This window comes from Micromonospora sp. URMC 106 (assembly GCF_051386395.1).
Classification (GTDB): domain Bacteria; phylum Actinomycetota; class Actinomycetes; order Mycobacteriales; family Micromonosporaceae; genus Micromonospora.
The window spans coordinates 1-45,501 of sequence record NZ_JBPQTP010000048.1 but is presented as its reverse complement, the minus strand read 5'-3'; the positions used below and the strand labels follow the sequence as shown (position 1 = coordinate 45,501).

General features: G+C 73.3%; 33 protein-coding genes. 19 read left to right on the top strand and 14 right to left on the bottom strand.

Features of this window, described 5'->3' with window-relative positions; all coding sequences use genetic code 11:
* Positions 1–46: 46 nt before the first annotated feature.
* The 3 genes from ACSNOB_RS16810 to ACSNOB_RS16800 all read left to right on the top strand — a co-directional run bounded on the left by ACSNOB_RS16810 (position 47) and on the right by ACSNOB_RS16800 (position 5,117).
* Positions 47–484, top strand: a complete 438-nt coding sequence (locus ACSNOB_RS16810) for a hypothetical protein (RefSeq protein ID WP_436687497.1) — start codon at positions 47–49, stop codon at positions 482–484.
* Positions 485–939: 455 nt separating this feature from the next.
* Positions 940–3,537 (top strand): rifamycin-inactivating phosphotransferase, encoded by a 2,598-nt coding sequence (rph, locus tag ACSNOB_RS16805; protein ID WP_436687496.1) that lies wholly within the window; start codon positions 940–942, stop codon positions 3,535–3,537.
* 122 nt (positions 3,538–3,659) lie between these two features.
* Entirely contained in the window at positions 3,660–5,117 is a 1,458-nt protein-coding gene (locus tag ACSNOB_RS16800) for a multicopper oxidase family protein (RefSeq protein ID WP_436687495.1), read from the top strand.
* A gap of 97 nt (positions 5,118–5,214) precedes the next feature.
* Here the strand turns inward: ACSNOB_RS16800 and ACSNOB_RS16795 are convergent, their stop codons facing one another.
* Both ACSNOB_RS16795 and ACSNOB_RS16790 read right to left on the bottom strand, forming a co-directional pair.
* A complete protein-coding gene (locus ACSNOB_RS16795; protein ID WP_436687494.1) occupies positions 5,215–5,682 on the bottom strand; it encodes a MarR family winged helix-turn-helix transcriptional regulator in 468 nt (155 codons plus the stop codon).
* A 1-nt stretch (position 5,683) separates the two neighbouring features.
* A complete protein-coding gene (locus ACSNOB_RS16790; RefSeq protein WP_436687493.1) occupies positions 5,684–6,523 on the bottom strand; it encodes an aldo/keto reductase in 840 nt (279 codons plus the stop codon).
* Between ACSNOB_RS16790 and ACSNOB_RS16785 the strand changes: the two genes are divergently transcribed.
* On the top strand, positions 6,524–6,868 hold the full coding sequence (locus tag ACSNOB_RS16785; protein ID WP_436687492.1) for a cysteine hydrolase family protein: 345 nt from the start codon (positions 6,524–6,526) through the stop codon (positions 6,866–6,868). It abuts the gene before it with no gap.
* Between the two features lie 85 nt (positions 6,869–6,953).
* On the opposite strand, the gene ACSNOB_RS16780 is transcribed toward ACSNOB_RS16785, so the two are convergent.
* A complete protein-coding gene (locus tag ACSNOB_RS16780; RefSeq protein WP_436687491.1) occupies positions 6,954–8,069 on the bottom strand; it encodes a methyltransferase in 1,116 nt (371 codons plus the stop codon).
* 308 nt (positions 8,070–8,377) lie between these two features.
* On the opposite strand from ACSNOB_RS16780, the gene ACSNOB_RS16775 reads away from it, so the two are divergent.
* From ACSNOB_RS16775 to ACSNOB_RS16750, 6 genes are all read left to right on the top strand, one after another.
* On the top strand, positions 8,378–10,000 hold the full coding sequence (locus ACSNOB_RS16775) for a cytochrome P450 (RefSeq protein ID WP_436687490.1): 1,623 nt from the start codon (positions 8,378–8,380) through the stop codon (positions 9,998–10,000).
* Positions 10,001–10,050: 50 nt separating this feature from the next.
* Entirely contained in the window at positions 10,051–12,669 is a 2,619-nt protein-coding gene (gene lanKC / locus ACSNOB_RS16770; RefSeq protein WP_436687489.1) for a class III lanthionine synthetase LanKC, read from the top strand.
* A gap of 350 nt (positions 12,670–13,019) precedes the next feature.
* Positions 13,020–14,843 (top strand): ABC transporter ATP-binding protein, encoded by a 1,824-nt coding sequence (locus tag ACSNOB_RS16765; protein WP_436687488.1) that lies wholly within the window; start codon positions 13,020–13,022, stop codon positions 14,841–14,843.
* Between the two features lie 51 nt (positions 14,844–14,894).
* Positions 14,895–16,154, top strand: coding sequence for a cytochrome P450 (locus tag ACSNOB_RS16760; RefSeq protein WP_436687487.1), 1,260 nt, complete (start codon positions 14,895–14,897; stop codon positions 16,152–16,154).
* A gap of 77 nt (positions 16,155–16,231) precedes the next feature.
* Positions 16,232–17,275 (top strand): radical SAM protein, encoded by a 1,044-nt coding sequence (locus ACSNOB_RS16755; protein WP_436687486.1) that lies wholly within the window; start codon positions 16,232–16,234, stop codon positions 17,273–17,275.
* Positions 17,276–17,397: 122 nt separating this feature from the next.
* A complete protein-coding gene (locus ACSNOB_RS16750) occupies positions 17,398–20,442 on the top strand; it encodes a helix-turn-helix transcriptional regulator (RefSeq protein ID WP_436687485.1) in 3,045 nt (1,014 codons plus the stop codon).
* Between the two features lie 143 nt (positions 20,443–20,585).
* Here the strand turns inward: ACSNOB_RS16750 and ACSNOB_RS16745 are convergent, their stop codons facing one another.
* Positions 20,586–21,413, bottom strand: coding sequence for an SDR family oxidoreductase (locus ACSNOB_RS16745; RefSeq protein ID WP_436687484.1), 828 nt, complete (start codon positions 21,411–21,413; stop codon positions 20,586–20,588).
* A gap of 369 nt (positions 21,414–21,782) precedes the next feature.
* Between ACSNOB_RS16745 and ACSNOB_RS16740 the strand changes: the two genes are divergently transcribed.
* Positions 21,783–22,241 (top strand): hypothetical protein, encoded by a 459-nt coding sequence (locus ACSNOB_RS16740; protein ID WP_436687483.1) that lies wholly within the window; start codon positions 21,783–21,785, stop codon positions 22,239–22,241.
* Between the two features lie 64 nt (positions 22,242–22,305).
* Here the strand turns inward: ACSNOB_RS16740 and ACSNOB_RS16735 are convergent, their stop codons facing one another.
* The 4 genes from ACSNOB_RS16735 to ACSNOB_RS16720 all read right to left on the bottom strand — a co-directional run bounded on the left by ACSNOB_RS16735 (position 22,306) and on the right by ACSNOB_RS16720 (position 26,464).
* Entirely contained in the window at positions 22,306–23,508 is a 1,203-nt protein-coding gene (locus tag ACSNOB_RS16735; RefSeq protein ID WP_436687482.1) for a hypothetical protein, read from the bottom strand.
* A 137-nt stretch (positions 23,509–23,645) separates the two neighbouring features.
* On the bottom strand, positions 23,646–24,410 hold the full coding sequence (locus ACSNOB_RS16730; RefSeq protein WP_436687481.1) for a crotonase/enoyl-CoA hydratase family protein: 765 nt from the start codon (positions 24,408–24,410) through the stop codon (positions 23,646–23,648).
* A 124-nt stretch (positions 24,411–24,534) separates the two neighbouring features.
* Positions 24,535–24,957 carry a hypothetical protein gene (locus ACSNOB_RS16725; RefSeq protein ID WP_436687480.1) on the bottom strand — a complete coding sequence of 141 codons (423 nt, stop codon included), beginning with the start codon at positions 24,955–24,957 and terminating at the stop codon, positions 24,535–24,537.
* A 490-nt stretch (positions 24,958–25,447) separates the two neighbouring features.
* Positions 25,448–26,464 (bottom strand): helix-turn-helix transcriptional regulator, encoded by a 1,017-nt coding sequence (locus ACSNOB_RS16720; protein ID WP_436687479.1) that lies wholly within the window; start codon positions 26,462–26,464, stop codon positions 25,448–25,450.
* A gap of 62 nt (positions 26,465–26,526) precedes the next feature.
* On the opposite strand from ACSNOB_RS16720, the gene ACSNOB_RS16715 reads away from it, so the two are divergent.
* Positions 26,527–27,663 carry an epoxide hydrolase family protein gene (locus ACSNOB_RS16715; RefSeq protein ID WP_436687478.1) on the top strand — a complete coding sequence of 379 codons (1,137 nt, stop codon included), beginning with the start codon at positions 26,527–26,529 and terminating at the stop codon, positions 27,661–27,663.
* Between the two features lie 112 nt (positions 27,664–27,775).
* Complete coding sequence (locus tag ACSNOB_RS16710) at positions 27,776–28,294, top strand: GNAT family N-acetyltransferase (protein WP_436687477.1); 519 nt, start codon at positions 27,776–27,778, stop codon at positions 28,292–28,294.
* A gap of 10 nt (positions 28,295–28,304) precedes the next feature.
* Here ACSNOB_RS16710 and ACSNOB_RS16705 read toward each other — a convergent pair whose 3' ends face one another.
* From ACSNOB_RS16705 to ACSNOB_RS16695, 3 genes are all read right to left on the bottom strand, one after another.
* Positions 28,305–28,910 carry a dihydrofolate reductase family protein gene (locus ACSNOB_RS16705; RefSeq protein WP_436687476.1) on the bottom strand — a complete coding sequence of 202 codons (606 nt, stop codon included), beginning with the start codon at positions 28,908–28,910 and terminating at the stop codon, positions 28,305–28,307.
* A gap of 161 nt (positions 28,911–29,071) precedes the next feature.
* Positions 29,072–31,216, bottom strand: a complete 2,145-nt coding sequence (gene helR / locus ACSNOB_RS16700; protein WP_436687499.1) for an RNA polymerase recycling motor ATPase HelR — start codon at positions 31,214–31,216, stop codon at positions 29,072–29,074.
* A 189-nt stretch (positions 31,217–31,405) separates the two neighbouring features.
* A complete protein-coding gene (locus ACSNOB_RS16695) occupies positions 31,406–31,672 on the bottom strand; it encodes a hypothetical protein (protein WP_436687475.1) in 267 nt (88 codons plus the stop codon).
* Positions 31,673–31,973: 301 nt separating this feature from the next.
* On the opposite strand from ACSNOB_RS16695, the gene ACSNOB_RS16690 reads away from it, so the two are divergent.
* A complete protein-coding gene (locus tag ACSNOB_RS16690) occupies positions 31,974–33,584 on the top strand; it encodes an OmpA family protein (RefSeq protein ID WP_436687474.1) in 1,611 nt (536 codons plus the stop codon).
* A gap of 102 nt (positions 33,585–33,686) precedes the next feature.
* Here ACSNOB_RS16690 and ACSNOB_RS16685 read toward each other — a convergent pair whose 3' ends face one another.
* Positions 33,687–34,664, bottom strand: coding sequence for an Lrp/AsnC family transcriptional regulator (locus ACSNOB_RS16685; protein WP_436687473.1), 978 nt, complete (start codon positions 34,662–34,664; stop codon positions 33,687–33,689).
* A gap of 86 nt (positions 34,665–34,750) precedes the next feature.
* Here ACSNOB_RS16685 and ACSNOB_RS16680 point away from each other — a divergent pair, with 86 nt between their 5' ends.
* Positions 34,751–36,253: a DHA2 family efflux MFS transporter permease subunit gene (locus tag ACSNOB_RS16680; protein WP_436687472.1), complete on the top strand. Its 1,503-nt coding sequence runs from the start codon at positions 34,751–34,753 to the stop codon at positions 36,251–36,253.
* Between the two features lie 86 nt (positions 36,254–36,339).
* Here the strand turns inward: ACSNOB_RS16680 and ACSNOB_RS16675 are convergent, their stop codons facing one another.
* Positions 36,340–37,080 (bottom strand): AraC family transcriptional regulator, encoded by a 741-nt coding sequence (locus ACSNOB_RS16675; protein WP_436687471.1) that lies wholly within the window; start codon positions 37,078–37,080, stop codon positions 36,340–36,342.
* 54 nt (positions 37,081–37,134) lie between these two features.
* On the opposite strand from ACSNOB_RS16675, the gene ACSNOB_RS16670 reads away from it, so the two are divergent.
* A complete protein-coding gene (locus ACSNOB_RS16670) occupies positions 37,135–38,289 on the top strand; it encodes an MFS transporter (protein WP_436687470.1) in 1,155 nt (384 codons plus the stop codon).
* Here ACSNOB_RS16670 and ACSNOB_RS16665 read toward each other — a convergent pair.
* A complete protein-coding gene (locus ACSNOB_RS16665; protein WP_436687498.1) occupies positions 38,270–38,509 on the bottom strand; it encodes a hypothetical protein in 240 nt (79 codons plus the stop codon). The two genes, ACSNOB_RS16670 and ACSNOB_RS16665, sit on opposite strands and share 20 nt — an antisense overlap.
* On the opposite strand from ACSNOB_RS16665, the gene ACSNOB_RS16660 reads away from it, so the two are divergent.
* From ACSNOB_RS16660 to ACSNOB_RS16650, 3 genes are all read left to right on the top strand, one after another.
* Positions 38,488–39,240, top strand: a complete 753-nt coding sequence (locus ACSNOB_RS16660; protein WP_436687469.1) for a hypothetical protein — start codon at positions 38,488–38,490, stop codon at positions 39,238–39,240. The genes ACSNOB_RS16665 and ACSNOB_RS16660 overlap by 22 nt on opposite strands.
* A 283-nt stretch (positions 39,241–39,523) precedes the next feature.
* Positions 39,524–40,381, top strand: a complete 858-nt coding sequence (locus tag ACSNOB_RS16655) for a DUF4132 domain-containing protein (protein WP_436687468.1) — start codon at positions 39,524–39,526, stop codon at positions 40,379–40,381.
* Between the two features lie 5 nt (positions 40,382–40,386).
* The gene (locus ACSNOB_RS16650) at positions 40,387–45,435 is read left to right on the top strand and encodes a hypothetical protein (protein ID WP_436687467.1); all 5,049 of its coding nucleotides are present in this window, start codon (positions 40,387–40,389) and stop codon (positions 45,433–45,435) included.
* Positions 45,436–45,501 lie beyond the last annotated feature (66 nt).

The window sequence follows — 45,501 nt, the reverse complement described above, 5'->3', positions numbered from 1 at the left end:
CCCACGGGGGAGGCGCGGCCCGGGGCAGGGGACGGAGGCTGGGGGCATGATCAAGAAGCGTTTGACGGTCGGTGCCGGATGGTCGATGGCGGCCATCGGCGTCCTGCACACCGCGGTCTTCCTGCCCCACCCGTACTGGGGCGAGTGGCTCACCGGCGGGCTGCGCTCGGGCGAGGGCGGTGACGCCTCCCTGTCCGTGTTCTGGGCGCTGCCCGGGGGCTTCGTCGTCCCTCTGGTCCTGTTCGGCCTCCTGCTGGCGCGGCTGGGACGGGGCGGGGAGCGGGCGCCCGCCTACGTCGGCTGGGTGGTGGCCGGGTGGGCGGCCGGGTGCGCGCTGCTCGTCGGTCCCAGCGGCTTCCTCCTGGGCTTCGTCCCCGCCGGGCTGCTCATCGCCGAAGACCTGCTGGCGCGCCGCCGGGGCGCGGGACGGGGCGTGCCGGGGCCGGTGACCGGGCGGGAGAGAGACGCGCGACCACAGCGCTGACTGCCGCGTGCATGGGCGGCGGTCGGTGTCCGTTCCGGGCCGTCACGGTCGCGTCGTCGGCGGCCGCCGCCTCGGTGACAGGGGAGAAACCCTGGTCCTGCGGCGGCATCCGGAGGTGGTTGGGACACCTGCCCGGGCCGACGACGCGTACCGCCGTGCGAGGCGCGTCGCGAGAAGCCGCGGTTCCCGCGGACGGCAAAAGCGAAAGGCAAGGAGACCCTTCTCCTTGCCACTTCTAACGTATAGCGCACCCGGGGGCTTGCGGCAAGACCGGTGTGCTGGCACAGAATCGTCGGCCGAACCAATCACCTGCGGAAATGGGGGCACGAGGTGCGCGTGTTGCGGTCGACGTGTGGGCGACGCGGTCCCACAAGAGGTTCGACAGAGCTGGAGGCGTCGGTGACCCGACCGGCCGGCGCGGTGCGACGGGGCGCGGCCGCCGCGGAGGTGTCGCGATGAGCGACCGCTACGTGGTGGATCTTCGAGATGTCGGTGAGACGCAGGTCGCGGTCGTTGGCGGGAAGGGCGCGCACCTGGGTGGGCTGTCGCGCATCGAAGGCGTCCGTGTGCCGGCTGGCTTCTGCGTGACGACGGACGCCTTCCGGCGGGTCATGGCGGAAGCGCCGTCGATCGACGCTCGGCTCGATCAGCTGTCGCGCCTGAACCCGGACGACCGGGAGGCGATCCGCGCGCTCAGCGCGGAGATCCGCCGGAGCATCGAAGGGATCGCCATCCCGGGCGATCTCGCGGCGGCGATCACCCGCGCGCTCGCCCGGCTCGGCGAGCAGGGCGCCTACGCCGTCCGGTCCAGCGCGACGGCAGAGGACCTGCCGACGGCCTCCTTCGCCGGCCAGCAGGACACGTACCTGAACGTCGTGGGGCCGGCGGCGATCCTCGAGCACGTCAGCCGGTGCTGGGCGTCGCTGTTCACCGAGCGGGCCGTGACCTACCGCCAGCGCAACGGCATCGACCACCGTACGGTCCAGATGGCCGTGGTCGTGCAGCGGATGGTCTTCCCGCACGCGGCCGGCGTCCTGTTCACGGCCGACCCCGTCACGGGCAACCGGAAGGTCGCCACCGTCGACGCCAGCTTCGGCCTCGGCGAGGCCCTGGTCTCCGGCCTGGTGAACCCGGACGTCTTCACGGTGCGCGACGGCGGGATCGTCGCCAAGACGGTCGCCGCCAAGCAGCGTGCCGTTCACGCACTGCCCCATGGCGGTACGCGGGAGGTGGCGATCGACCCGCAGCGGCAGGAACAGCCGGCGCTGACGGATGCGCAGGTCGTGCGGCTCGTGCGGTTGGGCCGGCGGATCGAGGCGCACTTCGGCCGCCCGCAGGACATCGAGTGGTGCCTGGTCGACGACGACTTCCAGATCGTCCAGAGCCGGCCGATCACCACGCTGTTCCCCATCCCTGCGGCCCGCGACACGGAGAACCACGTCTACGTCTCGGTCGGCCACCAACAGATGATGACCGACCCCATGAAGCCGCTGGGACTCTCCGTGTGGCAGCTGACTGCCATGGCGCCGATGCACGAGGCCGGCGGGCGGCTGTTCGTCGACGTCACCCGGGCCCTGGCCTCGCCCGCGAGCCGCGTCGGCCTCCTGGAGGTGATGGGGCGGGGCGACCCGCTGGTCAGGGACGCCCTGGAGACCGTCCTCGACCGCGGCGACTTCGTCCCGTCGCTGCCGGACGTGGGTCCCGGCGGGCCGCCGGCCAGCGGCGCGTCCGCCCCGATCGAGACCGACCCGGCCATCGTCACCGAGCTGATCGAGCGCAGCCAGGCGTCCCTCGCCGCCCTACGGCGCGACATCCGGACGAAGACCGGACCGGCGCTGTTCGACTTCCTGCTGGAGGCGTTCCAGGAGCACAAGCGAGTCCTCAGCGATCCGCTGAGCATGCAGGCGATCATGGCGGGGATGGAAGCCACCTGGTGGCTCAACGACCAGCTACAGGAGTGGCTGGGCGAGAAGAACGCGGCCGACACGCTCACCCTGTCCGCCCCCAACAACATCACCTCGGAGATGGGACTGGCACTGCTCGACGTCGCGGACGCGATCCGTCCGCATCCGGAGGTGGTGGCGTTCCTGCGGGGCGTGGCGGACGAAGGCTTCCTGGACGAGCTGCCGAGGCTCGCGGGCGGGGCCGAGGCGCGCGCCGCCATCGAGGCGTACCTCGACCGGTACGGCATGCGCTGCGTCGGCGAGATCGACATCACGAGGCCGCGCTGGAGCGAACGCCCCATCACGCTCGTGCCCCTGATCCTCGACAACGTCAGGAACTTCGAGCCGGGCGCCGCCGAGCGACGCTTCGAGCGAGGGCGGCAGGAGGCGCAGCGGAAGGAACAGGAGGTGCTCTCACGCCTGCGGGCCCTGCCGGACGGGCAGCAGAAAGCCGACGAGGCCAAGCGGATGATCGACCGGGTCCGGACCTTCATCGGGTACCGGGAGTACCCGAAGTACGGCATCGTCAGCCGCTACTTCGTCTACAAGCAGGCCTTGCTTAGAGAGGCCGAGCGCCTCGTGCGGGCCAACGTGCTCGCCGAGAGGGAGGACATCTTCTACCTCACGTTCCAGGAACTCCACGACGTCGTGCGCTCGAACAGGGTGGACGCCCAGCTCATCCAGCGCCGCAAGGACGCGTTCCGGTCGTACCAGGCGCTCACGCCGCCCCGGGTCCTCACGTCCGATGGCGAGGCCGTCGCCGGGGCGTACCGGCGCGACGACGCGCCGGCCGGCGCCCTGGTCGGCTTACCGGTCTCGGCCGGGACCGTCGAGGGGAGGGCCCGCGTCATCCTCGACATGGCGGAGGCCGATCTCGAGGCGGGCGACATCCTGGTCACCGCCTACACCGATCCGAGCTGGTCGCCCCTGTTCGTCGCGATCGCGGGGCTGGTGACGGAGGTGGGCGGCCTGATGACCCACGGCGCGGTGATCGCCCGGGAGTACGGCTTGCCGGCCGTCGTCGGTGTCGCGGATGCCACCCGGCTCATCCGGGACGGCCAGCGGATCCGCGTGCACGGGACCGACGGGTACGTCGAGATCCTGCCCTGACGCGTGGCCGCTGGATGATCGCCTCGGCGGCGACCCCCGAGGGCGGTCCCTGTCGACACCAGGGTTACGTCAGGGATCGAACCCCGATGTGACCCGCCGGCCCTACAAGGACGATCCTTCTCGTGAAGCGTCGCACTCTTTTCGCACTGACCGGACTGGCCGTACTCGCCGGCTGCGGCAGCCCTGGGGCGGGTTCGAAAGGCAACACCGGCCTGTCGTTCGCCAACCGGCTGACCGTGCCCCCGCTGCTGGCGCCCACGGTCACGGCGGACGGCACGAAGCAGTTCGCGTTGACGATGCGGAAGGGCCGGACGGCGATCCTGCCCGGCAAGCCGACCGCGACGTGGGGTTTCAACGGCGCGTTCCTCGGCCCTACGGTGCGGGCGGCGAGGGGCGATCGGATCTCGATGCGGGTGCGGAACCAGCTCGGCGAGCCGAGCACGGTCCACTGGCACGGCATGCGACTGCCCGCGGCGATGGACGGCGGACCGCACCAGGTCGTCGCACCGGGGGCCACGTGGACACCGCACTGGACGATCGACCAGCCGGCGGCCACGTCCTGGTACCACCCGCACCTGCACGGCAGCACCGCCATGCACGTGTACCGAGGGCTGGCCGGCCTCTTCCTGATCGACGACGCGGAGACGGCCGCCTTGGGCCTGCCGTCGACGTACGGCGTCGACGACGTTCCACTGATCTTGCAGGACAAGGTCCTCGACGCGGACGGCGGACTGAAGGAGGACCCGGAGCCGACGTGGGGCCTCATCGGCGACCAGATCCTGGTCAACGGCGTGCACGACCCGTTCTTCGAGGTCACCACCACGTCCGTGCGGCTGCGGATCCTCAACGGGTCCAACGCCCGGATGTACAACGTCGAGTTCGCCGACCGTCGACGGTTCGCGGTCATCGGTACCGACGCCGGGCTGCTGGCCGCGCCGGTGTCCGTCGACCGCGTGCAGCTGAGCCCGGGCGAGCGGGTGGAGATCGTGGTCGAGTTCGCACCGCGGGAGCAGGTTGTGCTGCGCAGCGTCGGTGGCGACCACGGCATCGACGAAGGTGACCACCAACTGCTGAAGTTCATCGCGGCGGAGCAGCTCAGGCCCGGCCGGCCGGTGCCGCAGCGGCTGGCCACGACACCGCGCGTCGAGGCGCCCGCCGACGCCACGCAACGCCGGTTCCGCCTCAGCGGCAGCGACGAGATCAACGGACGCGAGATGGACATGAGCCGCATCGACGAGGTCGTGCCCGCCGGCGCGACAGAGATCTGGCACGTGCAGAACACGGTGTACGCGCACAACTTCCACATCCACGAGGTCGCCTTCCGGATCCTGGACATCGACGGCAGGCAGCCGCCCGCGTACCTGCAGGGGCCGAAGGACACGGTGTTCGTCCCGGAGAAGTCGACCGTCCGGCTCGCGGTACGGTTCGGCCACCACACCGACCCGACCACGCCGTACATGTACCACTGCCACATCCTGCGGCACGAGGACAAGGGCATGATGGGCCAGTTCGTGATCGTGGAGCCCGGCACCGAGGCGTCGGTGCCGCGCACCCTGTCGAACCACCACCAGCACGGCTGAGCCCCGGGAGGATGCCGCGACGGTCGATGAGTCGATGTCGGCCCTCGACCGCCGAAGTGACTGCGGCGTGGCGTGCGCCGTGCGGTGTGGCGCGACGCTACGACTCTCCACGGCCGGGCTGTTGCGTCGGTGCGTCGCCCCGGCGGGTCCGGTCGGGGGCGAGCGTGGTGATGGCCCGCTCCAGGTACTCGGTGAACGCCGCCCGCTCGTCGGCGCCGAACGCGGCGGCCAGCCGTTGCTCGACGGCGAGGACGGCCGGGTCTGCCCGGCGCACCAGGTCGGTGCCCTCGGCTGTCAGCCGGGCGACCCGCACCCGCTGGTGCAGCGGCGACACCGCCCGCTCGATCAGCCCCTTCTCCTCGAGGTTGGCGAGCACGGTCGCCATGGTCTGCGGGGTCACCAGGCAGGCGCGGGCGAGCTGCGCGGCGGACGCCGCCGAGGTCTGCAGCAGGACGACCAGCACGGCGTACTGCGGGACGGTCAGGTGGAACTCCTGCAACACGCGCGTCTTCTCGGCAATCAGCGCCTGTTCGGCGCGTTTGATGACGAGGCCGAGCCGTTCCATTTCAGTAGCGGGTGCCGACGGCCGTCGGCGCGGCGTCGAGTTCGGCGAGGTCGGCTGCGGTCAACGTGACGTCGGCGGCGCCGACGTTGTCCGCGAGATGTCCGAGCCGACGGGTACCCGGGATGGGGATGACGTGCGGACCCTGCGCGAGGATCCAGGCGATCGCGACCTGTGCCGGGGTCACTCCGTGGCGGGCGGCGACGGCCCGCACCGTGTCGACGATGCGGACGTTGGACATGCGGGCTTCGCTGGTGAAGCGCGGGTTGCCGGCCCGAAGGTCGTTGTCCTCGAACTGGGTGGTGGCGTCGATCGCGCCGGTCAGGAAGCCCCGGCCGAGCGGCGCGAACGGCACGAACGCGGCGCCGTTGGCGGCACACCAGCCGACCACGTCGCCGGCGTCGGACGTACCGCCGCCGGCGACGGCCGCCGCGGACGCGCCCGCGCCGGGGTGCCCGAGCGCGTCGCGGGTCCAGAGAGACAGCTCGGACTGCACGGCGGTCACCGGATGCACCGCGGCCGCGGCGGCCGCCTGCTCGACGCTGACCTCCGACAGGCCGAGGTAACGAACCTTGCCCGCGCGGACCACGTCTGCCATGGCGGCCCAGGAATCGAGCAACGGCACGGCGTCGTCGACGCGGTGCAGGTACCACAGGTCGATGTGGTCGGTGCCGAGGCGCTTCAGCGACGCGTCGACGGCGGCGCGCAGGTGGGCGGGCGAGGCGTCGCGACGCATGCCCTTGGCGCGGATGTCGTCGACCACCAGCCCGGCCTTGGTCGCCAGGAAAACGGTGTCGCGCAGGCCGGACAACGCCTCGGCGAACCCGGCGGTCTTGTCGTCCATGTGCGGCACCTGGCCCTCGACGGCTCGGACGGCGGTCCGGACTCGCCGGCGACGCGCTTCGTCGACGCGGTAACGGTCGGCGACGACGAGCCGGTCGTCGACAAGTACGACCGCAGCGCCTTCGCCGGCACCTCGTTGGACGACGCACTGCGCGGCCACGCGGTCCGCGACGTCGTGCTGGCCGGGCTGGTGACCGAGGGCGGCATCGCGAGTACCGCCATCGACGCGCTCCGGCTGGGCTACCAGGTCTCCGTACTCCTGCCGGCGATCGCCGCGAACACGCCGGAAGGACACCGCAGCGCCCTCGACGACCTGCGGGACCGGGGCGTGACGCTACGCGGGTAGGCGAGCGCGCCACGCATCCCGGCGGCGCGGGCCCGACCGGGGGCGGCCCGCCGGCGGCGCCCCGGGTTTCCCCGGATGCGGTTGCTCAGGGCTTCCGGGCCACCACCAGCGTGTCCCGCTCGCCGAGCGGGCGCACCGCCAGAAGGTCGAAGCCGGTCTCGGTGAGCAGCTGGCGGCATTCCCGTTCGGTGTACTCCGAGCTGCCCTCGCCGAAGAGCAGCATGTCCAGCGCAGCCACCGGGTTGTCGCTGACGTCGGGCTGCTCCTCGCGGGTGGCCGGGTGGCGCGGCAGCTGCTGCTCGGCCGCGTCCGCACCGAGCAGGCCCTCGTAGACCACCAGGAGTCCACCGCCGCCGAGCGCGTCGTACGCGCGCCGGACGAGCACCGTGCGCCGCTGCGGGGACCAGTCGTGCAGCACGTGGCCGAAGATCAGGGCGTCGGCGGCCGGCAGCGGATCGGCGAAGAAGTCGCCGGGCTGGAACGTCATCCGGTCGACCAGTCCGCGCGCGGCCACGTACTCGGCGAATGGCCCGGCGTTGTGCGGCAGGTCGAAGACCACACCCGACAGGTGCGGGTGAGCCGTTAGAACGTACGACAGCAGGTGGCCGCGTCCGCCGCCGACATCAGCCACCCGGCGCACGGCGGCCCAGTCGACGGCCTCGGCGAGCAGGGGACCGATCGGCGTGGTCAGGGCGTCCATCAGGCGGAGGAACCGGCGCAGCCGTTGCGGATCCTGCGGCATGACCGAGTAGTCCGCCTCAGGCCGCCGGCCGCCCGTCCGCAGCGCGTCGGTGAGCCCGCCCCAGGCGGCGTAGTGCATGCGGTTCGCGCGGTCGAGCAGTTCGCGGATCGGCGACTCGTCGCCCCGCACCAGGTGCCGGGCGACGCCGGGTCCGTTCGCGTACCGGCCCGCCGCCCGAGTCAGCAGCCCGAGCTCCACGAGCAGGTCCAGGAAGTTCCGGGCCGCACGCGGGTGCAGGCCGAGCCGGGCGACGAGCGCGTCCACGTCCGATGACCCGGTCTCGTGCAGCGCGTCGAACACGCCGACTTCCACGGCGCTGAGCAGCGCCTTCGACTCGCAGAACGCCAGGCCCAGCCGAAGGAGACTCGTCGGATCCGTCCCGTCGACGGCCAGGGCGGTCACCGGCCGGTCGCGCCGGCGGGTGTCCGCTCCGGCGACTGCGTCACGCGTGGGTGCCATGGCAGGCAGCATCGGGGCGGGCGCGCCCCCTTAGCATCGGGAAGACCCCTATCCCTCGGCGGGCCGTCGTCCGCCGGTCGGTTCCACGGCTCGGGTCGGCACGGCGGCGGCCGGACGTACGCCCTGGTGAGACGAGCGCCGTCCGGCTGGTGGCCGGGCTCCGTGGTGGGTCGGTCGCTGCCGCGTCGAGCGCCGCCGGCGCCGGGGGCGGCAGGATCGCGCCCGCCCCTGCCCTACGGAGCGCTACCACTCGGCTTCGCGGTGTTTCCCCGATGCTAGGGGCGTCCCGCGACGGACACGCTTCCGGCATGCAGATCGATGAGGACCGCCCGACCGGCGGCGTCGACGTCGTGGTGTTCGGCCACGGACCGGCGGCCGACCGGCTGGCGGCGGCGTGCCGGTCGACCGGCTGGCCGGTGCGGACCGTCACGCTGCCGGTGGAAGCGGCCGAACCGCTCATCGGGATCGTCGACTTCCTGGCGCGTCCGGACAGTCCACACCGGGCGGTGCTGGTCGGCGCCGGCCCTCTCGGCGTCGCCGGCCTCGCCGTCGCCGACCGGCACCCGGAGCGGGTCGCCGCCGTCGTGGCGCTCGACCTGCCGGCCACCCCGCCGGAGGCGGAGTGGGTGTCGTGCCCCACCCTCCTGCTCCCGCCGGCGCCGGCCGCGGCGGACCTGCCGGCCCTCGGGTCGTTCCTCAACCGGGTCGCCGGAAACCTCGACGACGCGTCGTCGTGCCAGGCCAGACCGCCGGCGCTCACCCCCGCGCTGCTCAACGACCCGGAAACCCTGGGCCAGCTGCGGGCGGCGGGCCCGGTGCACCGCGTCTCGCTGGTCGCCACCACGCCGACCTGGGTGCTCACCGGGCACGAGGTCACCACGACGACCCTGGCCGACCCGCGGCTGGCCGGTGAGCTGGAGATGACGGCCGGGTTCCGGTTGTCACCCCCCGGTGGGAACACCGACCACCGGGGCGAGCAGGATCTGGTGACCATCGACGCCGACCTGCACGCTCGCCTGCGGCGGCTGGTAGCCCCGCACCTCACGCCGCGCCGGGTGGACGCGCTGCGGCCCCGGATCCAGCGGGAGACCGACCGGCTCCTGGACGCGATCGACCCCGGCTCGGTGACGAACCTGGTGGAGTCGTTCGCCCGTCCGCTGCCGATCGTCGTGCTGTGCGAACTGCTCGGCGTCCCGGAGACGGACCGCGGGTACGTCGAGGACTGGCTGATCCGCCGGATGCGGGAATGGCCCCCCGACCCGCACGGCGACGTCGACGACTACCTGGGCGAGCTGATCGCCGCCCGTCGTGCACGGCCCGGTGACGACCTGATCAGCGCGGTCGTACGGGCGGAGGGCGCGGCGCTGGACGAGGCGGACCTCGTCTCCGCCGCCCGGTGGATCATGGTCGGCGGCCACCGCGCCCCGATGGCGCTGCTGGCCAACGGCGTGGCGGCGCTGCTGGGCGAGCCGACCCAGTGGCGGCGCCTGGTCGACGCCCCCGGCCTGGTGGAGACCGCCGTCGAGGAGCTGATGCGGTACGTGACGCCCTTCCCGGTGGGACTGGCCCGTATCGCCGCGGCACCGATCGAGGTCGCCGGCCGGACGATCGCCGCGGACAGCCTGGTCGCGGCGTCGCTGATCGCCGCCAACCACGACCCGGCCCGGTTCACCGACCCGGAGGCCCTCGACGTCGGCCGGTCCGTCAACCCGCACCTCTCCTTCGGGCACGGCCACCACTACTGCGTCGGGGCAGCGCTGGCCAGGGCCGAGGCGCAGATCGCCTTCGGTACCCTCGCCCGCCGCTTTCCCGGCATGCGGCTCGCGGTCGACACCCGCGACCTGCACTACCGGCAGAACCGCATGCGCTACCTGCTCGAACTCCCGATCATCCTCGAGCCGGCCGGCCCACCCGCGGCGACCGCCGCGTAACGCCCGGTCCGACAGGTTCGCCACCCTCTCATCCCGCAGGAGTCGCACCGATGGACGCCGCGTTTCCCCAGCTGTTCGCCTACTGCCAGGCCGATCCGCTGTTCTTCGAGTCGCCCGGGCGGATGGACGACCGGAGCAGCCGGTTCGCGGTGAACCGCCGCCCACTGCCGGACGGGTGGCGTGCCCGCGAGAGCGACCTGTGGGTCGTGTTGCAGCCGCCTGGGGTGAGCCTGCCCGAGCAGGGTTGGAAGATCCACGTCTCGTCGGCCGTCGACACGGCCGACCAGGTCTGCGACCTGGTGGTGGGCTTCTGCCTCGACCGTGGGATCCCGCTGAAGTACCTGCGCAGCCGCACCGCGTTCGAGCTGCTCAACAGCAAGTACGCCGACCGGGGCGGCAGCGGCAAGCTGGTCACGGTGTACCCGCCGGACGAGGACCGGTTCGGCGAGGTGCTACCGGAGCTGGCGGCGCTGCTGCGCGGCTTCACCGGCCCGTACGTGCTGAGCGACCTGCGCTACGAGGATTCGCCGGTGTACGTCCGGTACGGCGCCTTCCGCCGGATGACGTACACCTCCCCCGACGGGGAACTCGTGCACGCCGTCCGCGCCCCCGACGGGCGCCTGGTGCCCGACGACCGCAGTCCGTTCTTCACGGTGCCGGAGTGGGTGACCGTGCCGGAGGTGCTGCACCCGTCGCTCGCGAAGCTGGAGGCGGGCGGCGAGGGCGGGTTCCCCTACGAGATCGAGCGCCCGTTGCACTTCTCCAACGGCGGCGGGGTGTACCTCGCCCGCAGCCGGGACTCCAGCGGGTACGTGGTGCTACGGGAGGCCCGCCCCCACGCGGGACTCGACGGGACCGGTACGGACGCCGTCACCCGACTCGGCCGGGAACGCGACATCCTGGAGCGCCTGCGGGGTCTCGACTGCGTCCCCCGTCTCCTCGATCACCTGGTGGTGTGGGAGCACCACTTCCTGGTGCAGGAGTACATCGAGGGCAAGACCCTGATGGAGGAGGTGTTCGCGCGGTACCCGCTCGTCGGCCCCGACCCGACCGCCGCGGCGCTCGCCGCGTACACCGCCTGGGCGACGGACGTCCTGGCCAGGATCGACCACGCGCTGATGTCCGTGCACGCGCGCGGCGTACGCTTCGGCGACCTGCACCCCGGGAACGTCATCGTCCGCCCGGACGGCGCCGTCGTCCTCGTCGACTTCGAGATCGCGTCGGACCTGGCGCGGACGAAGCCCGCCGGGCTCGCCACCCCCGGCTTCACCGCGCCCCCGACACTTTCCGGCCGCGAGGCCGACGACTACGTCCTGAACTGCCTTCGGCAGTGGGTCTTCCTGCCGATCAGTCCGCTGACGGAGCGGTCCCCGGTCAAGCTCGCGACGCTGACCCAGGCCGTCACCGAGCACTTCCCGGTTCCCGCCGGGTTCGGGCCGAGGATGCTCCGCCGGTTCAGCGCCGGTCGCGGCCCGCTCGGCGAGGACGCCCCGGCCCGGATGTTCGCTGCCGCGCAGCCCGACTGGCCGGCGATCCGGGACTCCATCGTGGCCGGCATCGCCGGCAGCGCCACGCCCGACCGGCCGGACCGGCTCTTCCCCGGCGACCCGGAGCTGTTCGTCTCCGGCGGGTTCACCGTCGGGCAGGGCGCGGCCGGGGTGCTGTGGGCGATGCACCAGGTGGGGTGCGAGGTTCCGCCGGAGTACCTGGACTGGCTGACGGCCGCCGCCCGGCGGTGCGCCGACCCGCGCCCGGGACTGTTGGACGGGCTGCACGGGGTGGCCGCGGTACTGGAGTCGCTCGGCCGCCGCGACGACGCCCTGGAGCTGCTCGACCGTGCCCGCAAGCTGCACGGGGAACTCGTCACCCCTGGCATCCAGGGCGGCCTCGCGGGGGCCGGCCTCAGCCTGCTGCACTTCGCCGGGGTCGCCGGTGACGAGGGCCTGCGGACGGAGGCGCTGGACCTCGGCCGGCGGCTCGCGGTGCAGCTCGACGCCGGCGACGCCGGGATGTTCCGCCCCGACAGCCGGGTGGGGCTCCAGCACGGGCTCACCGGTGTGGCCCTGTACCTCCTGGAACTGCACGAGACGACGGGGGAGACCCGGTACCTCGACCTGGCCGGGCGGGCGCTGCGTCGCGAGGTCGACCGCGGCCACGTCCTGGCCGACGGCACGTTCCAGCTCCTGGAGGGCAACCGCTACCACGCGTATCTCAGCAGCGGCAGCATCGGGCTGGCGCTGGTCCTCTCCCGGTACCTCGGGCGCCGGCCGGAGCCCGGCTTCGACAACGTCATCGACGGCGCCCGCCGGGCCTGCCGGGCGCCGTTCGTCCGCCACCCCTTCCTGTTCCTGGGCCGGGCGGGCACGATCGCGGCGCTGCGCCTGCTGGGCAGGCCCGAGGACCAGCCCGTCGTCGCCGAGCACATCCGCCGGCTCGGCTGGCACGCCCTGTCGTACCGGGGGCACCTGGCCTTCCCCGGCAACCAGCTGCTGCGGCTGTCCATGGACCTCACCACCGGCGCGGCGGGCATCCTCGCCGCCCTCGGGGTCGCCTTCGGCGACAGCACGTCGGTCGTCCCCCTGCTCGATTTGCGGGCGCCCGCGTTCGCACCGGCAGGAGGCGGCGGGCGCGGCGGACACCACGACGCCATGGCCGCGCCGCTCTCCTGAGCCCCGATCACCGGCGTGGACGGCACGTCCCGCCGGACGTCGCGTTCACCGGAACGCGTCGACCACCGCGCCCCGGCCCTCCGCGGGCGGCGAATGAGAAGGGAGGTGATCAGACATGGCCTACGTGCTCAAGCTCCAGGCGCTCAGCGCGCCGCAGGCGACGCGCCACCCGTGCTACAGCCACGTGACGTCGTACGCCGGCACGTGCGCCGCCGAGAACTGAGACCTCGGCGCCTGACCCCGCGTCCAGGCCGGGGCAGGGTGCGTGCGGTGTCGGGGGCCGGGCCTCCGGTCTCCGACACCGCCGCACAGCAGTGTCGTTTCCGTCCCCCCACCCGGTGAGGAATGTCGTGTCCACGTACCAAGCCCAGCGCGACGAGGCGGCGGCCCGATCCGGTCCCGCCCCGGCAGCCGGCCCGACCGGCGGCGACACACCCCGGGCCGCCGCTCCCGCGTGGCAGGTCATGCTGCGCTACCTGCGTCCGTCCTGGCGCTGGCTCCTGCTCGGCGGAGTGTTGAGCCTGACCACCGGGGCGGTCGGGCTGACGCTGCCGCTGGCCGTCCGGCACCTGGTCGCCCGGCTAGCCGCCGGGCAGCCGACCACACCCGTCCTCCTCGTCATGGTCGGGCTCGTGGTGGTCACGCTGATCAGCGGGCCGCTCGGCGTGTACGTGCTGCGCCGGACCGGGGAGTCGATCGTGCTCGCCGCCCGGCGGCGTCTGGTCTCGCACCTGCTGCGGCTGCGGATCTCCGCGGTGGACCACGCCGAGCCCGGCGACCTCATGTCGCGGGTCACCTCCGACACCACCCTGCTGCGCCAGGTCGCGACCGAGTCGTTGGTCGGGGCGGTCACGGGTGTCGTCATGGTCCTCGCGACGTGCACGGTGATGGGCCTGCTCGACCCGGTGCTGCTGGCGGTGACGCTCGGGGTGCTGGTCTTCGCCTTCGCGGTCGTCCGCCTCGCGATGCCCCGGGTCAACCGGGCCAGCCGGGAAGCGCAGAGGTCGGTGGGGGCCATGGGTGCCGCGCTGGAGCGGGCGCTCGGCGCTTTGCGTACCGTCAAGGCGTCCGGCGCCGAGCACCGCGAGGAGGCGCTGGTCCACGGCGCTGCCGGGGACGCGTGGCGGGCCAGCGTACGCGCGGCCCGGTGGCTGGCGATCGGTGGCGGCGCCGCCGAGATGGCGATGCAGGTGGCCTTCTTCACCGTCCTCGCCGTCGGCGGGGCGCGGGTGGCCTCGGGGGCGATCGACGTCGCGACCCTGATCGCGTTCCTGATGTACGTCTACTACCTGGTCCTGCCCGTCCAGTCGCTCATCGGGGCGATGAGCCAGTACCAGGTCGGCGCCGCCGCGGTCAGTCGCATCCAGGAGGCGGAGCGGCTCCCCGCCGAGCCACCCGTCTCGCCGGCCCTGCCGCCGCCCCCGGGTGCGCCGCCGGCCGCCCTGGAGTTCCGTGACGTCCACTTCCGGTACGCGCCGCACCTGCCCGACGTGCACCGCGGGGTGACGTTCACCGTCCCGCCGCGCGGCATGACCGCGTTCGTCGGGCCCTCCGGGGCCGGCAAGACCACCCTCTTCTCGCTCATCGAGCGGTTCTACGAACCGACCGCCGGCAGCATCCTCATCGACGGACGCGACGTGGCCGGCTGGAGCCTGCCGGAGCTGCGGGCGGCGATCGGATACGTCGAGCAGGACGCGCCGGTGCTCTCCGGGTCCCTGCGGGACAACCTGCTCCTCGGCGCGCCCGACGCCGCCGAGGAGGACCTGCGGCGGGTGCTGGACATCGCACGCCTGGAAGGGCTGGTGGCCCAGCTCCCCGACGGTCTGGACACGCTGGTCGGGCACCGCGGCACGAAGCTGTCCGGCGGTGAGCGCCAGCGTGTGGCCATCGCCCGTGCGCTCCTGCGCCGCCCCCGGCTGCTGCTGCTCGACGAGGCCACCTCCCAACTCGACGCGGTCAACGAGGCGGCGCTGCGGGAGACGGTCGCGGAGGCGTCCCTCACGACCACGGTCCTGGTGGTCGCGCACCGGCTGTCCACGGTGACCCTGGCCGATCAGATCGTCGTCATCGACGGGGGCGTGGTGCAGGCCGTCGGCACCCACGCCGAGCTGGTGGCGGCGGACCCCCTCTACGCGGAGCTGGCCGCCACCCAGTTCCTCGCCGCGACCGGCTGAGAGCCGGCAGACCTCGGATCCCCCGTCCCCACCGCAGGAAGGCTTATCTTGATGACCGCGATCGATGCGAACCCGGTCGGCGCCGGGGCCAGCAGTCCCGACCTGGCGGCCACCGTGGGCGCCGAGCGGTGCCCGATGGGGCTGCCCGTCATCACCGCGCGGATGCTGGCCGCCGCCGACACGGTCCGTCGCATCCGGGAGGCCGGACCGGTTCACCGGGTCAACATGGGCGGCCGGGAGACCGGTCTGCTGCTCGCCGGGTACGACGCCGCGGCGAAGGCGCTGGCGGACCCACGGCTGATGGGCGAGCCCCCGCAGGCGCTGGCGGCGCGCGCCGGCCGGCGGACGGACGAGGACCTCCTCGACGAGGAGGATCTGTTCTTCCTCCCCGAGGAGCAGCACCGAAGGCTGCGGCGGATGATCACCCGTCAGCTCACCCACCGACGGGTCACGGCGCTGGCCGCCCGGATCCAGGGCGAGGTCGACGCGCTGCTGGACGCCGTGCCGACCGGTGCGCCGGTCGACGCCATCAGCTCCCTGGCCCGCCCGCTCCCGGTGGCCGTGCTCTGTGAGCTGCTCGGCGTCCCGCGCGACGGCCGCCGCTACATCCGCGACTACGTCTACGGGTGGATAGCCGAGCTGGGCGCGGCGACGCCGGTCACCAGGAGCGCGGGGCTCGCGCTGGCCGAGTACCTCAGGGCGCTGATCGCCGAGCGGCGCCGCACCCCCGGTGACGACCTCATCAGCGCGATGGCCCGGTCGGAGGGGGCGTCGACGTCGGAGGCGGATGTGCTGTCCGCCGTCCGCCTGCTGCTCGTGGCCGGGAACCGTCCCGTGACGACCCTGCTGGCCAGCGGCATCGCCACCCTGTTGCGGCCGCGGGACCGGTGGCAGCGGCTGGTCGAGGATCCGGGCCAGCTGGACGCCACGGTCGAGGAGTTGCTCCGGTTCGTCACGCCGGCCGCCCTGTCCTCCCGGTACGCGAGGACGGACACCGAGGTCGCCGGCGTCCCGGTGCCCGCGGGTACCGGCGTGCACTGCGCGATGCGGGCGGTCAACCGCGACCCCACCCGCTTCCCCGACCCGGACGTGTTCGACCCGCGACGGCCGGACAATCCCCACCTCGCCTTCGGCCTCGGCCGCAAGCACTGTCTCGGAGCGGCTCTGGCCCGGGCCGAGGCCCGGCTGACCATCGGGACCCTCGTCCGGCGGTTTCCCGGCCTGACGCTCGTCGAGGACGTCCACCCCAGCGTGTCGACGGCGGGCCACCGGCAGCTGCTGGTCCTGCTCGACCCGCACTCCGCGGCCTGACCGTCGACCGTTCCCGTCCGGACCACCCGAGGCCGCGACCCCCGTCCGACTCGCCCACCGCCTGCCAGGAGCGCCGCATGGAGATACCCGATCGTCCTCTCGAAATCATCTGGGACATCACCTACGCGTGCCCGCTGCGGTGCTTCCACTGCTACTCCGAGTCGGGACGGCGACCGAGCCGGCAGCTCAGCCGGCAGGACATGTTGCGCGTCGCGGACCGGATCATCGCGATGCGCCCGTACGGAATCTCCCTGGCCGGCGGGGAGCCGCTCCTGGTGGACGGGGTGTTCGAAGTCGCCGAACGGATGGTCGACGCGGGCATCAAGGTCGCGCTCTTCACCGGCGGCTGGTCCGTCCGCCCGGCGATGGTCGACGACATCGTGCGCCACTTCTTCCGGGTGAGCGTCAGCCTCGACGGCGCGACGGCCGAGGTCCACGACCGGATCCGGGGCCGGCGGGGTTCGTTCGACCGGGCGATGGCCACGCTTGAGCTGCTCGAGGAGAAGATCGGCAGGCTCCGCCGGGACGGCGGAGACCCGCCGAGCTTCGGAATCGACTGTGTCCTGGTGCGCAGCAACTTCCACCAGGCGGAGGACTTCTGCACCCGGATCGCGCCGCGCTTCACCGAGCTGAGCTTCGTCTCGCTCGGCGCGGTGGTGCCCGAGGGCCTGGCCAGCCGGCCCGGGGTCGCCGAGCACGAACTGCTGACCGACGAGCAGGTCGGGCTGCTCGGCAGCGCCGCGTTCGCCGAGCGACTGCGTTCCCTGGCGCCGCCGTCGGTCCAGGTGACCGCCACGGACAACCTGGCGCTGCAGATGCACCCGGACCGCATCCGCCGGGGCCAGTTCTTCCCGGCCCTGCAGGTCGAGCCCGACGGTGCGGCGCGCGCCATGCCGGCGTACGAGGGGACCGTCGGCAACCTGCTGACGGATCCACCGGCGGAGCTGTGGCGGCGGGCGGTCGAGCGCTGGCACGATCCGTTCGTGGTGGACACGCTGACCCCGGTGCGCACCATGCGCCAGTGGGCCGAGGCCACCCGTCGGATCGACCGTCACTTCGCCTCGCAGGCGGACCGGGCGCGCATCGAACGCCGCCCCGAATACCTACCCGCCCAGCCCTGACCGGCCGGTCGTGGGCCGGCCTGAACGGTGCGCGAGAAACCTGAGACGCGTTGATCTGGATCGGCGGTTGTCGTCGGATAAACGTCGCTTCCCACGCCCCGCGCTCGCCTTAGCATTTCCGCATGGGCAACGGACCTCCCCGTCTTTCACCGGAGCTGTCAGAGGCGGGGAACTCGGCGAAGTCCGCCACAATGGCTAGACTTGTGGGGCGATCGGGCGAAACGCGCATGCTGCGGGAGGCATGCATTCGAAGCGACGTGGTCAGGTGCGCCACATTCGTTCTGTACGGCGACCCCGGTATCGGTAAGACCGAAATGCTGCGGGAATTCGGTGAATTCGCCGCTGGTGTGGGCCTCCGCGTTTTCCGGGGGCGTGGCATCGGTGACGGCCGGCCGTTCGGGGCGGTACGCGACCTGGTCGAGGACTGCCTTCGCGCGGTCGGCGCGGCGGGGGCCGCCGGCCTGCGGCCGGCGCACGTCCGGGTCCTGCGCCGGCTGTCCCGGACCGCCGCCCTGCTGCTACCCGGACCGGATCCCGCGGTCGAGGAGCTGGCCGTCGAGCCCCGGCGGGTGCACGAGGCGGTGTGTGCCCTGCTGGAGGCCGTGAGCGCCGAGACGGCGGGGCTGGTCCTCCTCGACGACCTGCACCGAGCCGACGAGAACTCCGTCGACCTCTTCGAGCAACTGCTGCGCCGCCCGCGGAGAGGACGGCTCCTCGTCGGCGCGGCGCTGCGCCCCAGACAGGCACCCGCGCGGCTGTTGCGCGCCGTCGCCGAAGCCGAGCGGCGCGACGACGCCACGATCGTGGACCTGGCCCCGCTGCGCCCGGGCGACGCGGAGCAGCTGGTGGACTCGTGGGGGGTGCCGTCGCGGTGCCGGGAGGCGGTGCTCGCCGCCGGCGACGGCAACCCGCTGTACCTCACCGCGCTGGCCCTGGCCCACCGTGGCACCGAGCCGCCCGCCCTCCCGCCACCCGTACCGACCTGTCGGGACGCGCTGCTCCACCTGGAGCTGCCGCGCCCGGCGCACGCCGCGCTGTCGGCCGACTTCGACGGCCTGTCCGCGCGGCAGATCGTGGTCGCGTCCGCCGCGGCCCTCGCCGGGGAGCACTTCGACCCGGGCCTGGTCGCCACCGTCTGCCAGCTCACGCCCGGCGAGGTGTACGCCGTCCTCGACGCGCTGGTCGACCGCGATCTCATCCGACCGGTGGCGGGCGGCTTCCGGTACCGCCACCCACTCCTGCGGGTCGTGGCGTACGGTGCGGCGAGCCCGGTCTGGCGGCTCGACGCGCACCGCGCGGCCGAGGCCGTGCTGCGGGAACGTGGCGCCGCGCCCTCGGCGCGGGCCGCCCACGTCGAGCGCTACGCCGTGCCGGGCGAGCGGGAGGCGATCGACACCCTCGTCGCGGCGGCGTCCGCCACCGCCGAGACCGCGCCGGCCACCAGCGCCCACTGGCTGACGGTGGCGCTGCGCCTGCTGCCCGACGACCAGGACAGCTCCGCCCTCGAGCGGCAGCTGAAGATCCTGCGGGCCCGGTCCCTGGCGGTCGCCGGCCGGCTCCGGCTGAGCCGCGAGCTGCTGCACGACGTGCGTCGGTGCCTGCCGGCCGAAAGCTTCGAGCAGCGAATCGAGGTCGCCACGCTCGCCGCCCTGGTCGACCGACTGCTCGGCCGGCACGTCGAGGCCCGGGCTCGACTGGTTCGGCAGATCGAGGCCCTGCCCGACGGGCGTACCGCTGCGGCGGTGCGGCTCCGCCTGGAACTCGCCGCGACCTGGCTCTGCGATCGGGTGCCGGCGGACGGCCCGACCTGGGCCGACGAGACCCGGGACCTCGCCGCCGAGGCGGGCGATCCGGCCCTGCTGGCGGCGGCACTGGCGGTCAGCGTCGCCACCCGGGTGGCCGCCGAGGCGTTCACCGTCCAGACGTCCGCCCTCGCCGATGACGCCGCAGCGCACGTCGACGCCCTTCCCGACGGCGACCTGCGGTCCAACCTGGAGGTCATGTGGTTCATCAGTTGGGCGGAGATCGGCCTCGAACGGTTCGAGGCGGCCCAACGGCATCTGGCCCGGGGCCTGCAACTGGCCCGGGTCGGCGGCCAGAACCACCTCGCCACCCACCTGCTGTACGGGCAGGCCACCGTGTACGCGCTGCTGGGGCGCCTCGACGCGGCAGCCGAATGCGCGCGGGAGGCCCTGTCGGCGGCCGAGGTCACCGACAGTGAGACCCTCCGGACGCTCGCCCTGACCCAGACGGCCTGGATCGCCACCTGGCGGGGCCGGCTACCGGAGGCGGTCGCCGGCGCAACAGAGGCATTCCGGTGCGCCCAATCGGAGACGGGCTGGTACAGCAGGTTCGCACGGGTCACCCTCGCCTGCGCCCGACTGCACGCTGGTGAACCGGCGGAGTGCGCCGACCTGCTCGGGGCAGGGGCGGCGCACGACGTGGGCGAGCTGACCGTCGCCCGTAGCTTCTGGTACTACCTGCTCGCCGTCGCCGACGCCGAGCGGGGTGCCGCTGCCACCGCCCGCGGCTGGGCGGAGCGCGCGGAGCGCGCGGCGCCGCCGTCGCTGGCGCTGCCGAGGGCGTTCGCCCACCTCGCCCACGCCAGCGCGGTCGCCGGGGAGGACCCGGCGGCCGCGGCGGACGCCGCGCTCCGGGCGGCGGCCCTCCTCGAGCCGGCGGGAACCCGGCTGTACGCCGGGCGGGCGCACCTGTCCGCCGCGGTCGCCTTCGGCTCGGCGGGCCGGCTCGGGCCGGCCCGTGCGGCCTTCGCCAGGGCGCGGTCCCTGTTCGAACAGTGCGGCGCCGAGCTGTACCTGGCCGAGGCCGTCCGCGAGGAGCGGCGAATGAACTCGCGCCGCCCGCGGCAACGCGCCCGCGCCGCGACCGAGGGTGGTGTCGGGCGCCCGGACCAGCGCGCGTTGACCGACCGCGAACTCGAGGTCGCGCAGATGGTGACCACCGGGCTGACCAACGACCAGATAGCCCGCCGGCTGTTCCTCAGTCCCCGGACGATCGAGGCGCATCTGCACCGGATCTTCGCCAAGCTGGGGGTCAACAGTCGTACGGCCGTGGCGGCGATTCTCGCCGCCGGCATCCCGCCGGCCCCACGCCACGGGATGAGCATGGGGCCGGGCAAGCACAACGCCATGGGGCAGCTGGCCTAGTACTCCAGCCACACCGATGAAGCGCGAAACCGTTGGATGGCCACCCGGACCTCTCGTCGACGCCTGGCGTCCAGCTCCCGACCGGTGCCGGGCTGCCCGAGGGGCGGGCGCGGCTGCTCGGCCGGCACGGAGTCCGGGCGGGGTCACGCGAGGGTGTGATGACCCGCCTTGACGACCTGGTCGTACTCACTGCGCCGGGCGTCGTAGGCGGCCTCCAGGAACGTCTCCGAATCCGGTCCCACCGGCAGCCGCAGTGGCGGTGACTCCATCTGGCCGAGCCGCCAGACCACGTCCGCGAAGAGCTCGGGGGAGTTCACCTCAGCCTTGGTGTTCATGCTGCGCAGCGCGCCGAGCAGGCCGTCGCTGACCGGCGTGTAGTCCGCGATCCGGTGCTCCGGCATGACCAGGTTGGCGCTGTACCCGGTGGCGAAGCCGCCCGGCTGCAGGATGGTGACCTTCACCCCGAGGTGCCCGGCCTCGGCGGCCAGCGACTCGGCCGCTCCCTCCACCGCGAACTTGCTCGCGGTGTACGCGGCCAGCCCGGGGAAGGGAACCATGCCGGCGACCGAGCTGACGAAGACCGCGTGCCCGCGGCGCTGCGCGCGCCACACCGGCAGCACGGCCCGGGTGAGCCGCCACGGCCCGAACACGTTGGTGTCGAACTGCGCGGCGAGTTCCGCGTCCGTGACCTCCTCGAAGGTGCCGAACTGGCCGTAGGCGGCGTTGTTGACCAGGACGTCGACGCCGCCGAAGGCGTCCACCGCCCGCCCGACCGCCTCCGCGCACTGCGCCGGATCCCGTACGTCCAGGGCGGCGGCCAGCACGTTGCCCGGATGCCGGGCCACCAACCCGTCGAGGGTTTCCGGCCGTCGGGCCGTCGCCACCACCTGCTCTCCCTCGGCGGCGAGCCGGGCCGCGAGGGCCCGACCGAGTCCGCTCGAACACCCCGTGATCAACCAACGCTTCGCCATGGCTCTCGACCCGCCCAATCCGATGGGTTACCTGTCGAGAGCAGACTGTCAAGGCCGGTGGCGCGGGTGAAGAGGCTACGCCTGTCGCCAACCGGATCCGTCGGGAACCCGGCGCACGCACCGGACGCTCCGCCTCTGACATCCGTGCTCGCTCGACTGCCGCGCCCGCGCAGGTGCGGGTTCCGGGGCGCCTCGCCAACGGCCAGCACAGACGGCGCGGCGGCGGGGGAGGCGCGTCCGGCGCCGAGCTGGCGCGGCGGCGGACGGCGGTGCGACGTTCGGGCGCGGCCCCGGATTCGATGATCATCCACTGTGGGATCATGGCGGCTCATGTGCGCGATCCTCGCGCCACAGCACTTGGAGGTACGTGTGCGCGGATCAGCGCGACGACTGGCCATCTCGATTCTCTCCGCGACTGTTGCGGCGGTGACGCTCGCCTCGCCCGCTCAGGCCGCCACGAATCCGTACACCGCAGCGCAGGCGTGCAACAACGACTTCGGGGGCTCGTGGGCGTACGCCAGCGATGGCCACCGGTCGATCTACGCGTCGGACGGCACCAAGGTGGGCGACGTCTACCTGATGTACAACGGCGCCACCGGGTACAACTGTGTCGCCACCCTCAAGCGGGTGGCCGTTGGCTCGACCACCGGGGTTTCCGCGGGAATCCGGGTGGAGGGCGGGTCCTGGGTCTACGACTCTGGGAACTTCAAGTACTACGCCGCGATCCAGCGCTCCGCCGTGGACAAGTGTGTGATGTACAGCGGCGAGGTCATGTACTTCACCAGCTGGCAGCGCGCTGGCCGGGACAGCTGGGGCAACTGCGGCTGAGCTGTCCCTGGCCGAAGAGGCGGGGGCGGGAGCATCCCGCCCCCGACCCGTCGGGCGGCGCGGTTCAGCTCAGCTTGGAGTTGGTCACCGTGGGGTTGCGGGCGCCGAGGAAGAAGATGCCGGGGTAGCCGCGCGTCTCGAAGCCGCCGCTCGGGTTGCGGCGCAGGGTGGAGTTCGCGATCCGCATGGTGCCGGTACGGTCGTTGCTGACGAAGAAGACGGCCCCGCCACCCTCGTTCGCCCGGTTGCCCTCGATGATCGTGCCGGCGATGCGGACGGTGAACTCGTTGCCGTCGCAGTAGATCGCCCCGCCGCTGCCGCCGCCCGGCGTGCCGGCCCTGGCCGGGTTGGCCCCGGTGCCGACCGCCCGGTTGTCGCTGAGGACGCTGTTCAGCACCACCCAGGTGACGCCGATGCTGCTCAGCGCGCCGCCGTTGGCGCAGACGCCGCCGTCGAACGTGCTGCCCACGACGTACACCGGCTTGCTCTCGTGCTGGCTGAGCACCCGGATCGCCGCGCCGCCCAGGTCGGGGCCGGTCCGGTCGCAGCGGTTGCGGACGAAGCGCGAGTTGACCACCTTGAGCCGGCCGCCCCGGACGAAGATCGCCCCACCGCCGCCGCCCTCGGCCCGCTCGCCGGTGGAGTTGCCGTCGGCGAAGGTCAGGTTCTGCACGGTGAGCTGCGGGTGGTCCTGGTTCTGGCAGTGCGACGTGGTCCAGCCCTGCGCGCCGTCGCAGGTGTTCATGTAGAGGATCCGCCGCTGCCCCTGGCCGCTGAGGGTGACCTTGCCACCGCCGTCCAGCACCACCCTCGGGCCGTTGGCGTTGCGGACCTTGGCGGTTGCCGTCATCTTGATCGTCACCGGTTCCGGCCCGCAGTCGAAGGTGATGACGCCGCCGGCCGCGACCGCCTCGACCACCGCGGCCGAGGTGCAGCTGGCAGCGGTGCCGCTGCCGATCGTCCGGGTCGGCCTCGACGTGTCGACGGCCCGCGCCTCGGCCGGCACGTCCGCGCCGCCGTTCGGGTTGCCGGCCCTCAGCGTCCCGGCCTTCGTCGAGGGCTTCGGGCTGGCACTCGCGCCGGGCCCGCCGAGGCCGGAACGGGCCCCTGGCACCACCCCCGGGCCGGTCGTTCCGACGTCGCCGGCCGGCGCCGACGCGGCAACCGGGGCCGGCGGTGCGCCGCCGTCGGAGGCGCCCACACAGGCGGGCAGGCCCGCCCCGGCGACGGTCAGGGCGAGCACCGCGGCAAGTGACTTCACACGCACCCGGTGATGCTAGGAGCCACCCCGGCCGGTGGGCGAATCCACCGCACGGGCTTAACCCGCCGCTAAGGTCCGGCGCGGCTCAGCGCGACGACCGCGCCGCGTCGGGCGGGTCGGAAGCCGGTCGTGGCGGTGCGGGGTCAGTAAGCCGGGGCGCCGTGGCGGCCCGCGCCGGCCGCGAACCGCGCCGCCCCGGCCGCCGCGTCGGCGGCCAGCGAGTCCATCCCGTACGCCAGCTCGGTCGCCAGCGCCGCCGGCTCCGGCTGGCCGGCGCCGGCCAGCACGGCGGCCCGGTCGTTGCGCAGGCACGTCTGCGGGTGCCGGGCGATCTCGGCGGCCAGCCGCTCGGCCGCCGCGCGCGCCGCACCCGGCGGGACCAGCCGGTTCACCAGCCCCATCGCGTACGCCTCCTCGGCCGGCACCGGCCGGCCGGTCAGGATCAGGTCCATCGCCCGGCTCTCGCCGATCAACCGGGGCAGCCGGACCGTCCCCCCGTCGATCAGCGGCACCCCCCAGCGCCGGCAGAACACCCCGAGCACCGCGTCGGCCTCGGCCACCCGCAGGTCGCACCAGAGCGCCAGCTCCAGCCCACCGGCGACGGCATGGCCGGAGATCGCGGCGATCACCGGCTTGCCGAGCGCCATCCGGGTCGGGCCCATCGGGCCGTCCCCCTCCGGCTCCACCCGGTTGCCGCTCGGGGTGCCGATCGCCCTCAGGTCGGCCCCGGCGCAGAACGTGCCGCCGGCACCCCAGAGCACGGCCACGGCCGCGCCGGGGTCGGCGTCGAAGGCGCGGAACGCGTCGGCCAACGCCCGGGCCGTCGGCCCGTCGACCGCGTTGCGCGCCGCCGGCCGGTCCAGGATCACCGTGGTCACCGGCCCGTCGCGCTCGACCCGTACGCCCATCGGCACAGCATGCCCCCGGGTGCGGCGGTGCGCCAGAGGGCCGCCGGCACCGTGCCCGTACGGATCACGGCCGGGCCGGGCGCCACCCCGGCCTTCGGGCCCTCACCCGTCTCGTCTCGTCGCCCTACGCCACACCGCTGCCCCATCGGCAGTACTCCAGGATCTCACCGTGGTACTCGCAGACCTCGGCGCGCACCTTGTAGCCGTCGGCGAAGTAGTTTGTGGCCCACGAACGGCACTGGCCGTCGTTGGACGGATCACTGAACTCGTAGTAGACGTAGTCCGTGGGACCGTCGCCGTGCGGGTCCACTCCCTCGAGGAGTGCGTAGATCCCACGGTCGTCGGTCCTGTTGTCACACACGGTGATCTTCTCGTACGACGGATAGCCCTCCAGATCGGCGTCGAAGAACACCGCGCCGCTACCCGTCGTCGTGTAGAGCCAGTGGATGTTCGCGGGTGGCTCAGCGGCATTCGCCGGTGCGCCGGCCCCCACGAGAACGGCCGCCATCACGGCGGCGAGCAGGCTGAGTCGTCGTGCGAACCGCATCCGAGATCCTTCCTTCGTCACTTGCCGGCCGCGATCGATTGCTGACCGTTCAGACCGGGGCTTGCGTCGGTTCTCATCCAACCGGGCGAGCGCCCGATTCCCGCCCGCTCGGCGCCCGACGGAGGCACGGACGGCCAGTCGGGAGGGCAGCTCCGCCGGTACACCGATCTGCTCGAAGATCGTCCGGGCCTGGCGCCGGTGCGACTCGGCCAGCTCGGTCTTCCCCAACCGGTCGCAGGCGTGACCGAGGGTGAGCAGCGTCCGGGCCTGCTCGGGTCGCTGCCCGGACCGCTGCTGTGCCGCCAGCGCCCGGCGGCAGTGCTCCGGGCACCCCGCCGCGGCTGCGGGGGCGCGGCACGCCGCGCCGACGCGGCGGTGTGCCTGGGCGGCCAGGAGCGTGACAGCCTCGTTCACCCCGACGAATCACCGGACACCCCATCCGGATACCGGCGATGCCGGTCAGCCGCCCGCGCACGGTCGCGATGATCCGTCAGTCGGCGGCGGCCGGCCCGCCGGCGGCCTTCGCGGACGCCGTGGCGTCCGTCGGCGGGCCCGCCGCTCGGGCCGCCCGGCCGGCGAGCTCCCGCAGGTACGCCACCAACTCCGGCGGCTCGTGCACCTCGAACTCGCAGCCGAGCATCAGCAGCCGCCAGGCCGTCCACTCCAGGGTGTCGGTGTGGCCGGTCAGCCGGCAGCTGCCCGCGTCGACGGGTTGCAGGTCGTCGGGGGAGTCGCCGACCCGCCCGGCCAACCTCTCGATCGGCGCGTGCAGGGTCGCCACGGTCCGGTAGACCGGAGCCAGCTCCCGCAGCTTGCCCGTGACGTACGCGGCCGCGTCCGCCGCCGGCAGCTGCCGCGGCGCGGTACGCACTCCGATGGACGTCAGCTCCCCCATCCGGTCCACCCGGAAGAACCGCCAGTCGTCCCGGTCGTTGTCGTAGCCGACCAGGTACCACCGGCGCCCCGCCGACACCAGCCGGTGCGGCTCCACCCGGCGTTCGCCGGCCTCCCCGTCGCGCCGGCGGTACGGGAAGCGCAGCCGCTCCCGGTTGGCGATGGCCGTGGCCAGCGCGGTCAGCCGCTCCGGGGCGACGGTGGGCTGGTTCCAGGTCAGGAGCGGCTCGGTGGCCGCGCCGAGTGCCCCGACCTGGTGACGCAGCCTGACGGGCAGCACCTGCTCCAGCTTGGCCAGCGCCCGTACCGACGCCTCCTCGATGCCGGTCACCGCATGCCCGGCCGCGGTGCGCAGCCCCACCGCGATCGCCACCGCCTCCTCGTCGTCGAGCAGCAGCGGCGGCATGGCCCTGCCGGCGACCAGCCGGTACCCGCCGACCGCGCCCATCGTGGCGTGCACGGGGTAGCCCAGTTCGCGGAGCCGGTCCACGTCGCGGCGGACGGTGCGCAGGCTCACGCCGAGCCGCTGGGCCAGTTCGCTGCCCGGCCACTCGCGGGGGGTCTGCAGCAACGACAGCAGGGTGAGCAGCCGGCCCGGGGTAGCTGAGGACATGAGCCAAGGATGCCAGCCATGTGTGCCAGGATCTGACCTACATGGGCCCTAGCGTTCTTCGCATGACGCCATTCCGGATCGACATCCCGCAAGCCGACCTCGACGACCTGCTCGACAGGCTGACGCGCACCCGTTGGCCCCGGCAGTTGCCCGGCGACGGCTGGAGCCGGGGAGTGCCGGTCGGCTACCTGAGGGATCTGGTCGACCACTGGGCGGGCGGGTACGACTGGCGCGCACAGGAGGCACGGCTGAACGATTTTCCCCAGTTCGTCACCGGGATCGACGGGCTGGACGTGCACTTCCTGCACGCACGGTCCCCGGAGCCGGACGCGCTGCCGCTGATCCTCACCCACGGCTGGCCGAACTCCTTCGTCGAGTTCGTCGACCTGATCGGCGCGCTCACCGACCCTCGCGCGCACGGGGCCGACCCGGCGCACGCCTTTCACGTCGTGGTTCCGTCGGTGCCGGGCTTCGGGTTCTCCGAAGCCCCGCCGCGAACCGGGTTCACCGTCGACCGGGTGGCCCGGATGTGGGCCGAGTTGATGGCCCGCCTCGGCTACGAACGGTACGGCACCCAGGGCGGCGACCTGGGCGCCTACATCGCGCCGGCGGTGGCCGCCGTGGACCCGGAGCACGTCGTCGGCGTCCACATCGACGGCGGGTTCGGTTTCCCGACGGAGGCCGACGTGCCGGACATGAACGACGCCGAGCGCGCCGAATGGCAGATGATGCAGCAGTGGATGAGCGGCGGCGTGGACCATCACGCGCTGCTGCGGGCGGCGCCGCAGACCCTCGCGTACGCCTGGAACGACTCACCGGTCGGGTTGCTGGCCTGGCTGATCCACAAGTTCAAGGAGTTCAGCATCACGGTCGACACGCCCGAGCAGGCCATCGACCGGGACATGCTGCTGACCAACGCCTCGCTGTACTGGTTCACCGGCACGTCGGGTTCGTCCTCGTGGCCGATGTACGACCGGGTGACCCTGGCCGCGGACGGCGGCTTCGCCTGGCCGAAGGGGCAGAACCGGGTGCCGTCCGGCGTCTACGGGGGCGGTTCGGCCCTGATGCGCCGCCTCGCGGAGCGGGACAACAAGATCGTTCACTGGCCGGAGGGCAACCCCGGTGGACACTTCGTGGCGATGGAGGTGCCGCACGTCCACGCGGCCGACATCCGGGCGTTCTTCGCGACGGTGCGGTGACGAGTCTGGCGCGGGCACAGGTGTGCGCCGGGCAAGGCAACCCGCCGATGCCGCCTCGCCGGTGGCGGGAGGACCGGGTGTGCGGGGCGGCTCGACGGGGTACGGCATGCGGGTGAGCGACTACCCCGACATCGACACGGACAGACTGCGGCTGCGCCAGTTCCGCGCCGAGGATCTCGCCGCCCATCGCGCCGTGGTCGATGACGACCCCGCCGTGACCTGGGCCCACCAACGCCGTCCGCTCGCCGCGAGCCTGCGCAGCTGGGCCAACCGTATCGACGGCTGGCAGCGCGACGGGTTCGGCATGTGGATCGTCGAGGTCCTTGCCACCGGTGACGTGATCGGCCACTGCGGTCTGCAGCGGATGGAAGAACAGGACGAGGTCGAACTCGGCTACTACCTCGGCCGCGCGGCGTGGGGCCAGGGCTACGCCACCGAGGCGGCACGCGCCTGCCTGGCGTACGGGTTCGACCACTGCGGGTTGTCGTCCATCGTCGCGGTCGTGCGCCACGAGAACACGGCTTCCCGCCACGTGCTGCACAAGGTGGGCATGCGTCCGGAACGCGACGGCACCTTCTACGGTGCCGACGCCACGCTGTTCCGGATCACTCCCGGCGACCTTCGCCGGTGAGCCTCTCCGACTACGCCGGCTCCTGACCGGCGCGGTCGTAGGTCAGGAACAGCGCGCCGCTGCCGAGGACGGTGTGCTCCGCCAGCTTCCAGGTGCGCGGCTCGAAGACGGCGTCGCGGCCGAACAGCGGGATGCCGGCGCCGATGGTCAACGGGGCCAGCTTGACGATGAGCCGGTCGATCTCGGGATAGAGGGCGCCGGCCAGGGCGCCACCGCCGATCACCCAGATGTCCTTGCCGTCCTGCTGCTTGAGCGCGCGTACGGTGGCGATCGGGTCACCGGAGACCACCTCGACGGCCGGGTCCGGGCTCTCGGCGAGCGTGCGTGAGAACACCAGGTGGCGCAGGTGCGGGTACGCGTCGGTGATGCCGGCGTCCAGCCCGATGTCGTAGGAGTGGCGCCCCTCCAGGACGGTGTCGAACCGGGTGCCCTCGGCGGTGACGCCGAGCGCCTGCCGGGCCGGCGCCGGCAGGGTCTCCGGGTACTCGGTGACGAGGTGCCCCAGGTAGTCCTCCGGGATCGGCCAGAACCCGCCCGGACCCGTGGGGTCCGCGCCGTCGGGCCCGGCGATGAACCCGTCCAGGGTGGTGGCGATGTAGTAGACGAGCTTGCGCACGAACGTCTCCCTGCTGAAGGTGTCGGATGGTGGGCGGCGATGGCGCGGGAGCGTTCCGGCACGTGCACCGCTGTCGGATCTCCCTGATCGGCGGCGGTCGCCCAGGCGCCTCGCGCACCCCGCGGAGGATAGCGATCCTCATGATCAGGTGGTGATCGCCGTCAGGGGCTCGTGAGGATGACGAGTTGCTGGGTCGCTCGGGTCATCGCCACATAGCGGTCGACCGCCCCTTCGACGCCCTCGCCGAATGCCTCCGGGTCGACGAGGACGACCAGGTCGAACTCGAGCCCCTTCGACAGCTCCGGGGTCAGCGACCGGACGCGGGGCGTCGGTCGGAATGTGGGATCGCCGATGACGCAGGCGGTCCCGTCGACGTGCGCGGCGAGCCAGGTGTCGAGGATGGAGCGCAGATCGGAGACGGATCCGTGTAGGACGGGGACCCCGCCGCTGCGGATGGAGGTCGGCACGTTGGCGTCCGGAAGCGCGGCCCGGATGACCGGCTCGGCTTCCGCCATGACCTCTTCCGGCGTGCGGTAGTTGATGCTCAGGGAGGCCATCGCGATCCGGTCGAGCCCGATCCGCTCGAGCCGTTCCCGCCACGACTCCGTGAACCCGTGCCGGGCCTGGGCGCGGTCCCCGACGATGGTGAAGCTGCGGGACGGGCAGCGGAGCAGCAACATCTGCCACTCCGCGTCGGTCAGCTCCTGAGCCTCGTCCACGACGATGTGCGCGAACGGGCCGGCGAGCCGGTCCGGCTCGGCGCTGGGCAGTGCGGCCCCGTCGACCAGGGCATCCTGAAGATCCAGTTGGCGCAGGCTCGACAGCACCCCTTCGCCGTCGTCGTAGGCGTGGGCCTCGATCAGCTCGTCGACGACCGTGGCCATGCGTTCCCGTTCGACGGCGACGGTGGCGTCGTGCCGGCGGTTGCGCCGTGACGCCTCCGGATCGCCGAGCCGCTGCCGTGCCGCGTCCAGGTACGGCAGGTCGGACACCGTCCAGGCCCGGACGTCGCCGCGCTGTAGCTTCCGGATCTCGTCGGGGCTGAGCCACGGAGCGCACCTGCGCAGGTAGGCGGGCACCGACCACAGGTCTCCGACGAGGTCGGTCGCTTCGAGCAGCGGCCAGGCCCGGTTGAAGGTCGTGCGCAGTTCCCTGTTCTGCAGCAGCGACCTGCGGACCAGGTCCTCCGGCTCGTCGCCGTCGTACTTCTCCATCAGGATCGTGAGCAGTTCCGCCCAGATCTCGTCACGCGCCTCGTTGTGCGGGGTGCCGGGCCCCGCCGCCTCGAACGCCTGGGCCCAATCGTCGGCGCTCAACCAGATGTCGGACTCGCCCGTCGTGACGGTCATCGGTTTGGCCGGCGGCTCCTCGTAGAACCTGACGGCCGCCTCGATCGCCTTGACCAGGTTCGCGGACGACTTCAGACGGGCCACGTCCGGGTCGGTCTCGACGGTGGCCGCGGCTCCCTCGGGCACGAGGTCGCGCAGGGTGCAGGTCTGCACGTCCTCCTCGCCGAGGCTGGGGAGCACGTCGGAGACGTAGGCCAGGTAGGGCTGGTGCGGACCGACGAACAGCACGCCACCCCGGCGGGGACCGAGACGCGGGTCGGCGTAGAGGAGGTAGGCGGTGCGGTGCAGAGCGACGACGGTCTTCCCCGTGCCCGGACCGCCGTCGACGACGAGAGCGCCGCGGGACTCCGCCCGGATGATGGCGTCCTGGTCGGCCTGGATGGTGCCGAGCACGTCCCGCATCCGGCTCGACCGGCTGCCGCCCAGGCTGGCGATGAACGCGGACTGGTCGTCGAGCGCGGCGTGCCCTTCGAACCCGTCCGCGGTGAACACCTCGTCCCAGTAGTCACTGATCCGGCCGCGGGTCCAGCGGTACCTGCGGCGGCTCGCCAGACCCATCGGGTTGGCATGGGTCGCTCCGAAGAACGGCTCCGCCGCGGGGGAGCGCCAGTCGAGCAACAGCCGACGACCCGCGCTGTCCGTGAGGCCCCGTCGTCCGACGTACACGGGCTCGGGGTTGTCCGCGCTGACCATGCGTCCGATGCACAGGTCCAGGCCGAAGCGACGCAGTGCGCGCAGGCGAGCGGTCAGCCGGCGTACCTCCTCGTCCCGGTCCACCGCCTGCCGGCCCTTGCCGCCGGGCGCCCTGCGCGCGGCATCGAGGCGGTTGGACAGGTCCGCGGACAACTGTTCGAGGCTCTCCGCGAGGGCCGCGAAGTGCCGCTCGTCGCGGGCGATCAACGTCGGATCGGCCTTGGGGGAGAGGTGGTCGGGAAGGTCAAAAACGCTTTCCGTCAAATTCAATTCATCAATTCCGTTCTAAGTCGCTTGCAACCATTGCGCGGCGAGGCGTCTGCGCCGCGGCCCGGCGGCCGTGACGGGCAACGTCCGCTGACGCTGACGTGGACCCCGTTGCCGCCGCCGGTTCAGGTCGCCGCGGTTCGCCGGCTCTGGCGTCCCCGGTCCTGGCCCGACGTCTCGCGCGGTTCACGCGGGCACCCGCGGCCCTTGCCGGGGGCTGACCGGGTCGAGCAGCAGTGCCGCGGTCACCGCTGCTCCGTCGGTGCGGATCGTGCCGGCCGCGGCGTTCGCCCGTACGCGGGTTTCGGCGGTCAGGGCCGCCCCGAGCGGGGACCCGACGCCCGTCGGCGCGCGCACCCGGACCTCCGCGCCGAGTTCCCGCAACCGCACCGCCGGCCCCACCGGCGGTTCGACGACCCCGCGCGGCCCACACGTCGACAACAACGCACGCATTTGTGAGTTCCATTTCTGCAGGATCCTGGCCTCGGCGGACGATTTTGCGGCATGACCCGGGTCTTGCCGCAAGGCCCCCGCTGCGCTATATTCTGAAAATGGAAAGGAGCGAATGGGCTCTTTCCATTGTCCGTCCGCTGGACGGACACTCTCATTTCTCGCAGAGCCGTGGCGCGTCGCGTGCGGCGGTCTCCACTCGGCGGAGCTGCCCCGCAGGCCCCGGTAGCGATCCGCCGTCAACGTCCGGAACCCCAAGGACTCACGCCGGTGCGCGCCCTGACCGGTCTATTACGATCCCCCGGTGCGGATCTTCACCTACCGCCGCGCGCTTCTGGCCCTGATGCCGGTGCTGCTCGTACCGACGGCGTGCACCGCGGACCCGGCCACCGAGGCGCGGCCCCACGCCTCCGCACCCGCCCTGCCGGGTGCGGCCGTCGGGGCCGGTACGCCCGCCGCGCGGGAGGGAATCTTCGACGTGAGCCGGACCAACGACGCGCGGTTCCGGGTTGTCGTCGACGCCGTCCTGCGCGACACCGCACGCACCGTGCTGCGGGTCACCGTGACCAACCTGGAGTCGACCGGGCAACTGGGCCTCGACCGGTTCGGCGACTCGGGCTCCGACTACTCGTTCGGCGGGTTTAAGCTGCTCGATCCGGTGGGCGGACGGCTGTACCACGGTTACCGGGAGCGGGGGGTGGACGGGCTGGGCTTCGGCAGCCGGCTCAGGGGCGTCACGCTCCAGCCCGGTGTGCACTACTCAGCGGTGGTCTACTTCCCGCCGTTGCCGGCGACCGTCACGGCGGTGACCGTGTTGTCTCCAGGAACCACCGGCGAGTTCACCGGCGTACCGGTCACGAACGGCAGCCATACCGCCAAGCCGGCGGCCAGCGACGGCGCCCCCGCCGGCCAGGAGCTCATGGCGCTGAACGCGCCCAGGCCCGCCGGCTCCGTCGTCGAGCTGCCGGCGGTGGAGCCGGCGGCCGACGCGTGGAGCCTCGCCGCCGCCGTGTACGGGCCCAGCGCCGGCGTGGACCGGGAGACCCTCACCTCGGCCGAGCAGCGGTCGGTGGCGCTTCGCTCCGACATCCTGTTCCCCTTCGGGAAGGCCTCGCTGACCGCGGAGGCGCACACGCTGATCAGGTCCGCCGCCGAGGACATCGCCGCCAGGGCCGCGCCGGACCAGGCGATCACCGTGGTGGGGCACACCGACGGCATCGGCTCGAACACCGACAACCTCGCGCTCTCGCAGCGGCGAGCCCGCTCGGTCGTCGCCGCGCTGCGTACCGCACTGGGAGACGACCGAAGGTTCACGGTCACCGGCAAGGGCGAGACCGAGCCCCTCGCCGACGAGCGGAACGCCGACGGCTCCGACAACCCCGCCGGCCGGGCCCGTAACCGTCGCGTCGAGATCAGCTACCCGCCCGCCGCCACCGCCGTCACACCGCAGCCGAGCGCCCCGGGTTCCGCCGCCCCGCCGGCCGCGGAGGCACCGGTGGTCGCCGAGCGCGACGGCACGTCGGACAGCCGCAGTGACTCGGCCGGACCGGTACGCTTCCACCTCACCGTGCGCCCGTTCCACCGTGACGGCGACTACCTGGTGGCGGTCTTCGACCTGACCAACACGTCCGGGACGAAGCTCGACACGCACTGGGGTTATTTCCGATCACCGACCCACCCCGGCCCGTCGTACGCATCGTTCGCCGTGGTGGATCCCGCGACCGGCACGGCGTACCGCACCGCGTACGTCACCGTCGACGGCGTCAGGCGTCACCTCGACGGGCGACCGCACAGTCTCACCAGCGCCGAGCCGCAGCGGGCCTACATGTACGTCCCGGCCCCACCTGCCGGGGTGACCGCGGTGACCTTCGACGCCGGCCCGTTCGGGAAGATCGAGAACGTCCCGATCCGCTGAACCCACCGTCCGTCGAGGCGGAGGTTGGTGCGGCCCGCGGTCGTGTCCGTACCGCGGGTGCGGGTGCTGCCGGCGCGCGGTACGCCGCTGAACGGCCGGCGACTACGGGACCAGCAGCGTGCCGGCGCCCTTGACCCGCCGCACGACGGGCGCGGTCTCCGCGCGCGACACGCCGGGAAGTGCGCCGATGCCGTTGGCGAGGTACTCGTACAGCTCGGTCAAGTCCTGACAGATCACGGACGCCGCGACGTTCGCCGGCCCGGTGGTGGCCGCGGCGTAGCCGATCTGCGGGTGGGTCGCGAGCGCGCGGGTGACGGCGGTCAGGGCGGCCGGGGCGACGGTGAGCCACAGCATCGCCTCGGCGGTGTAGCCGAACAGGGCGGGCTCGATCTCCACGTCGAAGTAGAGCACGTCGCTCCGGTGCAGTTGCGCGATGCGGCGTCGTACGGTCGTCTCCGACCAGCCGGTGGCGGCCGCCAGGGAGGGGTTGCTGGCGCGGCCGTCCTTGGCCAGCGCGGTGAGCAGGTGGTTGTCGGCGGTGGTGAGCGTGATCCGCTCGCCGGGCGGCGCGGCCGCCTCCGGCGCCGGACGTAGGGCGGCGACCTGGGCCGGTTCGAGCGCGGCGGTGCGGCCGGGCCAGCCGTTGGTGCCGGCTACGGCCCGCAGCATGCAGTGCGCGGTGACGGTCGTGATGCGCGGCGAGCGGGGCAGCTTCTGCAGCAGCAGTTCGCCCTCGGCGGTCTGCGCCCGGGTCCGGGTGATGCAGGTGATCTCGGTACCACCGGACAGGAGAGTGACCCAGGAGGTGTCGGCCCGGCGGGCCAGCGCGGTGGCCACCGGCACGGCGGCGTCGGGCGTGCACCGCATGCGCACCAGCCAGTCGACGTGGCCGAGTGCCGCGGCGTGGGGGAGCCCGACCACGCGCAGGGCGCCGGCTGAGCGCAGCCGCCGGTAGCGCCGGGCGATCGTGCGATCGGACGTGCCGAGCACGGCGGCGATCTGGCTGAACGGGGCGCGACCGTCGATCTGCAACGCGTGGGCGAGTTGGCGGTCGAGTTCGTCGAGCGTGAGTGGATCCACCGCCGAACCGTAGCAGCGCGTCGGATTCCGGCATCTTCGCGTGGGCGGACGCCGGCATGACGCGTCGGCGGGCACGCTTTCGAGTCATGCGCAAATGGTTGCCGTTGCTCGCGGTCTCGTTGAGCACATTCATGCTGCTGGTGGACCTGACGATCGTCAGCATCGCCGCGCCGGACCTCGCCGCCGAGCTGCACTCCTCGTTCGCCGCGCTGCAGTGGACCGTCGACCTGTACGTCCTGGTGCTGGCTGCTCTGCTCATGGCGGCCGGCTCGCTCTCCGACCGGCTCGGACAGCGGCGCGTCTTCGTCGCCGGTCTGGTCGTCTTCGCGGTCGCGTCGCTCGCCTGCGGGCTGGCGCCGAACATCGACGTACTCATCGCCGCCCGGGGCGTGCAGGGCCTCGGCGCGGCGGCGATGTACGCCACCAACGCCGCGCTGCTCGCCGCGGCCTACGCCGGCCGGGACCGCTCGGTGGCGTTCGGCGTGTGGGGCGCCGCCAACGGCGCCGCGGCCGCCGCCGGGCCGATCCTCGGCGGGGTGCTGACCGAGCACGTGGGCTGGCGGTCGATCTTCCTGGTCAACCTGCCGGTCGCCGCGGTGGCCGTGCTGTTCGCCCGAATGGCCCTACCCGACCGTCGGGGCACCGCCGCCGGGCGGCTCGACGTGCCCGGCGTGGCGAGCTTCACCGTCGCCGCGACGCTGGTCGTCTACGGCCTCATCCACGCCGGCGAAGCGGGCTGGGCCGACCCGGTGACGGTGGGCGCGCTGACCGCGGGCGTGGCGGCGACCCTGGTGTTCCTGCTGCTGGAGCGGCGCCGGGCCGACCCGATGCTGGACCTGGCGTTGTTCCGGCGACCGGCGTTCTCCGTGCTGATGATCGGCGCGGCGGCGCTGACCGCGGCGGCCTTCGCCAATCTGGTGTTCGTCTCGCTGTGGGCACAGTCGGTGCTCGGCCTCGGCGCGATGACGGCCGGGCTGGTGCTGGCCCCGATGGCGGTGGTCGCGTTCGTGGTGGCCGGCGCTGGCGGGCGGCTGCTGCACACCGTCGCACCACGGCACAGCATCGGGTGGGGCCTGCTGCTCGTCGCCGCGGGCACCGCGCTGTGCACGATGGTCGGCCCGGACTCCGGCTGGGGCGCGCTCGTGCCCGGACTGTGCGTGACCGGCATCGGCGTGGGCTTGAGCACGCCGGTGCTGGCCTCCGCGGCGCTGAGCGTGGTGCCGCCGGACCGCGTCGGCATGGCCAACGGCGCGTCGAACACCTTCCGGCAACTCGGCTACGCCCTGGCGCTGCCCGTCTTCGCCACCGTGGTGACCAGTCAGGCCGGCGACGTCCTGACCCGCGCCGGGGCCGTCGCCGGGCCGCAGGCGGCGGCCAAGCAGCTCACCAGCGGCGGGTACCAGGAACTCCTCGGACACGTACCCGCCTCGGTGCTGCGCGCGGCCTACGCCGCGGGTCTGGACCGGATCTTCCTGATCAGCGCCGTCCTGGCCGCGGTCGCCGGGGTGGCAGTCCTCGTGCTGCTACGTCCGTCAGCCAGTACGCAGGCGGCCGACGAGCCAGCCACCGCCGGGGTGGGCCGCGGCTGAACCGGTGCGCAGACGCCCGCGGGCCCGGGCTGTCCCGCGGGCGTCTGCGCGCCAACGGCAGGCGGCGCGCGCCGGACGGACCCAGCTCACCGCAGATGCGTACCGGGCGTGTGCCCGAAGGCTCGTCGGAAGACGTCGATGAAGGCGCTCGCGGACGCCCACCCGCAGCGCCGTGCCACGGTGGTGACCGGGGTGTCGTCGGCGAGCAGCAGGAGTGCGTGGTGCAGGCGCAGCTGGGTGCGCCACTGCGGGAAGCTCATGCCGAGCTCGGACCTGAACAGCCGGGTCAGCGTACGGTCGCTCGCGCCGACCTCGCGGCCCAGTGCGGCCAGCGTGCGTCCGTCCGCCGGGTCGGCGCGCAGGAGCGCGCAGAGCGCGGCGAGCCGGGCGTCGGTGGGATTCGGCAGGTGGAGGGGCTGCTGCGGCGAGATGCGGAGCTGGTCGAGCAGGACCCCGCGCAGCCGTTCACGCTCCGGGCTGTCGTCGTCCGGGTGGCGGGTGTAGGCCAGGATCAGCTCGCGCAGCAGTGGACCCACGCTGAGCACGGTGGGCCGGTCGAGCGTCAACGGGTTCTCCTCCGCGGGCAGACCGACCAGGTGCAGCTCGGACCTGCCGTGGGCCTGGTGTGCGTGGACGGTCCCGGCGGGGATCCAGATCGCCCGGGTCGCGGGCGCCACCCAGGAGCCCGCGTCCGTGTCGATCGTGAGCACGCCCCGGCCGGCGTAGACGATCTGGTGGTCGTCGTGCCGGTGAGGGGTGATGCGAGCTCCGGCGGCCAACCACTGGGCCCGGGTCGGGGCGACGGCGACGTGGCGGGTTCCAGGCATTGGTTGGCACTTTATCGGAAGCGCGACAGTTCGCCGGCTGGCCAGGATGGCGACGTGCGAAAGAGCAGATCGATCGCCCTGCTGTCGGCGGGGCACGCGTGTGTGGACGTCTACCAGGGTGCGGTGGCCGCGTTGGTGCCGTTCTTCATCGCGGAGCGGTCGTACACGTACGCCGCTGCCTCGGGCGTCGTGCTGGCCGCCTCGTTGCTGTCCTCGCTCGCGCAGCCGCTGTTCGGCGCGCTGACCGACCGGTGGGCGATGCCGTGGCTGCTGCCGGTCAGCACCGTGCTGGCCGGGATCGGCATCGCCCTCGGCGGCGTCAGTGGTTCGTACCCGTTGACGCTGGTGTTCATCGCCATCGCCGGCATCGGTGTGGCCGCCTACCATCCCGAGTCGGCCCGCCTCGCCCGCCAGGCCAGCCGCGGCAGTCACACCGCGATGGGCTGGTTCTCCCTCGGCGGGAACCTCGGCTTCGCCTGTGCGCCGCTCATGGTCACCGTGGTCGTGGCAGGGGGCGGCCTGAGGCTGACTCCCGTGCTCGTCATTCCCGCCCTGGTCGGGGCCGCGCTGTGCGTGCCGGTGCTACGCGCACTGCATGCCGGGTCCGGCTCCCGCGCCGTGGCCCGGGCGGGCGAGGACGACCTCAGGTCGTTCGCGGTCCTGTTGCTGGCCCTGATGTGCCGATCCGTCGTCTTCATCGGCTTCAGTACCTTCATCTCCCTCTACGCCCGGGAGCGCACCGGCGGCGGCGCCGCGGCCGGTGCCGTCGCGCTCTTCCTGCTCTACCTCGGCGGCGCGGTCGGCACCGTGCTCGGCGGTCGGCTGGCCGACCGACGGGACCGGGTCACCGTCGTCCGCGGGTCCTGTCTCCTGACGCTGCTCGCCGCCACCGGGGTGGTCTTCGTACCCGGGCCGGCCCTCTACCTCTTCGTGGCGCTCACCTCCGCCGGCCTCTACATCCCGTTCTCGCTGCAGGTCACGCTGGGCCAGGACTACCTGCCCAACCACGTCGGCACCGCCAGCGGAATCACGCTGGGTCTCACGATCAGCTTCGGCGGCCTGGCCAGCCCGCTCATCGGCGCACTCGCGGACGCCACGTCGCTGCGCACGGCACTCACGCCGCTGATCGCCCTGCCGGCCGTGGCCTGGCTGCTGGTCCGACTCCTCGCCGAACCAGCGGCACCACGCCTCACCGACCCGGCGCCCTAGCCGCACCGCCCAGGATGGTCTGCCGCTCCCCGTGCCGGTCGCTGGTCAGCGCCGCCCGCAACTCGGGGCGGCGCGTGGCTTCCAGGCGTAGCTCCAGCATGGCGAGATAACCGCTGCGGTCACGGCGCATGCGCTGCAGCAGGTCCTGCACCAGGCGGGTCACTGGTTGGCGGTCCCGTGGCGCCTGGGAGGTCTGTTGTGGATCTGCGCGAGCCCACAGTTGGCCGGCGCGGCTGCCTGCCGCCGTCCCGACGGGCGCGTCGAGTGGTTACGGTGTACCGGATGATCACTCCCGCGCAGACGACGAACCGGCTGAACAAGGACATCGGCGCCGTGGTGCGGCCGCTGGGCTTCCGCGGCACCCGCGGGAGCTGGTCGGTCGTCACGACCGACGGCGTCGCGCAGGTCAACGTCGGACGGAGTGTGATGCGCAGCGCCCGCGGCGGCACGATCTTCGTCAGCGTGGGCATCGGTGTGGTGCCGGTCGCGTGGTGGGAATACGTCAACTGGCGCGCCGCCCGCTGGGGCCAGCCTCCGATCCCGTTGGACGGAAACGCTGTCTCCTACCGGATCGGGTTCGTCGAGACCCGCCAGTGCCCGGAGGGCAGCTACCACCACCTGCGCCTGGACCCCGGCAGGTACCCGGCGACGGTGACGACGACCGAGGAGCTCGACCACGCCGCGGCGCTGCTGGTCGGTGCGGCCGAGAAGCTCGCCCACACCGCGCTCGACCTGCTCCGGCCGGGCCGTTACCTCGAGGCGCTGCGTGGCATACGCGATTTCGGGGGCGCGATGTGGGAGCCGCTGGTGGTGCTGCTCGCCGAGGGCGGCCCGTCGGCCGATCTCGATGCGGCGATCGAGGACATGCGTGCCGACTACGCCAACTACGGCTTCGGCCAACCCGACATGGAGGTCGAGTACGCCCGCCTGCGTGCCGCCGCGGCGGTGTGAGCGAGGCCGACCCTCGGAGCGTCCGTACTGATGTGATCTAGGTCACCGCTGTCCTTCCCGTCGGGCCCCCATCCGGGCGTCCGAAGTGGATTCTCGCCGCCCGGACCTGCGGCTCCGGCAGGTCCCGGCCCCGGCGTCCCGCCGGCCCCGCCCTGCGCGCCCATCGCCGCCCCGCCGACGGATCTCTGTCGTGTCGGTCACTACTGTTAGCGTGCCCTCGTTGTTGATCACGGCCGATTCCTCACGAAATCTGGCTGTTCTGCCACTGCGGAGGGTGTTCCTGATGGGCTGGCTACCGGTGGGGGACTCGTACGAGATCTCTCTCGTGGACGGAAAGGTGGCGGCCCGGTCCACCGGCCCACGGGCCGGCCGCCGTCCACTGAAGACTCTGCCGAAGGTGCTGCGCGACAACCCCGAGGTGGAGCGGCTGCGCCAGCTTGCCCAGTGGCTGGATCGGCACGCCGCCGAATGCCTGGCCCGGGTCGACGCCTGGGTGGTGTCCTCGCTGCCGGTGCCGACCGGGCTGCTGGCCCGGGTCTGGCCGGACCCGTCCTGGCGGGACGCGCTGCGCGACCTGGTGGTGCTCGGGGACGACCCGGCGGAGCCGGGCTTCCTGCGGGACGTCACCGCCACCGGCGACCTGCGCGTGGTCAACCTCGACGGGGAGACCGTCCGGCTCTCGCCGGCCAGCGCCACGCTGCCCCACCCGGTGCGCCTGCCCGACCTGGCCGAGCTGCGCGAGTTCGCCGACGAACTGGACGTCAGCCAGCGGATCGAGCAACTGCACCGGGGCACCTGGCGCAAACCCGACAGCCTGAAGGAACGCGACACCACGATCACCGACTTCCGCGGCACCACGGTTCCCAACCGGCTGGCCGCCCGGGCCGCGACACTCGGCTTCCGGGTCACCGGCTCCCAGGTCACGTGCCGGGTCTGGGAGGCCGGCCGCACGGTCGAGGCCGCCATGTGGTTCGACGAGGACTACTGGGACTCCGAGGCGACCCTGGGCACCCTCTCCTGGTCGGTGGTGGACGGACCGACGCTGCGGTTGACCGAGGTCGGGCCGGTGGCCTGGTCGGAAGGAATGCGGATGGCGACGGCCCTGTCCGGCGCCGTTACCGGAATGGGGAAGAAGGCGTGACCGGGATGACGACGACGGCCGGCGAGGACTCGGTCGAGAGCCTGCTGAGCGCCGGTGCGGTGCTGCCCACCGACACCGCCGGGGCCGGCGACCGGGCGGTTCCCCTCACCGCCCGCACCTACCGGCACCCGATCCTCGACGACCGGCCGGTGGTTCGCCTGGTCGACGCCGCCCTGGGCGAGGGCGAGGACATGGCCGTCGGGTTCCTCGGCCTGGCGCCGGGTGCCGAGCCGGCCGTCGTCGGGCTGGGCCCCCGCCGCCCGTTGGCCTTCCCGGAGTGGGTGCTGGTACACCACCCGGCGGACGGCCGGCACGCGTTGGCGCTGGTGCCGGAGTTGCAGAAGCTGGCCAAGCAGGTGCGGTCGCGGCCGAAGGCCGCCCTGGACGGGCACCAGGCCATCGCCGACCGGCTCGCCCGTACGCTGCCGCACTTCCTGCCGACGTTCTTCGAGCAGGCGGCGCGGGTGTTCCTGGCCGCCGGGCAGGACACCTACGCGCTCCAGCTGTTCAACAAGGCGCGCAAGGCGGAGGCGCAGCACGGCCTGCCGGTCGACCCGGACCGGCTCGACGAGGTCTACGCGGAGTTCACGGCGGCCAAGGTGGTCTCCGCGACCGCGTTGGCCGCGTACGCGAAGGGGCTGTCCGCCCAGTTGCCGGCCGACGAGGCGCTGGACCGGTTCTGCCGGCTGGCGCTGCGGGCCTCGGCCGCCGGGGTGGTTCCGTCCACGCAGTCGGCCAACGCGGTGAACCGGCTGGTCCGGGCCGCCACCAAGGCCGCCGGTAAGGCCGGCGCCGCCGCCGTCGTAGACCGCGAGGCGGCCTACCTGACCGAGCTGCTCCGGCTGCCGGTGGTCGCCGAGGCGCCGGCCGGCTGGTGGAAGGCGCATCTGCCCGCGGTGACGGCGCTGGCCGGCCGGGATCCGGCGATCCGCGGCAGCCTGCTCGACCTGATGCCCGCCGACCGGGACGACCTGGTGGCGTGGCTGGCACTGTTGACCGACACCGGCGCGCTCGCCGGCCTGACCGATCCGGACGTGCCGGACGCGGCCCGGCCGCAGGACGGCGTCGTCGGCTGGCTGCGCCGCTTCGTGAACCGGGCGCACTCCGGCTACCACCGTCGCCCGCTGCCGCAGCTCTACCCGCTCGTCGAGCGGATGGCCGACCGGCTGCGCGCCGAACTGGCCGACAGCGGCGAGACCCTCACCGTCCACGAGGACCTCGACCTGCTCGACCTGCTGCTCGCCCTCGACGTGCCGGCGACCCCGCCGAAGGAGCGCGAAACCCTCGACCTGGCGCGGTGGGCCGGGGCCGGGGGAGAGCGGGACCTGCTCGCCGTCGCCGGCGACGACCGGTTCACCGCGGCCCTGCGCCGGGGCCTCGGCCAGCTCAACGACAACCACTCCGCCCTGCGCCGGATGGCCGGGACGCCGGGCATCCGGCCGCTGCTCACCGACTGGCTGCGGGCGCGGCTCCGCGACCGGTTCGCCGCCGGCCTGCCCCACCTGCCCGAGGCGGTGGACTGGCTGGGCAGGCTCCCGATCGAGGCGCTGCGCCTGGTGTCCGACGAACTCCTCCGGCCAGGCGACGCCGGGACGGGCGGCGACCTCGGGCAGGGCCTCGGCGTCGACCTCGCCGACCGCGTCACCCGCAGCCTGCGCGGCGGGCTCCTCGACGAGCTGGGCTGGCCGGACTGGGAGCTGGCCTGGCAGGAGGTGACCGGCGGAGACCGCCGGGTCGAGATCGTCCAGGCGGAGGCCTGGCCGTACGTGATCCTGGGCGGGCCGACCACGGTTCGCGTGATCGGCGCCGAGGGCATAGTGCTCCGCCACGACCTGCGCATCCCGGCCGGCGACATGTACGGTCAGCCCGGCTACCACTACGTCGACGGCCGACTGCTGGTCTACTGGCGTTCCCAGGCGCTCGGCTACGACCTGCGCGGCTACTGGCACACCTCGCCCGGCGAACCGCAGCACATGCAGGGCTCCTCCCGCGGCAGTCAGCCGCGCTCCAACGAGATCACCCTGCCGCTGGCGGGTGGCGGGCGGACCACCGGCGCCGGCGTGCTGCACGTCGGTGACACCGCTGTGCCGTCCGAACTGCCGGTCATCACCGACGGCACCTCCTACTGGGTCTACCGCCACAACACCGATGACGGCAGCTACGGCTGGCACGAGTACGACCCGGTCAGCAACACCCACGGGCGGCGCAGCCTGCCCCGGTTCCTGGCCGACCTCCCGGTCGGCGCGAGCCGCCTGCAGGAGTCGGCCAGCTGGCTGCGGCCGGCCCTGTCCGACCGGGCCACGCCGGCCGCCGTGCCGGTGGACGGCCTGCTCGGCTGGCGGGTGGTCACGCTGCCGGACGGCTCGGTACGCGGCGAGGACCTGGCCGGTCGTACCGTCACCGTGGCCGCCGGGCAGGAACCGATCGCGGCGTTGGTGCTGCCCGGCGACGACCGGCCCCGGGCCGTTCTCAAGGGGTTCGTCCTGGTCGACCCGGACGGGATGGTGACGGCCGCTGCCGGCCCGCCGTCCAGCCGGGAGTACACCGCTGGCGCGGTTCCGCTGCCGGCACAGAAGTTCCTCGGCAACATGCTGCCCCGTGACCCGGTCGGCTCCGCCACCCTGCGCCGGGTGGACCGGGACACCGCCGCCGCGCTGCTCAAGGTCGCCGTCGACGAACGCCGCGCCGACCTGGCCGAGAAGGCCGCGCGGGCGGCGACCCGAACCGGGCTGACCGCGGCCACGCAGGCCATCACCGGCCTTCCCGTCGCCGTCCCGGCGTCCATGGTCGGCGTACCGGCCGGCGCCTCCGGCACCGGACCGTCCGGCACCGACGAGGACGACAGGGACGCGTTGGTCGAGCTGGTCCGCTCGACGTTGCCGGCGGTCAGCAGCGACGCCGTGCTGGCCGGGGTGGCGGGGGTGCTGCGGCTGGCCGCCCGGGTGCGCACCGACCTGGACGCGGTGGCCGAGCGGCTCACCAGGTCGTTGTCCGCGCCGAAGGCGGTGGTGCCGGCGGTAACGGCGACCGGACCCACCGACGAGCAGCTCAACCTGGCGCTGGACGGTCTACGTGGATCAACGTACGGGGCAGTCTCCTCGGTCCGCGCCTTCAGCCAGTTCCAGGCGTTCGCCGCCCAGCGGTCCGCCGCGACCGGGAGCGCAGCCGCCGTACGGCTGCACATCGACGGACCGTCGCTGTCGGGCTCGCTGGACTGGTGGTCCCTGCTCGGCGGTGTCGCGGCCGTCGCCTACCGGGCCGTTGCGGCGGTCACCCCGGACGATCACCGGGAGACGCTGCGCGCCCTGCTCACGGAGCTGGACCGGCTCGACCTGAGCGCGGCGGCCGAACCGGCCCGGTGGCGCTGGTTCGAGCTGCACCTGCTCGACGACGACCTGAACGGCCCCGACGGCAGGCGCCGGTCGCCCCGGCCGGGCATCCTGCCGTTGCCCGACGGGGCGTTCATCGCGGTCCTCCACTCCGGCGGCACGACCACCGGCTACTCCCTCGACGCGCTGTACCACGACCCGGCGGGCGCGTTCGCCGTGCCCGAGCCGTACACGGTGCGGTCCTCGGCGCCGGTCGGTGACGAACGGCCGGCCGGCTGGCTGGCCGGTTTCCTCGCCGAGTGGGCGGCGCGCGGCCCGCTGCCCTGGCGGCCGGAGGCGGCCGAGCGGTTCGCCGAGCTGACCGGCGTCACCCCGACCGCCGCGAAGCTGGTGCTGGCCGGCCTGCCGTACGCCGACTCGGCGAACACCGTGCCGGCCGAGCTGCGCAAGGCGCTCGGGGTCAAGCAGGTCGGTGAGGTCAAGCTGGCCTTCGGGATACTGCGCGAGGCCCGCCCGAAGGTGCGACGGGCCGTGCTCTCGGCGCTGCTGCCCGACGACCCGGCCCGGCTGTGGACCGACGGTCCGGACGTGGCCGCCGCCGCGGCGGCCTGGAACGCCGCCCTGGGGCGCCGGGTGGCGGTGCCCGAACAGCTGCTCGCCGACGCGGTGCGCGCGGTCCGCACCGGCTGGGGGCCCGCGAAGGCGTTGCCGGCGCTGCTCGACCCGGCCCGTTCGGCCGAGCTGAGCACCGACCTCGCCTTCGAGATCAGGGGGGACCGGGCCCGGCAGGCCGACGGCCGGGCGGTGGGCTTCACCGGTGAGGTGCTGCGCTCCACGGTGGCCCTGGCCGCCTGGGTCGCCCACCACACGCCAGCCGGCGACCCGTCCCGAGCCGCGCTGCCGGCCGCGCTGGCCGCGATCCGGGACCGGCTGGCCAACCCCGGCCTGCTGCTCGACCTCGACCAGTACGTCTCCCTGCCCGCGTTCCGTCAGGTGGCGGGCACCCCGTCGGAGACCGGCCCCGGCTGGGAGCGGTACGGCGCGATCGTCCTGGCCACCCACGACAGCCAACCGTCGCCCGCGCTGCGGCCGGACCTGCTCGACGCCGACGGGACGGACCCGTACCTGCCGGCGCTGCGCCAGGACGCCGCCAAGCCGTACCCGACGGAGGTTGCGCTGCGCCTGGCCCGCGACCCGCGCTTCGCGGCGTTGCTCGGCGATCCGGGGGAGCCGCACGGCGACGCCCGGGCGGCGGACGGGACCTGGTGGCCGCAGGATCCGACCCGCTCGGTGCCCGACGTGGTCGCCGAGGTGGCCGGGGAACACGCTCTGGGCACCGACGCGGCGGCGGTCTACCTGATGCTGCTGGCCATGCCGGACCCGACCGACCGCAACACGGCGACGTGGACCGGCTGGAAGCCGGCCCGGCTGAAGGCGGCCCGCGCCGAACTGGCCGGCACCGACCTGGTCGTCGAGGCCAGCCGGTCCCGGGCCGGCCGGTCGCTGTTCCTGCCCGGCCCGTGGCTGGAGCGCGGCAGCGGGCAGGCGCCGATCGAGGGCTGGAAGGTCGCCCTGTTCGACCTCGCGCCCGACGGCACGGCCGGACTCGGCGTGACCGTGCCGTTCGAACCGGCCGCCGACCTCTACCGGCGGGCCTGGCGCCGCCTCCGCGACGGCGATCGCCCCCGGTTCGACAACCTGCCCACCCGCGGCACCCGCCGCTGACCGACCTGGTGGGGCGGACGTGTTCCGTCACGGTCACGGGTGATCCTCGATCTCTCTGGTTCGGAT

Bases quoted from the DNA above. Each gene is read 5' to 3' on its own strand.
- lanKC (WP_436687489.1), top strand. From the start codon at position 10,051: ATGGACGCCGCGTTTCCCCAGCTGTTCGCCTACTGCCAGGCCGATCCG.
- ACSNOB_RS16720 (WP_436687479.1), bottom strand. From the start codon at position 26,464: ATGTCCTCAGCTACCCCGGGCCGGCTGCTCACCCTGCTGTCGTTGCTG.
- rph (WP_436687496.1), top strand. From the start codon at position 940: ATGAGCGACCGCTACGTGGTGGATCTTCGAGATGTCGGTGAGACGCAG.
- ACSNOB_RS16650 (WP_436687467.1), top strand. From the start codon at position 40,387: ATGACGACGACGGCCGGCGAGGACTCGGTCGAGAGCCTGCTGAGCGCC.
- ACSNOB_RS16790 (WP_436687493.1), bottom strand. From the start codon at position 6,523: ATGGACGACAAGACCGCCGGGTTCGCCGAGGCGTTGTCCGGCCTGCGC.
- ACSNOB_RS16675 (WP_436687471.1), bottom strand. From the start codon at position 37,080: ATGCCTGGAACCCGCCACGTCGCCGTCGCCCCGACCCGGGCCCAGTGG.
- ACSNOB_RS16795 (WP_436687494.1), bottom strand. From the start codon at position 5,682: ATGGAACGGCTCGGCCTCGTCATCAAACGCGCCGAACAGGCGCTGATT.
- ACSNOB_RS16780 (WP_436687491.1), bottom strand. From the start codon at position 8,069: ATGGCACCCACGCGTGACGCAGTCGCCGGAGCGGACACCCGCCGGCGC.
- ACSNOB_RS16725 (WP_436687480.1), bottom strand. From the start codon at position 24,957: ATGCGGTTCGCACGACGACTCAGCCTGCTCGCCGCCGTGATGGCGGCC.
- ACSNOB_RS16730 (WP_436687481.1), bottom strand. From the start codon at position 24,410: ATGGGCGTACGGGTCGAGCGCGACGGGCCGGTGACCACGGTGATCCTG.
- ACSNOB_RS16755 (WP_436687486.1), top strand. From the start codon at position 16,232: ATGGAGATACCCGATCGTCCTCTCGAAATCATCTGGGACATCACCTAC.
- ACSNOB_RS16745 (WP_436687484.1), bottom strand. From the start codon at position 21,413: ATGGCGAAGCGTTGGTTGATCACGGGGTGTTCGAGCGGACTCGGTCGG.
- ACSNOB_RS16750 (WP_436687485.1), top strand. From the start codon at position 17,398: ATGGGCAACGGACCTCCCCGTCTTTCACCGGAGCTGTCAGAGGCGGGG.
- ACSNOB_RS16810 (WP_436687497.1), top strand. From the start codon at position 47: ATGATCAAGAAGCGTTTGACGGTCGGTGCCGGATGGTCGATGGCGGCC.
- ACSNOB_RS16680 (WP_436687472.1), top strand. From the start codon at position 34,751: ATGCGCAAATGGTTGCCGTTGCTCGCGGTCTCGTTGAGCACATTCATG.
- ACSNOB_RS16715 (WP_436687478.1), top strand. From the start codon at position 26,527: ATGACGCCATTCCGGATCGACATCCCGCAAGCCGACCTCGACGACCTG.
- ACSNOB_RS16775 (WP_436687490.1), top strand. From the start codon at position 8,378: ATGCAGATCGATGAGGACCGCCCGACCGGCGGCGTCGACGTCGTGGTG.
- ACSNOB_RS16695 (WP_436687475.1), bottom strand. From the start codon at position 31,672: ATGCGTGCGTTGTTGTCGACGTGTGGGCCGCGCGGGGTCGTCGAACCG.
- ACSNOB_RS16655 (WP_436687468.1), top strand. From the start codon at position 39,524: ATGGGCTGGCTACCGGTGGGGGACTCGTACGAGATCTCTCTCGTGGAC.
- ACSNOB_RS16760 (WP_436687487.1), top strand. From the start codon at position 14,895: ATGACCGCGATCGATGCGAACCCGGTCGGCGCCGGGGCCAGCAGTCCC.